46 protein-coding genes and 1 other annotated feature (1 of these 47 running past the window's edge) are annotated in these 57,671 nt (G+C 58.2%); of the genes, 19 read left to right on the forward strand and 27 right to left on the reverse strand.

What is annotated here, in order from left to right:
- Window positions 1-105: 105 nt before the first annotated feature.
- Together G5149_RS09505 and rluC are read right to left on the reverse strand one after the other, a co-directional pair.
- A complete protein-coding gene (locus tag G5149_RS09505; RefSeq protein ID WP_421212336.1) occupies window positions 106-768 on the reverse strand; it encodes an HAD family hydrolase in 663 nt (220 codons plus the stop codon).
- Window positions 768-1,712: a 23S rRNA pseudouridine(955/2504/2580) synthase RluC gene (gene rluC / locus G5149_RS09510; protein ID WP_421212337.1), complete on the reverse strand. Its 945-nt coding sequence runs from the start codon at window positions 1,710-1,712 to the stop codon at window positions 768-770. Before rluC ends, G5149_RS09505 begins: the two co-directional genes overlap by 1 nt.
- 413 nt (window positions 1,713-2,125) lie before the next feature.
- On the opposite strand from rluC, the gene rne reads away from it, so the two are divergent.
- A complete protein-coding gene (gene rne, locus G5149_RS09515) occupies window positions 2,126-5,203 on the forward strand; it encodes a ribonuclease E (protein WP_421212338.1) in 3,078 nt (1,025 codons plus the stop codon).
- A 902-nt stretch (window positions 5,204-6,105) separates the two neighbouring features.
- Here rne and G5149_RS09520 read toward each other — a convergent pair.
- The 4 genes from G5149_RS09520 to apbC all read right to left on the reverse strand — a co-directional run bounded on the left by G5149_RS09520 (window position 6,106) and on the right by apbC (window position 10,434).
- The gene (locus tag G5149_RS09520; protein ID WP_005345566.1) at window positions 6,106-7,575 is read right to left on the reverse strand and encodes an inorganic phosphate transporter; all 1,470 of its coding nucleotides are present in this window, start codon (window positions 7,573-7,575) and stop codon (window positions 6,106-6,108) included.
- A gap of 376 nt (window positions 7,576-7,951) precedes the next feature.
- The gene (gene dcd, locus G5149_RS09525; RefSeq protein WP_005336719.1) at window positions 7,952-8,533 is read right to left on the reverse strand and encodes a dCTP deaminase; all 582 of its coding nucleotides are present in this window, start codon (window positions 8,531-8,533) and stop codon (window positions 7,952-7,954) included.
- A gap of 63 nt (window positions 8,534-8,596) precedes the next feature.
- Window positions 8,597-9,241, reverse strand: coding sequence for a uridine kinase (gene udk / locus G5149_RS09530; RefSeq protein ID WP_005345570.1), 645 nt, complete (start codon window positions 9,239-9,241; stop codon window positions 8,597-8,599).
- A gap of 110 nt (window positions 9,242-9,351) precedes the next feature.
- Window positions 9,352-10,434 (reverse strand): iron-sulfur cluster carrier protein ApbC, encoded by a 1,083-nt coding sequence (gene apbC / locus G5149_RS09535; RefSeq protein WP_005345574.1) that lies wholly within the window; start codon window positions 10,432-10,434, stop codon window positions 9,352-9,354.
- A 186-nt stretch (window positions 10,435-10,620) separates the two neighbouring features.
- On the opposite strand from apbC, the gene metG reads away from it, so the two are divergent.
- Window positions 10,621-12,654, forward strand: a complete 2,034-nt coding sequence (gene metG / locus G5149_RS09540; protein ID WP_026034905.1) for a methionine--tRNA ligase — start codon at window positions 10,621-10,623, stop codon at window positions 12,652-12,654.
- 137 nt (window positions 12,655-12,791) lie between these two features.
- Here metG and G5149_RS09545 read toward each other — a convergent pair whose 3' ends face one another.
- Together G5149_RS09545 and G5149_RS09550 are read right to left on the reverse strand one after the other, a co-directional pair.
- On the reverse strand, window positions 12,792-13,658 hold the full coding sequence (locus tag G5149_RS09545; RefSeq protein ID WP_227342957.1) for a CHAD domain-containing protein: 867 nt from the start codon (window positions 13,656-13,658) through the stop codon (window positions 12,792-12,794).
- Between the two features lie 15 nt (window positions 13,659-13,673).
- The gene (locus tag G5149_RS09550; protein WP_194496408.1) at window positions 13,674-13,946 is read right to left on the reverse strand and encodes an acylphosphatase; all 273 of its coding nucleotides are present in this window, start codon (window positions 13,944-13,946) and stop codon (window positions 13,674-13,676) included.
- An 82-nt stretch (window positions 13,947-14,028) separates the two neighbouring features.
- Here G5149_RS09550 and G5149_RS09555 point away from each other — a divergent pair, with 82 nt between their 5' ends.
- Window positions 14,029-15,459 (forward strand): methyl-accepting chemotaxis protein, encoded by a 1,431-nt coding sequence (locus tag G5149_RS09555; protein WP_421212339.1) that lies wholly within the window; start codon window positions 14,029-14,031, stop codon window positions 15,457-15,459.
- Between the two features lie 126 nt (window positions 15,460-15,585).
- On the opposite strand, the gene G5149_RS09560 is transcribed toward G5149_RS09555, so the two are convergent.
- A complete protein-coding gene (locus G5149_RS09560) occupies window positions 15,586-17,154 on the reverse strand; it encodes a flagellin (RefSeq protein ID WP_421212340.1) in 1,569 nt (522 codons plus the stop codon).
- 293 nt (window positions 17,155-17,447) lie between these two features.
- Here G5149_RS09560 and G5149_RS09565 point away from each other — a divergent pair, with 293 nt between their 5' ends.
- Complete coding sequence (locus G5149_RS09565) at window positions 17,448-18,641, forward strand: class I SAM-dependent methyltransferase (RefSeq protein ID WP_201989465.1); 1,194 nt, start codon at window positions 17,448-17,450, stop codon at window positions 18,639-18,641.
- A gap of 352 nt (window positions 18,642-18,993) precedes the next feature.
- A complete protein-coding gene (locus tag G5149_RS09570; RefSeq protein WP_421212341.1) occupies window positions 18,994-20,178 on the forward strand; it encodes an acyltransferase family protein in 1,185 nt (394 codons plus the stop codon).
- A 34-nt stretch (window positions 20,179-20,212) separates the two neighbouring features.
- On the opposite strand, the gene G5149_RS09575 is transcribed toward G5149_RS09570, so the two are convergent.
- Window positions 20,213-20,641, reverse strand: coding sequence for a GNAT family N-acetyltransferase (locus tag G5149_RS09575; RefSeq protein WP_335865713.1), 429 nt, complete (start codon window positions 20,639-20,641; stop codon window positions 20,213-20,215).
- A gap of 405 nt (window positions 20,642-21,046) precedes the next feature.
- On the opposite strand from G5149_RS09575, the gene selD reads away from it, so the two are divergent.
- From selD to G5149_RS09590, 3 genes are read left to right on the forward strand one after another with little or no spacing between them, the layout of a single operon-like run.
- Entirely contained in the window at window positions 21,047-22,084 is a 1,038-nt protein-coding gene (gene selD, locus G5149_RS09580) for a selenide, water dikinase SelD (RefSeq protein WP_139408216.1), read from the forward strand.
- Window positions 22,081-23,196 (forward strand): tRNA 2-selenouridine(34) synthase MnmH, encoded by a 1,116-nt coding sequence (gene mnmH, locus G5149_RS09585; RefSeq protein ID WP_139408218.1) that lies wholly within the window; start codon window positions 22,081-22,083, stop codon window positions 23,194-23,196. The genes selD and mnmH overlap by 4 nt, the downstream gene beginning before the upstream one ends.
- 22 nt (window positions 23,197-23,218) lie before the next feature.
- Window positions 23,219-23,863 (forward strand): MBL fold metallo-hydrolase, encoded by a 645-nt coding sequence (locus G5149_RS09590; RefSeq protein WP_421212342.1) that lies wholly within the window; start codon window positions 23,219-23,221, stop codon window positions 23,861-23,863.
- 803 nt (window positions 23,864-24,666) lie between these two features.
- Here the strand turns inward: G5149_RS09590 and rnd are convergent.
- The 7 genes from rnd to G5149_RS09625 form a co-directional block, all read right to left on the reverse strand.
- Window positions 24,667-25,779, reverse strand: a complete 1,113-nt coding sequence (gene rnd / locus G5149_RS09595) for a ribonuclease D (protein WP_421212343.1) — start codon at window positions 25,777-25,779, stop codon at window positions 24,667-24,669.
- Window positions 25,780-25,887: 108 nt separating this feature from the next.
- Window positions 25,888-27,564, reverse strand: a complete 1,677-nt coding sequence (gene fadD / locus G5149_RS09600; RefSeq protein WP_337072337.1) for a long-chain-fatty-acid--CoA ligase FadD — start codon at window positions 27,562-27,564, stop codon at window positions 25,888-25,890.
- Between the two features lie 198 nt (window positions 27,565-27,762).
- Window positions 27,763-28,641, reverse strand: a complete 879-nt coding sequence (locus G5149_RS09605) for an alpha/beta fold hydrolase (RefSeq protein ID WP_421212344.1) — start codon at window positions 28,639-28,641, stop codon at window positions 27,763-27,765.
- Window positions 28,642-28,649: 8 nt separating this feature from the next.
- Entirely contained in the window at window positions 28,650-29,165 is a 516-nt protein-coding gene (locus G5149_RS09610) for a Slp family lipoprotein (protein ID WP_041202708.1), read from the reverse strand.
- Window positions 29,166-29,283: 118 nt separating this feature from the next.
- The gene (tsaB, locus tag G5149_RS09615) at window positions 29,284-29,985 is read right to left on the reverse strand and encodes a tRNA (adenosine(37)-N6)-threonylcarbamoyltransferase complex dimerization subunit type 1 TsaB (protein ID WP_180349466.1); all 702 of its coding nucleotides are present in this window, start codon (window positions 29,983-29,985) and stop codon (window positions 29,284-29,286) included.
- Window positions 29,986-30,075: 90 nt separating this feature from the next.
- Window positions 30,076-31,995 (reverse strand): ATP-dependent DNA helicase, encoded by a 1,920-nt coding sequence (locus G5149_RS09620; protein WP_421212345.1) that lies wholly within the window; start codon window positions 31,993-31,995, stop codon window positions 30,076-30,078.
- 67 nt (window positions 31,996-32,062) lie between these two features.
- On the reverse strand, window positions 32,063-32,308 hold the full coding sequence (locus G5149_RS09625) for a hypothetical protein (RefSeq protein ID WP_421212346.1): 246 nt from the start codon (window positions 32,306-32,308) through the stop codon (window positions 32,063-32,065).
- Between the two features lie 187 nt (window positions 32,309-32,495).
- Window positions 32,496-32,620 (forward strand) — a sequence feature (His leader region).
- Window positions 32,621-32,648: 28 nt separating this feature from the next.
- Between G5149_RS09625 and hisG the strand changes: the two genes are divergently transcribed.
- Genes hisG through hisIE form a run of 8 tightly spaced genes read left to right on the forward strand, consistent with a single transcriptional unit; the run spans window position 32,649 to window position 39,899 of the window.
- Window positions 32,649-33,545, forward strand: coding sequence for an ATP phosphoribosyltransferase (gene hisG / locus G5149_RS09630; RefSeq protein WP_005345626.1), 897 nt, complete (start codon window positions 32,649-32,651; stop codon window positions 33,543-33,545).
- A gap of 12 nt (window positions 33,546-33,557) precedes the next feature.
- Window positions 33,558-34,883, forward strand: a complete 1,326-nt coding sequence (gene hisD / locus G5149_RS09635) for a histidinol dehydrogenase (protein ID WP_421212347.1) — start codon at window positions 33,558-33,560, stop codon at window positions 34,881-34,883.
- On the forward strand, window positions 34,880-35,950 hold the full coding sequence (gene hisC / locus G5149_RS09640; RefSeq protein ID WP_216953612.1) for a histidinol-phosphate transaminase: 1,071 nt from the start codon (window positions 34,880-34,882) through the stop codon (window positions 35,948-35,950). Before hisD ends, hisC begins: the two co-directional genes overlap by 4 nt.
- A gap of 15 nt (window positions 35,951-35,965) precedes the next feature.
- On the forward strand, window positions 35,966-37,075 hold the full coding sequence (gene hisB / locus G5149_RS09645; protein ID WP_421212348.1) for a bifunctional histidinol-phosphatase/imidazoleglycerol-phosphate dehydratase HisB: 1,110 nt from the start codon (window positions 35,966-35,968) through the stop codon (window positions 37,073-37,075).
- Complete coding sequence (gene hisH / locus G5149_RS09650; protein ID WP_216953614.1) at window positions 37,075-37,716, forward strand: imidazole glycerol phosphate synthase subunit HisH; 642 nt, start codon at window positions 37,075-37,077, stop codon at window positions 37,714-37,716. The genes hisB and hisH overlap by 1 nt, the downstream gene beginning before the upstream one ends.
- A gap of 5 nt (window positions 37,717-37,721) precedes the next feature.
- Window positions 37,722-38,483 (forward strand): 1-(5-phosphoribosyl)-5-[(5-phosphoribosylamino)methylideneamino]imidazole-4-carboxamide isomerase, encoded by a 762-nt coding sequence (gene hisA, locus G5149_RS09655; RefSeq protein ID WP_421212349.1) that lies wholly within the window; start codon window positions 37,722-37,724, stop codon window positions 38,481-38,483.
- A complete protein-coding gene (gene hisF, locus G5149_RS09660) occupies window positions 38,483-39,256 on the forward strand; it encodes an imidazole glycerol phosphate synthase subunit HisF (protein ID WP_005345639.1) in 774 nt (257 codons plus the stop codon). The genes hisA and hisF overlap by 1 nt, the downstream gene beginning before the upstream one ends.
- A complete protein-coding gene (gene hisIE / locus G5149_RS09665) occupies window positions 39,249-39,899 on the forward strand; it encodes a bifunctional phosphoribosyl-AMP cyclohydrolase/phosphoribosyl-ATP diphosphatase HisIE (protein ID WP_421212350.1) in 651 nt (216 codons plus the stop codon). The genes hisF and hisIE overlap by 8 nt, the downstream gene beginning before the upstream one ends.
- A 33-nt stretch (window positions 39,900-39,932) precedes the next feature.
- On the opposite strand, the gene G5149_RS09670 is transcribed toward hisIE, so the two are convergent.
- On the reverse strand, window positions 39,933-41,393 hold the full coding sequence (locus tag G5149_RS09670; RefSeq protein ID WP_421212351.1) for a KAP family P-loop NTPase fold protein: 1,461 nt from the start codon (window positions 41,391-41,393) through the stop codon (window positions 39,933-39,935).
- Window positions 41,394-41,752: 359 nt separating this feature from the next.
- Between G5149_RS09670 and G5149_RS09675 the strand changes: the two genes are divergently transcribed.
- Window positions 41,753-43,042: a GGDEF domain-containing protein gene (locus G5149_RS09675; protein WP_337072267.1), complete on the forward strand. Its 1,290-nt coding sequence runs from the start codon at window positions 41,753-41,755 to the stop codon at window positions 43,040-43,042.
- A gap of 99 nt (window positions 43,043-43,141) precedes the next feature.
- Here the strand turns inward: G5149_RS09675 and G5149_RS09680 are convergent, their stop codons facing one another.
- Window positions 43,142-44,764 carry an acyl-CoA synthetase gene (locus G5149_RS09680; RefSeq protein WP_421212352.1) on the reverse strand — a complete coding sequence of 541 codons (1,623 nt, stop codon included), beginning with the start codon at window positions 44,762-44,764 and terminating at the stop codon, window positions 43,142-43,144.
- 665 nt (window positions 44,765-45,429) lie between these two features.
- Between G5149_RS09680 and G5149_RS09685 the strand changes: the two genes are divergently transcribed.
- On the forward strand, window positions 45,430-46,956 hold the full coding sequence (locus G5149_RS09685) for a YfcC family protein (RefSeq protein WP_421212353.1): 1,527 nt from the start codon (window positions 45,430-45,432) through the stop codon (window positions 46,954-46,956).
- Between the two features lie 62 nt (window positions 46,957-47,018).
- On the opposite strand, the gene G5149_RS09690 is transcribed toward G5149_RS09685, so the two are convergent.
- Window positions 47,019-47,207 carry a hypothetical protein gene (locus tag G5149_RS09690; RefSeq protein WP_005345660.1) on the reverse strand — a complete coding sequence of 63 codons (189 nt, stop codon included), beginning with the start codon at window positions 47,205-47,207 and terminating at the stop codon, window positions 47,019-47,021.
- A gap of 501 nt (window positions 47,208-47,708) precedes the next feature.
- On the opposite strand from G5149_RS09690, the gene G5149_RS09695 reads away from it, so the two are divergent.
- Window positions 47,709-48,248 carry a glycine zipper 2TM domain-containing protein gene (locus G5149_RS09695; protein WP_031227576.1) on the forward strand — a complete coding sequence of 180 codons (540 nt, stop codon included), beginning with the start codon at window positions 47,709-47,711 and terminating at the stop codon, window positions 48,246-48,248.
- Window positions 48,249-48,363: 115 nt separating this feature from the next.
- Here G5149_RS09695 and xdhC read toward each other — a convergent pair whose 3' ends face one another.
- The 7 genes from xdhC to G5149_RS09730 form a co-directional block, all read right to left on the reverse strand.
- Complete coding sequence (xdhC, locus tag G5149_RS09700) at window positions 48,364-48,849, reverse strand: xanthine dehydrogenase iron sulfur-binding subunit XdhC (protein WP_021230037.1); 486 nt, start codon at window positions 48,847-48,849, stop codon at window positions 48,364-48,366.
- Window positions 48,846-49,724, reverse strand: a complete 879-nt coding sequence (gene xdhB / locus G5149_RS09705; RefSeq protein WP_265062819.1) for a xanthine dehydrogenase FAD-binding subunit XdhB — start codon at window positions 49,722-49,724, stop codon at window positions 48,846-48,848. The genes xdhC and xdhB overlap by 4 nt, the downstream gene beginning before the upstream one ends.
- Complete coding sequence (xdhA, locus tag G5149_RS09710) at window positions 49,717-52,035, reverse strand: xanthine dehydrogenase molybdenum-binding subunit XdhA (protein ID WP_421212354.1); 2,319 nt, start codon at window positions 52,033-52,035, stop codon at window positions 49,717-49,719. Before xdhA ends, xdhB begins: the two co-directional genes overlap by 8 nt.
- 377 nt (window positions 52,036-52,412) lie before the next feature.
- On the reverse strand, window positions 52,413-53,714 hold the full coding sequence (locus tag G5149_RS09715; protein WP_421212384.1) for an NCS2 family permease: 1,302 nt from the start codon (window positions 53,712-53,714) through the stop codon (window positions 52,413-52,415).
- 395 nt (window positions 53,715-54,109) lie between these two features.
- Window positions 54,110-55,426 carry a guanine deaminase gene (gene guaD / locus G5149_RS09720; RefSeq protein ID WP_421212355.1) on the reverse strand — a complete coding sequence of 439 codons (1,317 nt, stop codon included), beginning with the start codon at window positions 55,424-55,426 and terminating at the stop codon, window positions 54,110-54,112.
- A 52-nt stretch (window positions 55,427-55,478) separates the two neighbouring features.
- On the reverse strand, window positions 55,479-57,002 hold the full coding sequence (locus G5149_RS09725) for a nucleobase:cation symporter-2 family protein (protein ID WP_421212356.1): 1,524 nt from the start codon (window positions 57,000-57,002) through the stop codon (window positions 55,479-55,481).
- Window positions 57,003-57,097: 95 nt separating this feature from the next.
- Window positions 57,098-57,671 carry the 3' portion of a molybdopterin-dependent oxidoreductase Mo/Fe-S-binding subunit gene (locus G5149_RS09730; protein WP_205759534.1) on the reverse strand. 2,324 nt of this gene lie beyond the right edge of the window, so 574 of the gene's 2,898 nt are visible here — the last part of the coding sequence; the start codon falls outside the window, past its right edge; it ends in the stop codon at window positions 57,098-57,100.

Genomic DNA, 57,671 nt, shown 5'->3' on the forward strand with positions numbered 1-57,671 from the left:
CCCGATGCGGTACATAGGGGGTTCTGAGTAGAGAAATGCTAGTTGAAAATGTGTAAACCTATTTCAGGACTAGACATCAGATTGATGTCTCTTAAAGAGAAGCGTCTACAACAGCCCGCGAAGAGCCGTCATGGAGTCCACCACCGCTACAGGTTCGTGACGACTGAGAGCATCACTACTATCTACACCCCAAGTAACGCCAATGCGCGGCATGGCAATTGCCTCGGCCATCGCCATATCGTGAACAGAGTCGCCGATCATTACGGCCTGCCGGGGTGACAGCCCCAGCTCGTCCAGGATCAGCTCAAGCATCAGCGGATCAGGCTTGGAGCGAGCCTCATCGGCCCCACGACTGGTCACAAATAACGGGTGCAGCCCGGTCTCATCCAATACCCGATCCAGCCCACGGCGCGATTTCCCGGTAGCGACAGCAAGTTGCAGTCCCCGTGACTGCCAGTCATGTAGCAACTCCCCTGCCCCGGCAAACAGCGGGCTGGGGGTAGCGTCGTGCAGATAGTGATGACGATAGCGATTGATGAGTGCGGCAATCTGGCGCTCATCTCTGGTAGCGCCACTGTCACTGCATAAGGGGAACAGACGGGACATGGCGACATCGAGGCTCAACCCGATGATCTGCCGGATCTGGGCTGGAGCAGGAACCGCTAGCTCACAATCTCTGGCGGCCCCCTGCACACAGGCCACAATCCGGCCCACCGAATCCATCAGGGTACCATCCCAATCGAAAATGGCGAGCCGGATATCCTGCATCAGCGTGGCAAGCCGTTGAGGAAGTTGTCGAGCTCAGGTGCCAACGGCGCTTCGACCTGCATCTCGCGACCATCGGCCGGATGGGTGAAGCTGAGCTTCCAGGCATGCAAAAAGAGCCGTTTTAGCCCTTGGCTGCGCATTTTCTCGTCAAACGCCGCTTCACCGTACTTATCGTCACAGGCGATCGGGTGACCGGCATGCAGGGTGTGCACGCGGATCTGGTGGGTACGGCCAGTAATGGGGCTGCACTCGACCAGGGTCGCTTCGGCAAATTGACGCACGATACGGAACCTAGTTTCGGAGGGCTTGCCATCGGCACTGACCCGCACCACCCGTTCACCGGATTGCAGATCATTCTTGCGCAGCGGTGCGTTGACCACTTTTACATGGGCCTGCCACTTGCCGCGCACCAGCGCCAGATACTGCTTGCGCATGGTCTTGACGCGCAACTGGTCATGCAGGCTACGCAGGGCGCTGCGCTTTTTGGCGACCAGCAGCACGCCGGAGGTGTCGCGGTCAAGGCGGTGCACCAGCTCGAGGAAACGGGCTTCTGGACGCAGGGCTCGCAGCCCCTCAATAACGCCAAAGCTCAGGCCGCTGCCACCGTGTACGGCCATGCCGGAGGGCTTGTTCAGCACGATCATGGCATCGTCTTCGAACAGGATCTGGCTCTCCAGACGCTGGATAACCCCGAGGTTTGCCGAAGGCAGCTCATTCTTCTCGGCAACTCGCACGGGAGGAACCCGCACCTCGTCACCTGCGCAGAGTTTGTACTCCGGTTTGATGCGCTTTTTGTTTACCCGCACTTCGCCTTTGCGAAGGATGCGATAGATCAGGCTCTTGGGGACGCCCTTTAGCTGAGTCTTGAGAAAATTGTCGATGCGCTGCCCGTCATGCTCAGCTTCGATGGTGAGCAGCTGCACTTGTTGTTGTATCTGTGTCATGGCGCGGATTTTAACACTGCCAGCGCCCCTTGGCTGCATGGTTTGTTGAAAAATGGCGCCTTGCTATAAAAGAGGTTTAAATGGGATAATAAACAAGGTTTTGTCATTGTGTTCAAGCCTTGTACTAAGTGGCCAAAAAGTATGCCACCCAATCCCGAAACACCGTGTATACAAGAACATGACGGTTCCCGGGGGCGAGGTACAACGCATGGAGAACACAAACATCACCGTTTATTTGTCTCCATTTCGGCATCCTTATTCATTCCTTCACGAGAAGTGATGACCAGAACGCCCTTAGTTTGCGCCTCATGCATACCCCAACCGGGAGGTTGCCCCAGTATGCTGAAGACCCGAGGCCGGCGCTGGCAGGACCCAGATGGAGGAAATCAAAATGACACAATAATGAGAACTCAATGAAAAGAATGCTTATCAACGCAACTCAAGAAGAGGAGTTGCGCGTAGCGCTGGTTGACGGACAACAGCTCTACGATTTGGATATTGAAAGTCCGGGACACGAGCAGAAGAAAGCGAACATTTACAAGGGTAAGATCACCCGCGTAGAACCCAGCCTTGAAGCTGCTTTTGTTGACTACGGCGCCGAGCGCCACGGTTTCCTGCCATTGAAGGAGATCGCCCGCAATTACTTCCCCTCCGGTTACTCCTATCAGGGTCGTCCCAACATCAAAGAAGTGGTCCGCGAAGGTCAGGAAGTTATCGTCCAGATCGACAAGGAAGAGCGTGGCACCAAGGGTGCAGCCCTCACCACCTTTATCAGCCTGGCAGGTAGCTACCTGGTACTGATGCCCAACAACCCCCGTGCTGGTGGTATCTCCCGCCGCATCGAGGGTGATGAGCGGACTGAACTGAAAGAAGCCCTGAGTGGATTGACCGTGCCGGAAGGCATGGGCCTGATCGTGCGCACCGCTGGTGTGGGCAAGTCTCCGGAAGAGCTGGAGTGGGATCTGAACGTTCTGCTCAACCACTGGGACTCCATCCACAAAGCCTCCCAGGAGCGCGCTGCGCCGGTACTGATCCACCAGGAAAGTAACGTCATCGTGCGTGCCATCCGTGACTATTTGCGTCGCGATGTGGGCGAGATACTGATCGACAATCCGGTGATTTTCGAACGCGCCAAGGCCCATATCGAGCTGGTACGTCCCGATTTTCTCAACCGTGTGAAGCTGTACAAGGGTGAAGTCGCCTTGTTCAACCACTTCCAGATTGAGAGCCAGATAGAATCAGCCTTCCAGCGTGAAGTGCGCCTCCCCTCCGGCGGCAGCATCGTTATCGATCCGACCGAAGCCCTGACTTCCATCGATATCAACTCCTCCCGCGCCACCAAGGGCGGCGATATCGAAGAGACGGCGCTGCAAACCAACCTGGAAGCGGCCGACGAAATTGCCCGTCAATTGCGTCTGCGCGACTTGGGTGGCCTGATCGTAATCGACTTCATCGACATGACCCCGGTTCGCCATCAGCGCGAAGTGGAAAACCGTCTGCGTGAAGCAGTTCATCAGGATCGTGCCCGCATCCAGCTGGGTCGGATCTCCCGTTTCGGTCTGCTGGAGATGTCTCGCCAGCGTCTGCGCCCCTCCCTCAACGAGTCCAGCAGCCATATCTGCCCCCGTTGCCAGGGCCAAGGCGTGATCCGTGACAACGAATCCCTTGCCCTGTCCATCCTGCGTCTCATCGAAGAAGAGGCCATGAAGGACAACACCGAGCAGGTTCACGGCCAAGTGCCGGTGGATGTTGCCGCCTATCTGCTCAACGAGAAGCGTGCCGCAATCGCCAGTCTGGAACAGCGCAATGATGTGCGTGTTTACATCATTCCGAACCAGCATCTGGAAACCCCGCACTACGAAGTGACTCGCATTCGTCAGAACGAGATCCCGGAAGCGGCCAGCTATGAGCTGAAAACCGAGATTGCCAAGCCGGTCTACCAACCGAAGCAAGCTCAGGTGATCGAGCGTGAGCAACCGCTGCTGCAAGGCTTTGCCCAACCGGCACAACCGGCCCCTGTTGCACCGCAACAGCCAGCAGCTCCCGTTGCTGTGGTCCCTGCAGAAGCCGGCTTCTTCAGCAAGCTGATCAAAGGCATTACCGGCCTGTTCAGCAGCGATGCCGCCCCTGCCGACGTGAAAGCGCCCGCCGAGAAACCAGCAGCTCGTGAAGCACGCAAGGATGAAGGTCAACGTCACCAGCGCGAAGAAGGCCGTGGCCGTGGTCAGCGTCCTCGTCGTGATGACAATCGTGGCAACCGCAACAATGCGGAAGCTGGCGAGAAGCGTGAAGGTGGTGAAAACCGCAATCGCCGTCCGCGCAAAGAGCGCGAGCCTCGTCAGGAGCGTGAAGCTCGTGGCGAAGTGCGCAGCGAACAGCGCATGGAACGTGAACCCCGTCAGGAACGCGAGCCTCGCGAACCGCGCCAGGAACGTGCACCACGTCCGGCCCGTGAACCTCGTGCTCCCCGTGAGCCGCGCGCCGAAGTCGTTGTTGAAGCGGTAGACACCGTTGATGCAACTGCCGTCCAGCCACGTCAGGAAAAAGAGCAGAAAGTGGCCGAGCGCCGCGAACGTCGCCAACTGCGCAAGCAGATCCGCGTCGATGTCGCCGCTGCTGACACCCCTGCCCTGCCGGTTGACGAAGTACCTGCGCAAGCTGACGTGATCGATGCCACCGTGGGTAACGAGCAGGAAGAGCAGAGTGAAGGCCAGCGCCGTTCACGCCGCACTCCGCGCAGCCAGCGTATCGAAGGACAGCGCCGCAAGCGCATCAACGAAGATGCCCGCAGCCAGCGTGATGAAGAACAGCAAGATACTACCACTCTGACCACCGCAGCCCAGGCAGATATTGCCAAAGCGCAGGTTGAAGAGCCGGTAGTGCCCGTTGTTACCATCCCGAGCGCTGAAGCCGTCGCAGCTGCCCTGCAAGCCTCTGCCGCACTGACCGAGCATGTGGTTGTCGAAGCTGTTGCAGAAGAAGCTGCCGAACAGGCTGCTGCCCAGGTTGAAGCAACTCAAGCCGATGTGAGCGCTAGCCCGGTTGTTGCAGCTGTTGCAGAAGTCGTGGTTGCAGCAGAGCCGGAAGTTGTCGTTGTCGCCGCTCCGGCTGTCGACATGGCTGCCACTGAAATCGTTGAAACTGCTCCGGTTGTTGAAGAAGCTCCTGCTGTCAACACTCCTGTCGTGGAAGCTGTACCGGCTGCAGCCGAAATGCCAGCTGATGTTGTCGAAGCCCCGGCACCTGTCGCTGCCGTTGCGGTGGAAGAGACTCTGGTCGTGACCAAACAGGTAGCTCACGGTGCTGGCCTGTTGGCTCGTGCCCGCAAAGCATCCGCGCCGATGGCAACCCCTGCCGAAGCTCCTGCCCTGCCTGCTCGTGAGCCGGTTAACTACCCGCCGCTGGTACGCAACGAAGTGAGCACATCAGGTCGTCATGGTGGCAGCACTGCCGCCGTCGACGTGGCCACCTGCCCAGCGGGTCGCCCCTGATATCCACCGGTAACGACTAAATTGAGAGCCACACCATTGTGTGGCTCTTTTTTTATCTCCATGACATCGGTTGATAACGCCTCATCAATAAGGAGTTTGGATTAGGAACCTAATGAAAATATCCCATTAAATGCACTCTGCTCAGTTAGGTAATGCCTCAGATATCCTCCTCTACACCATATTTGGCTTGAGATAGTGATTAACCAGATATGTTTCTCGCCACCAGCCAGGTTAAACCATGCCTCAGAGCTTTATAGCCAACCATATCGGGTAACGATGGTGAAAGTTAGCCTTCGACTCTTGTGGATGCGGGCGAATAGACAAATAAGATACATAGAAGTAACAGCACCACAGATTGGCTCATGACCCGCCCCTCTGCTTGCACTGGCGGACCTGGCGACTGCAAGCGAGGTCAGTATCGCCAAGAATTGGCTCTCTTTTGCCAAGCCCTATCAAGATTTTCTCGTTATCTTCGAATACTTTAAAAATTAAATTCAACAATAAGTTTGTTGGCATATAAAGGCCGAAGGCGATTCAGCGGATACGCAATACAAACAAGGATTGATCTGTATTATCCCGCGGCAAAAACTGATAGATCTACCCATCTTCATGATTTACTTGCTACTGACTCGGCTGCGATATGGATTTTGCCGATAACAGGTATGTGGAGATCACCGCTGTCGTCATACCAAATAAAGATCCTTGTTTCACACAATCTGGTGAGTGTGAGATGTGTGAAAATATTTCAAAAACAAGCCCTGACTATCGCATTCATGATGCGCTCTCATACCATTCAGTGGCCCTTGCCCTGTCCAGCCAGGTATCAAATCGATAATTTACAACCTGATATAGAAGCACAAAAAAAGGGCCCATAGGCCCTTTATCGAAAATGGTATTGGCATTTAGCCAAACAGATGATTGCTGACGATAAAGAGACCGCCAGAGAGCAACATTGTCAGCGGTAGAGTCAGCACCCAAGCCATCAGGATGGTCTTGATAGTCTGGCTCTGCAGGCCGGATTTGTTGGCAATCATGGTACCCGCCACCGCAGAAGAAAGAATATGGGTGGTAGACACAGGCATACCGGTCAGACTGGCGACACCGATGGAGGTTGCAGCCGTGATCTGGGCCGCAATGCCCTGGCTGTAGGTCATGCCTGTGGTGCCGATCTTCTCGCCCACGGTATGAACGATACGACGCCAGCCCACCATGGTGCCACAACCCAGCGCCAGCGCGATGGAGACAATCACCCAGGTCGGTGCGTATTCAGCGGTCGCGGTCAGATCCTTGCGCCATTTGGCCAGATCGGTCAGCTCCTTGGCTGGCAGTGGCAGCTTGGCTGCCTTGCGGGCGGTGTCATCGATACAGAGCAGCAGACGACGCACTTCACGGCGGTCGGTCAGGCTCATCTGATCATAAGTACGCACGGCCCCCAGACGGGCATCCAGGGTGGCCATCGCCTGCAGCACGCCATCGGCGGAACAGTGGGTCATCAGCTCTTCCTGAGCCGTTACCGGTGCAGAGAAGTTGATGACACCTGAGAGGGCTGACTGGTTTCGCTGGTAGATCTCCATGATGCGCTGGTTGGCATCCTGGGTCCGATCCAGATCATAGGAGCGGCTGTTCATGTCCAGCGCGAAATAGGCGGGCGCCATGCAGATCAGCACCAGCATCACAAGACCGATACCCTTCTGGCCATCGTTGGAGCCGTGCACGAAGCTGACGCCCATGGCCGAGGCCACCAGGGTAAGACGCGCCCAAAACGGCGGGTGCTTCTTGCCATCCACCAGCTGACGCTCTTCCGGTGTTTTGTGGATCTTGTTGCTGGTCCAGATGCGTTTCATTGCCAGCAGCAGCAGTGCCGCGATGATGAAACCTATGGTGGGAGAGATGATGAGGGAAAGCATGATGTCGATCGCTTTGCCCACGTTGATCCCTTCTGTCACCGGTTTATGGGTGATCCAGGCATAGGCGCCGCCTACCCCCAGAATGGAACCGATCAAGGTATGTGAACTGGAGGCCGGGATCCCGAAGAACCAGGTGCCCAGGTTCCACACGATGGCGGAAAACAGCAAGGAGAAGACCATGATCAACCCTTGGGTGGAGTCCATCCCAAGCAGCAGGTCGATGGGCAGCAGATGGACAATGGCATAGGCCACACCCAGACCGCCGAACATGACGCCAAAAAAGTTGAAGATCCCCGATGCAACGACCGCCAGGTGAGCGGGCATCGCCTTGGTATAGATAACCGTTGCTACCGCGTTGGCGGTATCGTGAAAGCCGTTGATGAATTCATAGGCAAGCACAAAAAAAACGGCCAATACTAAACCGATTGACCACCACAAACCCAAACCACTAAACATTTCAAACATAAAAAAAAGCCTGTTTATGAGTTGCGGCGGATTATGCCAGATGGCGGCCAACACCATAGCCACCATTGAAATATTTCAGCCATAAAAAAAAAGAGCTTTTTGGAAAAAAATATCCTAGAGCCAGTCCTCATGCGGCTTGCCATCGATTAATTAAAGCCATCAATGATTGCAGGAAATGGCAAAATTAGCTGACAATTAAACCAATAATTTCATTTTTATGACGCTTTTATGACAGAAAAACGGGAAAAAGTGGTGATAAAACAACCCGCCCCTCCCATCTCATCCGACCATTACCATTAACCCCATATCCATTTGATTCCAGATGCAAAAAGGGAGCACCTTGTGCTCCCTTGAATCGTTGCAGTGCCGTCTGTCATCAGTCCTGATTGATGCGGCTGGCAACGGCGCCCTGCTGGCTTTTGTACTTGGCATTTTCCCGCTTGTTGTAGGGGCGGGCCGCAACACCGGAGAGCATCTCGAAGTTCAAGGCGCCAATCTTCATCTTCGGGCGCAGCGCCAGCGGCAGTTTGCCACCATTGTAGAACTCCAGCACGATACGACCGGACCAACCCGGATCGATCCGGTGCGCCGTCACGTGCACCATCAGACCCAGGCGCGCCAATGAAGAGCGGCCATCCAGCCAACCGACGATATCGGCAGGCAGGGTGACGGATTCGTAGGTCACTGCCAGCGCCAGCTGACCCGGGTGCAGATAGAAAGCTTCGCCATCGGGGATGTGGATCTCGTCACTCATCACCCGATCGATGGCATCGGCCATCTCGCTGCTCGGGCCACTCAGGTCGATATAGGGCGCGGTATGATCGCGAAACACCCGAAACTCGTTACCCAGCAGCACATCGACACTGACACCACTGATCCGCTCTACCCCGGGCCGTGGCTCAATGACGATCTTGCCTTCATCCAGATGGCGTTCAATATCGGTATCACACAGACGCATTGGGCGACTCTCCTGACAAATTGTGCTTTTAAAAAAGCCGGGCATCACCCGGCTTGTTTCATCTTAACCAATCAACATGTGGCGAATACGCGCCTTGAGCATGTCGATGGCGATGCGGTTCTTGCCACCACGGGGCACGATCACATCGGCATACTGTTTGGACGGCTCGATAAACTGCAGGAACATCGGACGCACCGTCTTCTGATACTGCTTGAGCACGGAGTCCATGGTACGGCCACGCTCCTGCACGTCACGCACCAGACGGCGCAGCAAGCAGATGTCGAGCGGGGTATCCATAAAGATGGAGGCGTCCATCAGATCCCGCAGACGACTGTCGGTCAGCAGCAGGATCCCTTCCAGAATGATCACCCGGCGCGGGGCAAACGGGGTCACTTCGCTCATCCGGGTGTGTTCGGTGTAGGAGTACTGGGGAATGGCAACCGCGTCACCTTTGACCAGCTGGCTAAGGTGCTGTACCAGCAGGTCGTGATCCAGCGCGTTGGGGTGGTCATAGTTGGTCTTGACCCGCTCTTCCATGGTCAGGTGGGTCTGATCACGGTAGTAGCAATCTTCGGTGATCACACCAATCTGACCTGCGCCCAGTTCGGCCACCAGCTCTTCATAAATGGTCTGGGCTATAAGACTTTTGCCAGACGCAGATGCGCCCGCAATACCGATGATCACACACGAATGTTGAGTATCAGACATGACAAATACCTAAAAGAGAAGAGCAGTGGGGATGGTTTAAACCGATCCATTATATAAAAAAGGGTGGGTCATGCCCACCCTCAATTCCCTTTCAAGTGACCGACCGCCGATTATTCATCCAGCGCCATGGCATAGAGAGGGGTCGCAATCGGTTTTGCGCTGAAAAAGAGTTCAGCCCCTACCCTGCGCGCCAGCTTCAAATAAGCCTGAGCCAAGCTTCCTTCCGGTGCACCGAACACCGTCGGACAGCCATCATCCATGTGTTGGCGGATATCAATGTGCAGCGGTAATTGACCAAGCAGTGCCACTTGATACTGCTCTGCCATCTTCTGGCCGCCACCGGTACCGAACAGCGGCTCATGATGACCACAGGCGCTGCAGACGTGGTAGCTCATGTTCTCGATGATGCCAAGCACCGGCACATTGACCTTGTTGAACATAGCGATCCCCTTGCGGGCATCGGCCAACGCCACATCTTGCGGGGTGGTAACAATGACCGCGGCCGAGGTGGGCACCTGCTGTGCCATGGTGAGCTGGATATCGCCGGTACCCGGCGGCATGTCCACCACCAGATAATCCACCTCGCCCCAGCGGGTCTCATGGAGGATCTGCGCCAACGCCTTGCTCGCCATGGGGCCGCGCCAGATGGTGGCATCCTGCTCGGAGACCAGATAGCCGATGCTGTTGCTCTTGAGGCCACAGGCCATCACCGGCTCCATCAGCTTGCCATCATGGCTGACGGGACGCTCCTTGAGGGTGCCCATCATGGTGGGAATGGAGGGGCCATAGATATCGGCATCGAGAATAGCGACCCGCGCGCCCTCTTTTTGCAGCGCAAGCGCCAGGTTGACCGCGGTGGTGGATTTGCCCACCCCCCCCTTGCCGGAGGCGACCACGATGATGTTGCGAATGCCCTGCACGGCATTGAGGCCCTGCGCCCTCGGCATGCTGGCGACGTCAATCTCCAATGCCCAGTCGATACGGGCAGCGCCGGTGGCACTACGCAGCCTGGCATCGTAGTTCTCTTTGAGCTGATCGAGCAGCGAGAGACCGGCAAACGGCAAGACCAGCCGGATAGTAAGCCCCTGACCCTGATTGATGATCTCGCGAACGAATCCGGCATCCACCAGATCCTTGTGCCAGCCTGCTGGCTTAAATTCGGCGAGGATCTGTTTTACTGAATCAATCACCATTAACTCCTCATTATCTTGTCATTATCTTGAGGTGAACGGTTACCGCACACAAATCAGTGGCTTGCCTGCCATCATAACGGCAGGTGCTGCCAAGGTTGGCATAGCCACAACCCTAGGCAGGCTACCCCCAATTCGGGTAACATGCACGGCACTCTATCATCCCAACAAGCACATCAAGAACGTAATATGGCAACTGATCCTCGTAAAATGCTGGTAACCTGCGCCCTCCCCTATGCCAATGGCTCCATCCATCTTGGCCACATGCTGGAACATATCCAGGCCGATATCTGGGTTCGTTATCAGCGAATGCGCGGCCATCAGGTGCACTTCATCTGTGCCGATGATGCCCACGGCACCCCGATCATGCTCAAGGCACAGCAGATGGGGATCACCCCGGAAGAGATGATTGCCGCGGTCTCCAAGGAGCACCAGGCCGATTTCGCCGGGTTCAACATCAGCTTTGACAACTATCACTCTACCCACAGCGACGAGAACCGTGAGCTGGCGGAGCTGATCTATGGCCGCCTGAAAAATGGTGGTTTTATCAAGAGCCGCACCATCTCCCAGCTGTTCGATCCGGAAAAATCCATGTTCCTGCCGGATCGTTTCGTCAAGGGGACCTGCCCCAAGTGCAAATCTCCGGAGCAGTATGGCGACAACTGCGACAGCTGCGGCGCCACCTACAGCCCAACCGAGCTGATCGATCCGAAATCTGCCGTCTCCGGCGCGACTCCGGTAATGAAGGACTCCGAGCACTTCTTCTTCGACCTGCCACAGTTTGAAAAATGGCTCTCTGAGTGGGTGCGCGGCTCCGGCGCCATTCAGGAAGAGATGGCCAACAAGATGCAGGAGTGGTTCGAGAGCGGCCTGCAGCAGTGGGACATCACCCGCGACGCCCCCTACTTCGGTTTCGAAATTCCCGGCGCCCCGGGCAAGTACTTCTACGTCTGGCTGGATGCCCCCATCGGTTACATGGCTTCCTTCAAGAACCTGTGCAACAAGCGTGGCGACATCGACTTTGACAGCTACTGGAAAGCGGACTCCGACGCCGAGCTCTACCACTTCATCGGTAAAGATATCGCCTACTTCCACTGCCTGTTCTGGCCGTCCATGCTGGAAGGTGCCAACTTCCGCAAGCCGACCAAGGTCAACGTACACGGCTATGTGACCGTCAACGGCGCCAAGATGTCCAAGTCCAAGGGCACCTTTATCAAGGCATCCACCTACCTGAACCACCTGGATCCGGAGTGCCTGCGTTACTACTACGCCGCCAAGCTCAACAGCCGCATCGACGATCTGGACCTGAACCTCGAAGATTTCGTGCAGCGGGTCAACGCTGACGTGGTCAACAAGCTGGTTAACCTCGCCTCCCGCAACGCCGGCTTTATCGCCAAGCGTTTTGGCGGCAAGCTGGCGGCGACCTGCGCCGAACCCGAGCTCTACGCCGAATTCGCCAATGCCCGCACCGCCATTGCCGAGGCTTATGAGAGCCGCGAGTTCAGCCGTGCCATCCGCGAAATCATGGCGCTGGCCGACAAGGCCAACCGCTATGTGGATGACAAGGCTCCTTGGGTCATCGCCAAGCAGGAAGGGGCTGACGCCGAGCTGCAAGCTGTTTGCTCCGTCGGTATCAACCTGTTCCGCGTACTGATGGCCTACCTCAAGCCCGTCATGCCGCTGCTGGCCGAGCGTGCCGAAGCCTTCCTGGCCGAAACCCTCAGCTGGGATGGCATCGAGATGCCGCTGGTCGATCACACCGTGGCACCGTTCAAGGCCCTCTTCTCACGCATCGAGCCGGCGAAGATTGAAGCCATGATCGAGGCCTCCAAGGAAGACCTGGCCAAAGAGCAGGCACCGAAAGTGACCGGCCCGCTGGCTGATGACCCTATCAGCGAAACCATCACCTATGACGATTTTGCCAAGATTGACCTGCGCGTCGCGCTGATCAAGAAGGCCGAAGCGGTACCGGAAGCCGAGAAGCTGCTCAAGCTGCAACTGGATATCGGCGGCGAAACCCGTCAGGTGTTTGCCGGTATCAAGTCCGCTTACAACCCGGAAGATCTGGAAGGCAAGCTGACCGTGATGGTGGCCAACCTGGCGCCGCGCAAGATGCGTTTCGGCATGTCCGAAGGCATGGTGCTGGCTGCAGGCCCGGGCGGCAAGGATCTCTGGATCCTGGAGCCGCAGGAAGGCGCCCAGCCGGGCATGCGCGTCAAGTAAGCGTATCGCTGACTGCGACCACAGCCAGATAGAGAAGAGAGGCCAAACGGCCTCTCTTTTTTTGTCTCACATATTTGGCTTGGATAGTTTCTGTAGATGCTGGTCGCGGATGACTTCCGCAGATTGCGGTCTCGGGGCTATCCACAACCGGGATTCGCGGTCGATACATTTTGTTCTGAATACCTGACCAGCCGACTTGGCATGTCATTCATGTTGTGGCCTGCCTGCATCGCCAGTTTGAGCGCCACCAGCTCCGCCTGCTGGCAGTCCAATTGACGCAAACGGGCAGTGATCTTTTGCTTCAACTGCTGCCGCAGTTTCGTCTGCTTGCGGGTGTTCCCCTGCTCTGCTCGCAACCTCCGCCGCCATTGACGCCAATCCTGCAACTGGCCGAGTCGTTCCTGCCAGTGAGTCAGGGTGCTCAACCAGCCGGGATCTCCACTCCCCAGATCCAGCAACAGTTCCACGCCATAACGGGCCTGCTTGATCTCGAGGCGCAGCCGATGCCAGCGGCGCAACTGTTGCTGACGGGAGCTGGCAGATTTTCCAACGCAGGGAATAGGTTCATCGAGAGCGCCCTGCGCCTCATCAAGGCGCAGGGCCAGATGCTGCTGATAGAGCGATGCCAATGCCCGCGCATCCGGCACCTGCGCCACCGCTGCAAGCCAGCGGGCCAGTCGCCTCGACAACAGGGGCACGCGACAGGCCGATTTGTGGGTATTGCCCGTGCTGGCAGGCGGCTTGCCAAAACGCTCGGCGTAGACCTGAGCATCCCGCAGCGCCGAAAGCCGCCCGACCGAGCGCAGCAGACGCCGCTCCAGCTCGGGATGATAGGCGAGTGGTCGCCACAGGGCGAGCAGTGCCAGCAAGCGGCGCGCCGCGATACGGTAGCCATGCACGGCCGGTTCGCTGGCCTCTTCGCGCACCGCTCGCGCCGCCTCCTGATAACGGGCGACCCAGCTTGTTGCCTGAGTCAGCAACAGACTTTCCTTGTCAGCGTCCATCTCGTCCCCGCCCCTTTAGTTGGTATGAAATCCCTGACCGGTGGGCGGTAGCGCCTCTTCATATTCCATCCGGGTCACCCGAGCGGTGCGCGGGCCATGTTCCAGCCAGCCCAGCATCATCTGTACCCCCTGCGTCGGCCCGCTGATGAGGATCTCCACCGACCCATCCTCCAGGTTGTAGGCATGGCCGCGCAGCCCCAGCTGCAAGGCTCGCTCACGGGTGAAGTAGCGAAATCCGACCCCTTGCACCTGCCCCCACACCCGAATGACAAACGATTGCTCTCCCATTTCTCACACCTTCTGCTTAAGAAAAAAATTCCCGAGACGATAATGTGCCCGACACTCTATCTCTGCAGGATGCAGCTCCATTATGAAAGAAGTTAAATTCCGGTGGGTTGACCGCTATCTCATTCACCTCACCATCAGTGAAAAATTCCACATCGCCTTCTGGCTTCCCCTGCTGATCATCGCCTTTCTCAGCTGGTATCTGCTGGCAAACAGCCACGAGCAGGAGATAAAACTCAAGGTTGAGCAGTTGCAGCAGCGGGTCGAGACCACGGCACAACTGGTCAACCAGCAGCCAACGCTCACTCTGCCAGCCGATCTGCGCATTCAGCCACAAGGGGTGAGCGGACTCGAACAACAGGGCGATCGCTACCGCTTCACCGCACCAGCGGGTCAGGCTGGCTATGTGACCGGCGAGCTCGACACCAGTACCTCCTCAATGTGGGATGATCAGGGCACCACGCTCACCATGATTGGGGCGCTGGCTGCCCTGATGGCACTGGTGATCCACTACATGATGACCTTTGTCTCCGGCGCCCTGTACTCCACCAACAAGGCGCTGCAAACCGTGGCCGACGGCGATCTCACCTTCCGCCTCAACTTCTTCCCGGTACGGGACGAGTTCTCTACCCTGGCGGGCAGCATCGACCGCTTTACTGACCGCCAGCACCAGATCGTCAAGCTGGTCGAAGAGTCTGCCGAGGCGCTGACCATGGCCGCCGACGAGTTTCGTGACCATGCCCGCGAAGGCGAGACCATGGCGCGTTCCCAGCGCCAGCACATGGATTCACTGGCCACCGCCATGGAGCAGATGTCGGCGGCAATCCGCGAAGTGGCGCGCAATGCCAACGACACCCTGCAGCAGACCCGTCAGTCGAGCGAAGAGGCGGCCAATGGCGCCAACCGGGTAGCACGCACCATAGAGGCGATCCGTACCCTAGCCGACGAGATTGGCAACGCCTCCGGCGCGGTCGAACGGCTCACCCACAACGCCAACCGGATCAACGAAGTAGTTAACGTCATCAACGCCATCTCCCAGCAGACCAACCTGTTGGCGCTCAACGCCGCCATCGAAGCGGCCCGGGCCGGTGAGCAGGGTCGCGGCTTTGCGGTGGTAGCGGACGAGGTGCGCACCCTCGCCAGCCGCACCCAGCAGGCGACGGTGGAGATCCAGCAGATGATCGAAGAGCTGCAAACCGGTACCGGGGCGCTGAACGAGATCATGGAAAAAACCGTGGGCCGCGCGGCTAGTAGCCAGCAGCTCATCAGCGAGGTGGGGCTCGATATCGAAAAACTGAGCAACCACAGCGATGCGGTGCTGGAGATGAGCACCCAGATCGCCACTTCCAGCGAGGAGCAAAGCTCGGTGGCCGCCGAGATCACCCACAATCTCGATCAGGTACGCCATGAAGCGGCGCAGGTGGAAGAGTCTGCCAGCGCCTCGGTAGCCGGTACTCAGGGACTGAAAGCCACCGCCACCGAGCTGACCCAGGCACTCAAGGGGATCACTCTCTGACGCTTGCCACAATAAGTCCGGTAAAAAGCGGCAATGTGAGAAGAGGCCACCCGCTGGGTGGCCTCTTCTCTTTATTGATGGTGCTAATGGATGGCGACCAATTACTATGCTGGCTGGCAGCACCGCTCAGGATTGCAGCAAACTCAGGGCCGCATTGGGGCGACTGTTTGCCTGACTCAAAATCGAAGAGCTCGCCTGCTGCAAGATTTGAGTGCTGACCAAACGCGCCGATTCTACCGCCATGTCGGCATCCCGGATCCTTGAGCGGGCAGCGCTGAGGTTCTCATTGGCATTAGCCAGATTGCGTACCCTTGAATCCAGCGCGTTGGCTTGGGCCCCGAGCCGAGAACGCTGAATACCCAGCTGTTTCATACCCACATCCAGGGTTTTGATGGCCCTGCTGGCGTTGTCGTCACTCAGGACATCAATGTTATCAACGGTGTATTTCTTCTTGTCCTCTTGATAAAAACCAAGCGCATTCAAACTCGATCCCTGCATGTCAATATTGGAATACTTGTCGCCTGATGAACGAAGCTCCATCTGACCGATATATGTCGTCGGTGTGACGTCGGGCAACAGAGAGGTTAGAGAGGAATTGCTGATCACCGGAGGCGCCGGTGGTGCGGGTTGCGCAGGAGGGGTTGTGCCATTGGCCAGTGCAAGGCTGTTTCCCTGAGAGCTATGTATGGTCAGTTCATTGTTGGCGGGATTGCTGTTGTTGGAGGCACTCACATAAAAACCCAGTCCTGCCGATTGCGCAGTATTGTTGATACGCCGAACCACCTCCCTCATCAGATCGCCGTTTTCGGGCGTAGGATTGACCGGATCCCATCCGGTCATATCAATGCCCGTGGTCAAATCCACAGAGTGGCCCGCCACATCGATATAGGAGGGTAATGCGGATAAATCGACTGCGGAGGCGACTGAAAATGGCAGTTGTTGCGCTTTTACCGGCCCCTGATTATTGGGGAAAGTAGTCCCGTTGATATCTGCCACGAACGCTTCCAGGGTGGAATAGTCCTTGTCAAAGGTCACGCCATTGAGGGTGACCGGCTGAGATGACAGCTTGAGATCTGCAATCTCATATGCCCCCGGTTTGCTACCTGCCGGACTGCGCGCTTGCCACTCCATCTCCCCCAGATTTTTGGTCTGGGCATTGAGATCGGTAATGACGGTATTCTGCCCTGCATAGGCACCAACCGAGAAGATGCCTTTGTAACTCCCCGCCAGCAGATCCTGCCCGGCAAACCGGGTGCCTGTGGCAATCCGGTCCATCTCCAACTGCAATTGCTTGAATTCGGCATTAAGAGCAACACGATCCTCTGCCGTATTGGCACCGCTTCCCGACTGCAGCGCCAAGGTGCGCATCCGCTGCATCAGGTTCATCGACTCATCAAGCGCACCATCGGCGACGTTGATCACCGAGATCCCATCGTTGGCGTTGCGAATAGCGGTGTTGACCCCGTTCACTTCACTGGTGAGGCGATTACTGATCTGCAAGCCGGCTGCATCATCGGTGGCACTGTTGATGCGCAAGCCGGATGAGAGTCGTCGATATACCGAATCCAGCGTGTTGGATGATTGACCAAGATGGCGAGAAGCATTAACGGCAGAAATATTGGTAGCGATGGAGAGGGACATGGACAGCTCGATACAGGAAAGATTCAAAATGGTCTTCCCCACTATCGACATCATCAAATGACTCTTTAGCGAAAATCACTATAAAGTAAGGTTAAAACGCTTTAATGACTACATTTTGCGCACATGACAACCAGTATTGAACACAAAACAAGCATAACCAGCTGTGGCATATAAGATAAGCAGCGTGAAACGCCAACATTGAGATTCTGCAAATCCTGCATATGCAACACTCGGTCGTTGTCCAGACGTACAATTCGTCACTCCGCCATATACCAGCAAAGGCTGGCTTAGCCGCCCTATTACACATAGAATGTGGCCCCTTTTCTTTCTACCATCGGCAAACATCCATGAGCGCTTCCATCTATCTCGTCAAAGGCCGCGAAAAATCCCTGCTGCGTCGCCACCCCTGGATCTTCTCCAAGGGGATTGAGCGGGTTCAGGGTAACCCCATTGACGGCGATACCGTCGAGATCTATGCCAACGATGGCAAGTGGCTCGCCCGTGGCGCCTGGTCAGGCAGCTCCCAGATCCGTGCCCGGGTCTGGACCTTCGACAAGGATGAGACCGTCGATCTCGACTTCTTTATCCGTCGTCTCAAATACGCGCAGGAGTCTCGCGATCCGCTGATCAAGCGTCAGGGCCTCACCGGCTATCGCCTCTGCGCCGCCGAATCCGACGGCCTGCCAGGTCTGACCATCGACCGTTATGCCGATTTTCTGGTGTGCCAAATTCTCTCTGCCGGTGCCGAGTTCCAGCGCGAGCTGATAAAGCAGGCACTGCGTACCCTCTACCCCGAGTGCAGCATCTATGAGCGCTCCGACGTGGCGGTACGCAAGAAGGAAGGGCTGAAAGAGCGCACCGGCGTCATCTATGGCGAGACCCCGAACGAGCCGGTGGTCATCGAAGAGAACGGTGGCGTCAAGATCCTGGTGGATATTCGCAACGGCCACAAAACCGGCTTCTATCTGGATCAACGGGACAACCGTCAGGCTGCAGCCAAGTACACCGAAGGCAAGCGGGTGCTCAACTGCTTCTGCTACACCGGTGGATTTGGCGTCTATGCCCTCAAGGGCGGCGCCAAGGAAGTGGTCAACGTCGATCTCTCCCAGAATGCGCTGGATATCGCCCGCCAGAACGCCGAGCTGAACGGGCTGGATACCAGCAATACCCAGTTTGTCCGTCACGACGTCTTCAAGCTGCTGCGTGAATACCGCGAAAAGGGCGAGAAGTTCGACGTCATCGTGCTGGATCCGCCCAAGTTTGCCGAGAGCAAGGCGCAGCTGCTGGGTGCCTGCCGTGGCTACAAGGACATCAACATGCTGGCGTTCCAGCTGCTGGCACCGGGTGGCGTGCTCTTGACCTACTCCTGCTCCGGCCTGATGGAGCAGAGCCTGTTCCAGAAGATCGTTGCCGATGCGGCGCTCGATGCCGGTCGCGATGCCCAGATCCTGGAGCTGCTCTCCCAGGCGTCTGATCACCCCATCGGTACCGCCTATCCGGAAGGCTTCTACCTCAAGGGTCTGGTGGTACGCGCCCGCTGATCGGCAACCACCCTCCCCTTGTGATCAATCAGGCCCCTTGCGGGCCTGATTGTTTTACATCGCGTCCTATAGGCCTAAGCCTGACGCTCGCCCCGTTGACCACCCTCTCTGCTTTATGGGTGTTCTCTCTCCTCCTCTTTCCCTGCCTGCGTCCCACGTCTTTATCTGTTTAAATTTCTTTGCACAATAACTGCACATTTATGATTTAAATCACACCCGTATGGCTCTCTTTTCCGTAGTGTGATCCCGCCTGCAGCAGCCAAGCCGGGGCAACCGTCCCATCAGGAGTGATGGACGGTACAACAACAAAAACCGATGTCAGGCCAAGCTGAACATCACAAAGGATCCCGTTATGAATCAATCATTGCCGCTGTTAACGCCGCTGCGGGGCATCGCTGCCCTGATGGTGGTGCTGTTCCATGCCCGCTTGCTGCTCTTTCCCCAGTGGATGGAGTCGATCGCAGGCCACACCCAGCTCATCGAGAATGGCTACCTCTGGGTCGACCTGTTCTTTATTTTGAGCGGCGTGGTGCTGGCCCATGTCTATGGCGAGGCCTTCACCCGCACGCCCCGCACCGTGAGCTATGGCCGTTTTCTCTGGCTGCGGCTGACCCGTGTCTACCCTCTCTATCTGGTGACCCTGCTGCTGCTGGTCGGCTGGGAGCTTTACAAGGCGCAGCACGGGGTGGGCTTCTACGCCGGCCCCTTGTTCAAGATGTGGGGGTGGGAAGGGATGCCGCCTTTCGGTTCGCCCTTCACGCCAGCCGAAGCGCTGCCGAGCGCCTTTCTGCTGCTGCAGGTGGTAACCGATCACGGGTTGACCTGGAACTTCGCCGCCTGGTCGCTCAGCGTAGAGTGGATCAGCTACCTGCTATTCCCGCTGCTGATTCCGCTCGCGGTCACCCGCAGTCGCTGGAGCCATCTCGCCCCCCTGCTGGCGCTGACGGTGCTGGCCTTTATCGTGCACAGTCGCGGCACCCTGGATGTCACCAGCGGCGCGCTGGCGGTGGGACGCGGGGTAAGTGAATTTGTGCTCGGCCTCTGGCTGCTGCCGAGGGTCAAGGCCGCAAAAGGCTTGCCCATGATGAAGCATGATCTGCCGCTGCTGGTCGCCTTTGTGCTGCCCTTCACGCTGATGCAGTTCACCATGACGCCACCACTGACCCTGCTGCTGATCGGCTCCTACGTGCTGCTGATCTGGATTGCCGCCTGCCAGGGCAATCGCCAAAGCTCGCTGCTGCGCCTCCTGGATAACCCCTTCACCAACTGGCTGGGGGATCTCTCCTACTCCATCTACCTGCTCCATGCGCTGGTGCTGCTCACCGGCTGCGAGCTCATCCACTATCTGGCGCCGGGGATCACCGAGTGGTGGTATGGCCAAACCAACCCGCTGCTGGGGGTAGTGGCAACCTTGCTGATGCTGGCGGTGCTGATCGGGCTCTCTTTTTTAAGTTACAACCTGCTGGAGCGGCCACTGCAACGTCGCCTGCGCCGGCTCGGCAAGGCTCGCCAGCCGGTGCTGGAGCAAGCCGGATAAGCTAATCTCACCCTGTCTGGATGAGTTGACGGGCTTATGCCAACTCATCCAGTACCAGTTCATCCAGACTGCTCATTACCCAGGCGCTCGGGTGCTGGCTAAATCCGAGCTTGGGGTAGTACGCCACCGCCTGCGGCGCGGCCAGCAGGATCAGCTTGCAGCCGGGCTGCAATTGTAAAAACGTCTCGCGAATAAGGGCTTTGCCAATCCCCTGCCCCTGCACTGACTCAGCTACCGCCAGATCCGAGAGGTAGCAACAAAAATGAAAATCGGTCACCGAGCGAGCCACCCCGACCAGGGTCTCGCCCTGCCAAGCGGTGATCAGCAAATTGGCGTTATCCAGCATGCCCTGCAGGGTGTCCGGATGGTCCAGCGGCCGTCTCGCCCCCAGCGAGGTCTGCGCCAACAACGCCGCAAACTGCGCCGTGGTGATGGGGTGGTTAACCAAAAATGTGGTGGACACTAAGCTCTCCTGTTGTAGATCGGCGGTTGCGTGCTTTTGGTCTCTTTGGCGTTCTTTTTGCTGCATCTGTACTGCAATCAATCAGCCAGCGCCGGATCCAGACCGATGACAGGCAAGTGCGGGCAATTCCCTGCTGTTTATGTGAATTCCTGTTCGAACCCCAAGGGGCAAATGTGGCATAATGCCCCGTCCTGTGGCCCTTGGCGGGGCTGCGCTGGCGTACCTTGTCGCCCATTTCTTCCCCGTCCGGCCTGGCGGTCTTTCATAACTGCCAGTCATCGCTGCCCCTGTTGGCACCGAGGCCACCCATATTTGCGGCTTCTTGTCTTCCTCACTACAAGGCCGCCCATTGACCAAGACGGCTCCACAGAGCCTCTGCTCTGTTTGCAAATAAAAGGGGTAAGTATGTCTTCCATTCGTCTGACCCAATACAGCCACGGCGCTGGCTGCGGCTGCAAAATCTCTCCCAAGGTACTCGACACCATCCTCAAGAGCCAGATCCCGGGCTTCAACGACCCGACCCTGATCGTTGGCAACAGCAGCAAAGATGACGCGGCCGTGGTCGATATCGGCAACGGTCAGGGCATTGTCTCCACCACCGACTTCTTCATGCCCATCGTCGATGACCCCTTCACCTTTGGCCGCATCGCCGCCACTAACGCCATCAGCGATATCTATGCCATGGGCGGCAAGCCCATCGTCGCCATCGCCATCCTCGGCTGGCCCATCAATACCCTGCCCGCCGAAGTGGCCCAGCAGGTGATCGACGGCGGCCGTCAGGTGTGCCATGAAGCGGGGATTTCGCTGGCCGGTGGCCACAGTATCGATGCCCCCGAGCCCATCTTCGGCCTCGCGGTGACCGGTATCGTGCCCCTTGACGCCATCAAGCAGAACGATACCGCCAAGGTGGGTGACACCCTCTATCTGACCAAGCCCCTTGGTATCGGTATCCTCACCACCGCCCAGAAGAAGGGCAAGCTCAAACCTGAACACGAGCAGCTGGCCCCCAACGCCATGTGCACCCTCAACAAGATTGGCCAGCGCTTTGCCGAGCTGCCGGGTGTGCACGCCATGACCGACGTCACCGGTTTTGGTCTGGCTGGCCATCTGCTGGAGATGTGTGAAGGATCCAATGTCAGTGCCCGCCTCGACTTCAAGGCGCTGCCGCTGCTGGATGAGGTGGATTACTACCTGAGTGAGGGCTGCGTTCCGGGCGGTACCCTGCGCAACCACGACTCCTACGGCCACAAGCTGGATGCCATGGACGATCGCACCCGCAACATCATGTGCGACCCGCAAACCAGCGGCGGCCTGCTGGTCGCCGTGGGTAAAGAGAGCGAAGCCGAGCTGCTCGCCATCGCGCAAGAAGCTGGCCTAGAACTCTCGCCCATCGGTCAGATCAAGCCCCTTGAGGGCTCCCGCTTTATCGAGATTGTCCAATGAGTGAATTGCCACTGGCCACGGACTACGCCCAGATTTTTTTAGGCGATGTGCCGTTGATTGATGTGCGCGCCCCCATCGAGTTCAAGGAGGGGGCCTTCCCCTGCTCGACCAACCTGCCCTTGATGACAGACGATGAGCGCGCCCAGGTGGGGACCTGCTTCAAGAAGCAGGGTCAGGCCGCCGCCATTGAGCTTGGACACAAGCTGGTGGGGGGAGCAGTGCGTGCCGAACGACTCGAAGGCTGGCTGGCGCAGTTGCGCCAGCAGCCCGATGCCCTGCTCTACTGCTTTCGCGGCGGCCTACGCTCGCAAACCGTACAACAGTGGCTGGCTGATGCCGGGGTGACTCGCCCCCGCGTCGCCGGTGGCTACAAGGAGCTGCGCCGCTTCCTGATCGACACCCAGGACAAGGCCTCTGCAGAGTGCCGCTGGACTGTGCTGACCGGCATGACCGGCTCCGGCAAGACCCATATGCTGGACCATGTGGCCCAGGCGCTCGATCTGGAAGGACACGCCCATCACAGGGGCTCGTCGTTTGGTCAGCTGCCCGGCGGCCAGCCCAGCAACATCAACTTTGAAAACAACATGGCCATCGAACTGCTCAAGCGCCGCCATCAGGGCGAGCATGCCTTCGTGGTCGAAGATGAGAGTCGCCTGATCGGCCGCTGCTGCCTGCCCCTCTCCCTCCATGAGGCCATGAGTCAGGCACCGCTGGTGGTGGTAGATGTTCCGCAAATCGATCGGGCCGAGCAGATCCGCGAAGATTACGTGCACGATCTCTGGCTGCGCTATCAAGCCATGTATGGCCAGGAAGCCGGTTGGCCACTGTTTGCCGCCTACCTCACCGATGCGCTGGCCCGCCTCAAGCGCCGTCTTGGCGATCTGGCCCACCGCGAGCTGGATGCCCTGATGCAGACCGCCCTCACCGAGCAGGAAAAGAGCGGTGATACCGCGCTGCATCTGGCCTGGATCACGTTGCTGCTGACCCGCTACTACGACCCCATGTATCTCTATCAGCTTGGCAACAAGCAGGAGCGCATCGTGTTTCGCGGTGATAAACAGGCCTGTCTCGACTATTTCGCCGAGCAGCATGCCAGCGCGCTGCGCGGCTGACCCATCCCAAGAGAGGAACTCTATGTTGAAATTCGAGGTGATCCCGGTCACCCAGTTCGCTCAGAACTGCTCCCTCATCTGGTGTGACGAAACCCATCAGGCCGCCCTGATCGATCCGGGCGGCGAAGCGGACAAACTGCTGGCGGCCATCGCCAAACGCGGCCTGACCCTGACCCACATCCTGCTGACCCACGGTCATCTGGATCACGTCGGTGCTGCCGCCGAGCTGCGTGAAAAAAACGGCGTCGCCATTACCGGTCCCCACAAGGAGGACGCCTTCTGGCTCGACATGCTGCCCCAGCAGAGCCAGATGTTCGGCTTCGCCCATACCTCCGCCTTCACGCCGGATCGCTGGCTTGAGCAGGGTGACAAGGTGCAGCTTGGCCAGTGCGAACTGGAGGTCTACTTCTGCCCCGGCCACACCCCGGGCCATATCGTGCTGCTGAGTCAGGCCGAAAAACTCGCCTGGGTTGGCGATGTGCTGTTTGCCGGCAGCATAGGCCGCACCGACTTCCCCCGTGGCGATCACGGCACGCTTATCAAGTCGATCACCGAGACCCTGCTGCCGCTGGGTGACGAGATCGTCTTTATCCCGGGCCACGGCCCCAGCTCCACCTTCGGCCGCGAGAAGGCAAGCAACCCCTACCTGACCCAGCCTATCTGGTGATCAAAAAAGGCAGCGGTGTTAGTCGCTGCTTTTTTTCTGAAGTCCTCATTGCTATAGGTACAAGCGAGTCTTTATAATTCACCATGATTTGGCTCGACCATCCAAACTTGGGAACAAAAATGTATCTTGCTTTAGCTATTGCCATATTGTTATTTATTTTTTTCCTGAAGAAATCACGAGCCAGATATAGAATCAGAGATTACAAACGCCCAACAATCATTCATGGGATAATAATACTACTCGTTAATATTGCATTTGAAATAATATATAGAGCTGAGTTTGTCCCCATTCAGGTCAGTTACAGCAGCTTACTAACCTATGTACTGCCTCAAGTAATATACTACCTATTGTTGATCACCATTTTTTTAGTTATGGCATATAGATATGGTTTTTTCATATGGCCAGATGATAGAAATGCAATAAATAGACAGCATACAATCAATATCCCCATGTGCTTCTTGTTGACTATTTTTATAGTATGCCCATCTGCCATGCGAAATGGAATTATTGAAGCATCACCCTATCTGCATGTTTGCAGTCTTATTGGTAGCGGACTTACCTCTATCTATCTTGTAAGAATTTTCACTATCAAGTTCAACAAGACAATTAATAATATATAGCTTTTTATTGCCAACACAGTCACGAAAAATAAGTTCGTTTATTTCGATCTCTTGTTCTTGAGCCACAATTATTTGATAAGCGACCGCAAGATATTCTGACATTTTAAATCATAAATTCCCCCTGAAAATAAAAATCCTCACCCGAGGGTGAGGATTGATTTATCGGTACAACCATCTGGTGGCTTATTGTGCCAGCAGGTGACCGACCAGCTCATGACGCCACCCTTGCAGCAGCATCGGCTTGTCGCTGCGGGCCCGCTCTTCATCGTTCATCCGCCAGCTCCAGGTGAAATACTGGTGAATGATCTTCTTGCTGGCAATCAGCTCGGGCGGAATATTGCTCGCCTTGGCCTTCTCTTCCACCATGGCTTTGATGCGCTTGAGCTCGGCCTTGTACTGGGGGAAGTCGACCAGCCGACGAATGGGCTCGGGCCAGCTGTCAGGATCGCCCTGCTGGGCGCGGGCGACGATATCGAGCATCCGCTTGCCGTGGATCTTGATCTCGATGGGCGAGAGGCCGAGCTCGTTGAGATCTCGCAGGGAGGCAGGACGACGCTCCGCCACCTTGAACAAATGCAGCTCTTTCACCACAAAGTTAAGGGCCAGATCCCGGCGCACCGCCTCTTGCTGGCGCCAGGCGGCCAGCTCGCGCAGAATGGCGAGCTCGCGGCGACCCAGTTGCCAGGCATTGACGATGTCAAGATATGCCTGACGGGGATCGCTGCCCTGGGTCTTGCGGGCGGAGTGATTTTGGCACTCCTGCTCGAACCAGGCAAACTTGCCGCTTTCCCGTAGTTTGGCCATCACTTTCTCGTAGAGCGGCATCAGGTAGAAGACATCCGCCGCCGCGTATTCGAGTTGACGTGGCGTAAGCGGGCGGGCCAGCCAATCGGTTCGCGCCTGATCTTTTTCCAGCTCGACCCCGAGGAATTCATTCACCAGCGCACCAAAGCCGACCGAGACGCCGTAACCGAGAAAGGCGGTAGCCAGCTGGGTATCGTGCATCTGGTTGGGCAGGTGGCCAGCCTGATGCTGGATAAGCTCCAGATCTTCGCCAGAGGCGTGCAGGATGGCGATCTGCCCTTCCCTGCCCAGTCGCTGCCAGAGGGTGGAGAGATCCAGGGTCAGCGGATCCAGCAGCGCCAGATGCTCGCCGTCATAGATCTGGAACAGGCCAAGCTGGGGGTAGTAGGTACGGGTGCGAACGAATTCAGTATCGATAGCCAGGGGAACGTCGGCCAGAGAAGCGAGATACTGCTCAAGTTCGTCTTGCTGAGTGATAAGTTGATAGTGCATCTGTGCCTGCGCGGTTGATCAGGGCCAAAAAGAAAAAACCGTGGGATGACCCACGGTTTTGCATAACGACGGTGCTGGTTTGCAGAGGCTTCTGCAGCCGCAGTCCGGTTATTGCTTGGCAATCTCCTCGTCGCGCAGTACGCGGCGCAGGATCTTGCCCACATTGGTCTTGGGAAGTTCGTCACGAAATTCTACCAGTTTCGGCACCTTATAGGCAGTCAGATGTTTGCGGCAGTGGGCAATAATCTCGTCCTCATGCAATTTTGCATCTTTCTTGACCACAAAGATCTTCACCAGCTCACCGGAGACCTTGTGCGGCACACCCACGGCGGCCACTTCCAGCACTTTCGGGTGCAGGGCAACGACATCTTCGATCTCGTTCGGATAGACGTTGAAACCGGAGACCAGGATCATGTCCTTCTTGCGGTCAACGATCTTGAAGAAGCCCTGCTCGTCGCACACCGCGATATCACCGGTACAGAGCCAGCCATCCTGCATCACTTCGGCAGTGGCCTCTGGGCGCTGCCAGTAGCCCACCATCACCTGCGGGCCGCGCACCTGCATTTCGCCGGGGGTGCCGAGGGCGTGGATCACCTGACCGTTGTCATCTACCAGACGGATCTCGGTAGAGCAGACCGGCAGACCGATGGAACCGTTGTAATCGGTCAGATCGTAGGGGCAGACGCTCACCAGTGGCGAACACTCAGTCAGGCCATAGCCTTCCAGCAGCGGGGTATCGGTCAGCGTCTTCCACTTCTCCGCGACCGCTCGCTGCACCGCCATGCCGCCGCCGATGGTGAGCTTGAGCTTGTCAAAGGCGATCCCCTGAAACTCTTCGTTGTTGACCAGCGCATTGAACAGGGTGTTAACCCCGGTAATGCAGGTGAAGGGATACTTCTTGATCTCTTTGACAAAACCCGGGATGTCGCGCGGGTTGCTGATCAGCAGGTTGTAACCGCCGATACGCATAAAGAGCAGGCAGTTCACGGTCAGGGCAAAGACGTGGTAGAGCGGCAGCGCAGTGACCACGAACTCCTTGCCACGCTCCAGCATGGGGCCGTAGACGCCGAGGCATTGCTCGACGTTGGCAATCATATTGCGATGAGTCAGCATGGCCCCTTTGGAGAGGCCGGTGGTGCCACCGGTGTACTGCAGGAAGGCGAGATCGTCGTTGGTGATCTCCGGCTTGATGTACTGCAGGAAACGCCCCTTGGAGAGGGCCTGACGCATGGTGGTGGCGTGGGGCAGATTGTATTTCGGCACCAGCTTCTTGACGTACTTGACCACGAAGTTGACCAGGGTGCCCTTGGCCAGCCCCAGGTTGTCCCCCATCCGGGTCAGAATAACGTGCTTGATCGGGGTGTCGTAGACCACCTTCTCCAGGGTGTGGGCAAAGTTGGAGACGATAACGATGGCCTTGGCACCGGAGTCTTTGAGCTGGTGCTCCAGCTCACGCGGGGTATAGAGCGGGTTGACGTTGACCACTATCATGCCGGCGCGCAGGATGCCGAACACGGCGATGGGATATTGCAGCAGGTTAGGCATCATCACCGCAACCCGATCCCCTTTCTCCAGCTTCAGCTCGTTTTGCAGGTAGGCAGCAAAGGCGCGGGACTGCTCTTCCAGCCGGCGGTAGGTGATGGTTTGGCCCATGTTGACGAAGGCGGGCTGATCGGCAAACTGGGTCACCGAGGATTCGAACATCTCGACCAGGGAGCTGTATTGGTCTGGATTGATCTCGGCGGGGACCCCTTCCGGATAACGTTTCAGCCAGACTTTTTCCACAAACTTCTCCTGCATAACTAGCACCTGTGCGCTCACTGTGTTGCCTCCGTCCCGGTTCACATCCATTTTAATCGGTTGTTTTAAGCTGATGCTCTAATGCCGCACATATTTACACAGCGCAACATCAATTAACAGCAAATTAACAACAGAAAAATGTGAGGGAGAAAACAAACCTGGAATTATTGAAAGCTGGCGATTCTACCGAACTTGACAAAACTTTACGATACAAACGGCCGTATCAACCGAATTTTCCATATGAAAATGGTGGTTTCCACCCAATATGACCCGCTCGATCTGCTGGAAGGCTTCCTGACGGGCCTGCCATTGGGCTTCCAGCGCAGCAAAGCCCTGCTCCCCCTGAATCAACAGCACAGGACAGCGGATAGCCGCCATCAATTCCCGGGCCTGCCCTTCGCTCATTCTAAGGGGCGAAAGATCCCGCAAGCGGGGGTCGCTGCGCCAGTGCCAGCGCCCTGCCCTCATCTCAAGCTGCCGCTCACAGATAAGACGCGCCGACTGCGGCGTGATATTCGCCACTTTGCAACGAGCAGCCACGGCTTCATCGATGGAGGCAAAGCCGTTGGCACTGCGCTCCCGGGTGCGACTGCGGTTTAAAATCGCACGTCGCAGCTGGGCAGGTACCTCCTCATCGGGCTGGCTCAGCGGCCCCAGCCCCTCCAGCATGATCAACCGCTCCACCTGTTCGGGGAACACCCCGGCATAGGCGGAGGCGATCAGCGCCCCGAGGGAGTGACCGAGCAGGGTGAAACGCGACCAGCCCGCCGCCTGCACGATCTGGTAGAGATCGTCCAGCCAGTCGACAAAGACATAAGGGGTGGTTTTGTGATCGGAGTGACCATGTCCCGGCAGATCGACACAGATGAGGTGAAAATCCCCCAGATGGGGCGCCAGCGGCAAGAAGCTGGCACTGTTGTCGAGCCAGCCGTGCAGGGCAATCAGTAGGGGTTTGCCCTGCTGAGCCTGATCCGCGAGTTGATTCTCAAGCAGGGCCACCTGCCGACCATCAGCCAAGGTGAGCAGACGTTCGTGCAGAGTGCTTTTGATGCTGTTGATCATGGCAAGCCTTAGCGACGCAGCGGCCGTCTCGGCCAGAAGGGATCATAGAAGGGGTCGTAGAAGTAGGGGTCCATATAGCGCACCTCCACCTCCTTGACTGGCGGCCACAGCTTGCTGCCCGTCACATTGAGCACCGAAAAGCGGTACTTGTGCTCGCCAATCTGGCTATCAACCGGTTTGCCTATGGTGCCAAGCACTGTCAGGCTACGCCCCTTGGCGTAGAGGGTCGGGTCGACAAATCCCTTCATGATGGCCAGAAAGCGACCCGGGCTCTGCTCGGTCTGCTCCGGCACACCGTTGGACTTGAGCGGCAAGTAGACCACTTCAATGACGCTCTGATCCGCCTTGTTGTGCACCGCCGAGATAACGCCGCTCCAGCGGGCCGGTTTGCCCTCCATTCCGCCAAGGGCGGGCTGATAGGCCACCAGTTGGTTTTCTGGCTCATAGGCCAGCTCTTTGGGGACCGAGCTGCAGGCCCCGAGCAGCAGAGCCAGCGCCCCGACCACCATCCCGCGTTTCATCATGTCGCTTCTGGTATTACGCATCATGTCACTCTCCTGTTGCCAGCGTGGCCCGTCGGGCCATCCGCTTGTGTTGCAGCTGATGAGCGGCAAGAGCGACATGCTGTCAGTGCTCCTGCCCTTATTCGCGACCCGGCAGTTTTTTCCAGGTCACCTTGTCACGCAAATAGACCGGAGTTGCTTGTTCAACCGGCACCGCCTCCCCCGCCAGCCAGGCGGCGCGGGCCAGCGGCAACATGTCTTCTGCCGCCGGGAAACGCACCTGGCTCACCGCCAGCTCATCGGCCAGACCACTCAGGGTCTCGCCATAGGTTTCAAAACCGGTGCCGACGCAGGTCACAGGGCCCGCCAGCTTGCCACGGACGTCAACCAGCGCCGCGGGCTCGCTCACCACCTCGTCACCCACCAGTTGCATGCGGCCATCAATGAGCTCATAACGGCCGAAATAGACCTCGTTCATCCGCGCATCGATAGCGGTCAGCACCTGCTGGGCGCCATCCAGTCGATAGGCGCCTTGCGCCATGGCGGCCAGGGTCGAGATGCCGATCAGCGGCACACCCGCACCAAACGCCAGACCTTGCGCCACACTGATGCCGATCCGCACGCCAGTAAAGGAGCCCGGGCCGCGACCGAACGCAATGGCATCGAGGTCACTCAAACTTATCCCGGCATCCTCTAACACAGCCTGAACCATGGGCAGGATTTTTCGGGTGTGATCCCGTGGCGCCTCCTCCCAGCGGGAGAACAGCTTGTCACCCACCAGCAAGGCGGCGGAGCAGGCTTCGGTGGCGGTATCTACGGCCAGGATCTTCAACTCATTCATGCTTTCCAATCTCTATAAAATCAGTCAATTACATAACCGGCAAGCGAGATATGCTCACCCGTTGTTCAAATCTGTTATCTGGCGGCACACTTATTCACCGCGTTCAGTGCGATCGAAAAAACTCCCCAGCGTTCCCAACTCCCGGGTGCGAGGGATGGCGGGCAGACTCTTGATAAAGGTGGCACCGTAAGGTTTGTTGACCATGCGTGGATCACAGATCACCAGCACCCCGTGATCACTGCGATCACGAATAAGCCGCCCCACCCCCTGCTTAAGGGCAATCACCGCCTTGGGCAACTGCAGCTCGGCGAAGGGATCCCCCCCCTTGAGCTTGCAATCATCCACCCGCGCCTTGAGCAGCGGATCATCGGGGCTGGCAAACGGCAGCTTGTCGATGATAACACACGACAACGCCGCCCCTCGCACGTCGATCCCCTCCCAGAAGCTGCTAGTTGCCACCAGCACGGCGCGGCCATTCTCGACAAACTCCTTGAGCAACCGCTGCTTGTTGTCCTCCCCCTGCAACAAGACGGTGCGGCCAATCTCCCGGCGCAGCACCTCGGCTACCTGACGCATCACCTGATGGCTGGTGCAGAGGAAGAAACAGCCACCCGGCGTCTTGTTGATCAGCGGGATCATCAGATTGGCCAGCTGCTCGCCACGGCCAAAGGCATTGGGCTCCGGCAGATAACGGGGCACACAGAGCCGCGCCTGCTCGCCATAGTCGAACGGGCTGTCGAGAATAAGCTCAGCACTGCCCGCCAGCCCCAGCTCGGCCTTGAAGTGATCAAAACGCATATCCACCGTCAGGGTGGCGGAGGTGAAGACCCAGGCCACTTCCGGTCTTTGCACCTCGGCACTGAATCGCTCGGCCACCGAGAGCGGCGTCAGATTAAGGGTAAAGTGCAGCCGCGAGCAGTCATACCAGTAGGAGAAACCGGTCTGGTTAACCGCCAGCACCTCCCCCAGGCGGGTACGCAGCTCGCTTATACGTTCGAAGGCATGATCCAGCTGCTCACCCCGCCCGAGCGCCAGTTTCAGTACCTCGTAGCAGAGCCCGATGGCGTCGTTAAGACGAGCCAAGGCCTGACCCCAGAGTGGTTGGCGCAGCATGTCGCGGGTATTGCCGCGACCGCCATCCACCCCGAAGGCGAGACGCAAGTCCTGACTGGCGATAGCGAGCCGGTCCGCCGCCTTGCCGAGCTGGGCCATGTCGTGGGCCTCTGCCCGATAGGCCAGCTGGATATCCTGCGCCAGATCCTGAATCGTTCGGCTACCCACCGACTTGCCGAAGTAGTTGGTGGCGATCTCCGGCAGCTGGTGCGCCTCGTCAAAGACATAGACTTGCGCTTCGGGCACCAACTCACCAAATCCGGTGTCTTTCACCGCCATATCGGCGAAGAAGAGGTGGTGGTTGATAACCACCACCTGGGCATCCATGGCGCGGCGTCGGGCCACCACCAGATGGCAATCGTCGTAATAGGGGCAGTCGCGACCGAGGCAGTTGTCGTTGGTGCTGGTGACGTGGGCGAGGATCTCGGCGTTCTCCTGCAATCCCGGAATATCCCCCACATCGCCGTTATCGGTGGCGGTAGACCAGGATTTGACCTTCACCAGATCGTTCAGGATCTCAGGCTTTTGCAGATGGGATTCGCTCAAGAGCCGGTTCATCCGCTCGATGCAGAGATAGTTGCTGCGCCCCTTGAGCAAGGCCACCGGCGGGGTGTAGGAGAGCGCTCCTGTGATGGTCGGGAGATCCCGATAGAAGAGCTGCTCCTGCAGGTTCTTGGAGCCGGTGCTGATCACCACCCGTTTGCCGGATTCCAGCGCTGGCACCAGATAGCCGTAAGTCTTGCCGGTACCAGTCCCCGCCTCCACCAGCAGACGGCCACCACTTTTGATGGCGCGCGCGACCGCTTCGGCCATCTCCAGTTGGGGAGCGCGGGCTTTGAAACCGTCGATATGGCTGGCCAGAGGGCCATCTGGCTTGAACAGGGTCTGGATGGTCAAAAGGGCGTCCCGCAGCAAAAGCGGCCATTATGCCAAAAGCGCGGCAAAAGCGGGACAGATAATCTGCCTAGACGAACAGATCGATCTGATGCTCGGGATCCGGCTTGTGATCGCCTTCCTCCGCCTTGGGCTGATCACGTTTGGCGGGCGTGTTATACGCCTGCTGGCGCTTCTGGGAGTCACTGTTATCAGTGCTGGTCTTGCGCAGCTGGTGCTTTTTGCTGATCTGGTTCACTTCCCGCTTGATCTCTTCGCTGCCGGGCGCGGCAGGCGCCCGGGGCAAAATGGGGAACAACAGGTCCTGGCTGGGCATGATGGCGACTCCTGCAGGGGTTATTGTCTAGTTATCGACCAGAAAACCGTTTTCGCCACTTTAATCGATCAAATCACAATTTCGGGTTGCATTTTCTGTCAAGGCAGGTAGTTTAAATCAGGCGTCAATTACGACATCTTATTTTGTAAAGGATTGATTACATGAAGTTCACCACCCTGAAGACTCATCACCACCATCATCATCCCGAATAGTCTTTCAGGAGGTTGACTGCTGGAAGACACGTTACTGGTGACTTCCAAAAGGACCGCAAGATTCATAAACCCTCGGAAGCACCCACTTCCGAGGGTTTTTTCGTTTTTGACTAGAAGGAAATCGAGCAATGGAAACACAACGCCTGCGTATCGCCATGCAAAAGTCCGGTCGTCTGAGCCAGGACTCCCAGGCCCTGTTCAAGAGCTGTGGCCTCAAGATCAACCTGCGCGAGCAGCGCCTTATCGCCCATGTCGAAAACATGCCCATCGATATCCTGCGGGTGCGTGATGACGACATCCCGGGTCTGGTGATGGAAGGGGTGGTCGACCTTGGCATCATCGGCGAAAACGTGCTGGAAGAGGTGCAGCTTATTCGTGCCTCCCAAGGCCTGCCCTTCGAGGTCAAAACCCTCAAGCAGCTGGACTTTGGTGGCTGCCGCCTTTCGCTGGCGGTGCCGGAAGATGTGAACTACACAGGGCCTGCGAGCCTTGCCGGCAAGCGCATCGCCACCTCCTACCCTGGGCTGCTCAAGCGCTTCTTTGACGAAAAGGGGCTCGGCTTCAAGAGCGTGATGCTGGGCGGCTCGGTGGAAGTGGCACCCCGTGCGGGTCTGGCCGATGCCATCTGCGATCTGGTTTCCACTGGCGCAACGCTGGAGGCTAACGGCCTGAAAGAGGTGGAGGTGATCTACCGCTCCAAGGCGGTGCTGGTTCAGGCCCCCAACCCCTTGTCCGATGCCAAGCAGAAGCTCATCGACAAACTGCTGCCCCGCATTCAGGGGATGCAGCAGGCCCGCGAGAGCAAGTACATCATGCTGCACGCCCCCAAAGACAAGCTCGATGCCATCACCGATCTGCTGCCGGGTGCCGAGCGCCCCACCATCATGCAACTGGCCGGTGACACCAATCAGGTGGCCCTGCACGTCGTCTCCAGCGAGACCCTGTTCTGGGAGACCATGGAGCAGCTCAAGGCCCTCGGTGCCAGCTCCATTCTGGTGCTGCCCATCGAAAAAATGATGGAATAAGGAAGGGATATCATGCAGACCCTGATCTGGAAGACCCTCTCCCCCGCCCAGCAGGCCGACGTGCTGACCCGACCGGCCCTCAATGACGAGGCCGATATCGGCGCCGTGGTCAAAGAGATCATCGCAGCGGTACGCAGCCGTGGCGATGAGGCCCTGCGCGAGCTCAGCCTGCGCTTCGAGCGCGCCCCCCGTGAGCGGTTGCGCGTCAGCGAAGATGAGATTGAAGCTGCCTGCGCGCGGCTGGATGACGACATCAAAAGCGCCATCGAAGCGGCGATTGCCAATATTCGCACCTTCCACGCCGCCCAAGTGCAGCCTGTGGTACGGGTGGAAACCCAGCCCGGGGTGGTGTGCGAGCTGCGTACCCAGCCCATCAGCCGGGTCGGCCTCTATGTGCCGGGTGGCAGCGCGCCGCTCCCCTCCACCGTGATGATGCTGGCTATTCCGGCGGCTATCGCAGGTTGCCGTGAAGTGGTGCTCTGCACCCCGTCTCCGGCCAGCGACGAGATCCTGTTTACCGCCCGCGCCTGCGGCGTCGAGAAGGTGTTCGCCATCGGCGGCGCCCAGGCCATCGCCGCCATGGCTTACGGCACCGAGAGCATTCCCAAGGTGGACAAGATCTTCGGCCCGGGCAACGCCTATGTGACCGAAGCCAAGGGGCAGGTATCCCGCGACTGGCGCGGCGCCGCCATCGACATGCCCGCCGGCCCCTCCGAGGTGCTGGTGATTGCCGACGAGAGCGCCAACCCCGCCTTCGTGGCGGCGGATCTGCTCTCCCAGGCCGAGCATGGCCCCGACAGTCAGGTGGTGCTGGTCACCACTTCGCCACTGCTGGCCGATGCCATCGCAGGGGAAATCAAGAGCCAGCTGGCCAAGTTGAGCCGCCGGGATATCGCCGCCCAGGCGCTCGGCAGCAGTCTGGTGATCCTCTGCGATGATCTGGCCGAGGCCTGTGCCATCTCCAACGCGTACGCGCCGGAGCACCTGATTGTGCAGACCCGAGCCCCGCGCGATCTGCTGGATAAACTCGAGAACGCCGGTTCCATCTTCCTGGGAGCATGGACACCGGAATCAGTCGGCGATTACGCCAGCGGCACCAATCACACCCTGCCAACTTATGGCTATGCCCGTACCTGCTCCAGCCTTGGCCTTGCGGATTATCAGCGCCGCTACACGGTGCAGGAGCTGAGCGCCGAAGGTATTCGCGGCCTTGGCCCTATCGTCGAGCGCATCGCCCAGGCCGAAGGGCTCGATGGCCACAAAAATGCCGTGACGCTGAGATTGAACGCCCTGGCCGCCGCGCCCCAACCAGCAGCACAGCAGAAGGATTTGTCATGAGCATTGCCAATCTGGCGCGCCGCGTGGTGCGGGCCCTCACCCCTTATCAATCGGCCCGCCGCATCGGCGGCAAGGGCCACGTCTGGCTCAACGCCAACGAGGCACCGCAGGCCTATCCCTTCACCATCGAGGGGAGCCGCCTCAACCGCTACCCCGAGTGCCAACCGGCCGAGGTGGTGAACGGCTATGCCGCCTACGCCGGGGTCAATCCCGATCAGGTGCTGGTGAGCCGCGGCGCCGACGAGGCCATCGAGCTGCTTATTCGCACCTTCTGCGAAGCGGGTGAAGATCAGATCCTCATCTGTCCGCCCACCTACGGCATGTACGCCATCAGCGCCGAGACCTGTGGCGTCGGCATCGTCGAACAGCCGCTCACCGCCAGCCGCCAGCCGGACTGGCCCGCCATCGCCGATCGCCTCAGTGACGTGAAACTGGTGTTTCTCTGCTCCCCCAACAACCCCACCGGGGATCTGGTGGGTCGCGATGGACTTATTGCCCTGCTGGAGAAGGCGCGAGATCGCGCCATCGTGGTGGTGGACGAGGCCTATATCGAGTTCTGCCCCGAGGCGTCCGTAGTGGACCTGCTGGCCCGCTTCCCCAATCTGGTGGTGACCCGCACCCTCTCCAAGGCTTTTGCCCTGGCGGGGATCCGCTGCGGCTTTACGCTGGCAAGCCCCGAGGTGATCGCCATGCTGGCCAAGGTGATCGCCCCCTACCCCATCCCCGAGCCCATCGCCCAGATCGCGGCGCAGGCCCTCTCCCCCATGGGGCTGGAGTTGATGCAGGAGCGAGTGATAGAGCTCAACAAGCAAAAAGCCGCCTTCAAGGCAGAGCTGGCAACGCTTGCCTGCGTGAATGAAGTATTCGAGGACAAGGGCAACTTCGTGCTGGTGCGCTTTGTTGATGGCGCCGCCGTCTTTGCCGCCATGAAGGCCGCTGGCATCATACTGCGGGATTTCTCGACCAAACCCGGCTTGGATAACAGCATTCGCGTCACCGTCGGCTATCAGGGCGAGATGGATGCCGTGCTGGCGGTATTGCGTGATCTGCCCTCTCCCACTTTGTAAGACAAGGATGTAGCGATGAAGACCCCGTTTTTGTTTATCGACCGCGACGGCACCCTGATTGAAGAGCCGGTGACCGACAAGCAGGTAGATAGCCTCGCCAAACTGCGCTTCGAGCCCATGGTCATTCCGGTGCTGCGCGAGTTGCAGGCCGCAGGCTACGTGCTGGTGATGGTGACCAATCAGGATGGGCTGGGCACCGCCAGCCTGCCGCTGGAGAACTTCCAGCCACCCCACGACCTGATGATGCACCTCTTTGAATCGCAAGGGGTGAAGTGGGAGCAGGTGCTGATCTGCCCCCACTTCCCCACCGACGGCTGCAGCTGCCGCAAGCCCCACCTCGGGCTGGTGAAGGAGTATCTCGCCTCCGGTCGCATCGACTTTGCCAACTCCTTCGTGATTGGCGATCGCCAGACCGATCTGCAACTCGCCGAGAATATGGGCATTGGCGGTATTCGCTACCACCCGCAGGATCACAACTGGCTCGCCATCCGTGATCAGCTGTTGTCCAAGGGCCGCACTGCCTCGGTGGAGCGCAACACCAAGGAGACCTGCATTCAGGTTGCGGTGGATTTGGACAAGAGCGGCGGCAACCAGATCGCCACCGGCATCGGCTTCTTTGATCACATGCTGGATCAAATTGCCACCCACGCCGGTTTCCAGCTCAAGCTGAACGTCAGCGGCGATCTGCATATCGACGATCACCACACGGTAGAGGATGTGGGGCTGGCGCTGGGTCAGGCGCTGCGTCAAGCCCTTGGCAACAAGCGCGGTATCGGCCGTTTCGGCTTTGTGCTGGCGATGGATGAGGTGCAAGCGGTGATCGATGCGCGCCCGCTGACCGAGCAGGAGGTGAGCACAGCGCTGGACTTGAGCGGTCGCCCCTACTTCGTGTTTGACTGCCCGAGCGGCTTTGGCCGTGACAACGTGGGCGAGATGGCCACCGAGATGGTGCCCCACTTCTTCCGCTCGCTGTCGGACGCCATGGCCATCACCCTGCAAATGAAGGTGGGCAGCGGCAACACCCACCATCAGGTGGAGGCGCTGTTCAAAGGCTTTGGCCGCGCCCTGCGTCAGGCCATTCGGGTGGAAGGGAGCGAGCTTCCCTCCAGCAAGGGAGTGCTGTGATGGATGTGAGCAAGCAGAAGCTGGTCATTATCGATACCGGCTGCGCGAATCTGGCCTCGGTCAGAATGGCGTTCGAACGCCTTGATGTGCAGCCGCTGGTCTCCAGCCTGGCAGCCGATATCGAGCAGGCGGACAAGCTGATCCTGCCCGGTGTCGGCACCGCGGTGGCCGCCATGAAAAACCTCAACGAGCGCGGACTGGTGCCCCTTATTCGCGCCGCCAAGCAGCCGCTGCTGGGCTTTTGCCTCGGTATGCAGATGCTCGCTGAGGCCTCCGAAGAGAGCATGGGTACGGATGACTCGTCAGAGCAGCTTATCGACTGCCTTGGCATAGTGCCGGGCAAGATCCGGCTGATGGAGGTCGGTAATCTGCGGCTACCCCATATGGGCTGGAACCAGATTGAGCATGACGAGACCCATCCTCTGCTCAAGGGGGTCCCGAGCGGCAGCTACTTCTACTTCGTGCACTCCTATGCGCTGGAGGTGACCGAAGCGACGCTGGCGACCTGCGACTACGGCCAGCCGTTTACCGCCATCGTCGGTGGGGTTGCAGAGCACAGCAACTTCTTCGGCGCCCAATTCCACCCGGAGCGCTCAGGCGCAGCCGGTGCCCGTTTGCTGCAAAATTTTCTGGAGCTGTGACTAGCATGATCATTCCCGCAATTGACCTTATCAACGGTCAGGTAGTTCGCCTCTATCAGGGGGACTACGACCAGAAGACCGAATACAGCAGCAGCCCGCAGGCCCGCTTCGATGAATATGTCTCCCAGGGGGCGGTGCAGCTCCATCTGGTGGATCTGGACGGTGCCAAGGATGCCAAGGCGCGCCAGCTGCCCCTGCTGACCCAACTGCTGTCAGCCACCGAAGCGCCGGTGCAAGTTGGCGGCGGCGTGCGCACCGAACAGGATGTGGCGGATCTGCTGGCCGCCGGCGCCAGCCGGGTGGTGATTGGCTCCACCGCCGTCAAATCCCCGGCTCTGGTAGCCAGCTGGATGGAGAAATACGGCCCCGATCAGATCGTGCTGGCGCTGGACGTCAATATCGATGAGCAGGGCAATCGCCATATCGCGGTAGCAGGCTGGCAGGAGAACAGCGGCGTAACCATCGAGGCACTGATCGAGCGCTTCCTTCCCGCCGGGCTCAAGCATGTGCTCTGCACCGACATCAGCCGTGACGGCACCCTGGCTGGCACCAACGTCGAGCTCTATCGGGATCTCTGCGCCCGCTACCCAAGCGTCGCCTTTCAGGCCTCCGGCGGCATTGGCGGCATCGCGGATATCGAGGCACTCAAGGGTTCCGGCGTCAAGGGGATCATCCTTGGCCGCGCCCTGCTGGAGGGCAAGTTCTCGGTAGGTGACGCCATCGCCTGCTGGCAAGCCCCCGCTGCTGATACCAGAGGAGGCAACTGATGCTGGCAAGACGCATTATCCCCTGCCTCGACGTGAAAGATGGCGTGGTGGTCAAAGGGGTGCAGTTTCGCAACCACGAGGTGATGGGCGGCATAGTCGAGCTGGCGCGCCGCTACGCCGAAGAGGGCGCTGACGAGCTGGTGTTCTATGACATCACCGCCTCCAGCGATGCCCGGGTAGTGGACAAGAGCTGGGTGAGCCGGGTGGCGGAGGTGATCGATATCCCCTTCTGCGTCGCCGGTGGCATCAAAAGTGTCGAGGATGCCCGCCAGATCCTCGAATTTGGCGCCGACAAGGTCTCCATCAACTCTCCGGCGCTGGCCGACCCAACCCTCATCAGCCGACTGGCCGAGCGCTTTGGCGTGCAGTGCGTGGTGGTGGGCATTGACTCCTACTTCGACGCCGACACGGGCCACTATCAGGTCAAACAGTTTACCGGTGACGAGAGCCGCACCCGCACCACAGCCTGGCACACCCTCGATTGGGTGCAGGAGGTGCAAAAGCGCGGCGCGGGCGAAATCGTGCTGAACGTGATGAATCAGGACGGCATGCGCCAGGGTTATGATCTCGACCAGCTCAAGCTGGTTCGCAGCGTCTGCAAGGTACCGCTGATCGCCTCCGGCGGCGCCGGGGCCATGGCGCACTTTCGCGATGCCTTTACCCTCGCCGATGTGGACGGGGCGCTGGCCGCCTCTGTGTTCCACAAGGGCCTTATCCCCATTCCCGAATTGAAACGCTGGCTGAAAACCGAAGGAGTCGCCATCCGTGAATAACTTCTCAGATAACACACAAACAACCGCCAGCGCGCGCCCCCTTGCCGAGCGGCTCGACTGGGAAAAATGCGATGGCATGATCCCCGCCATCGTCCAGCACGCCGCCAGCGGCGAGGTGCTGATGCAGGGCTTTATGACCCGCGAGGCGCTGGAAAAAACCCTGGCTACCTGCCAGGTCACCTTCTTTAGCCGCAGCAAACAGCGGCTCTGGACCAAGGGTGAAAGCTCGGGCAATGTGCTTAACCTTGTGGCCATCAGCACCGACTGCGATCAGGACTCTCTGCTGATTGCCGCCAACCCCGTCGGCCCCACCTGCCACAAAGGGACAACCTCCTGCTTCCATGGTCACCCGCTGCCGCCCCTCGGTTTTCTAGCAGAGCTGGAGCAGGTGCTGGCCGCCCGCAAAGGGGCTGATCCGGCCACCAGCTACACCGCCAGCCTCTATGGCAAAGGGACCAAGCGCATCGCCCAGAAAGTCGGTGAGGAAGGTGTTGAAGTGGCGCTGGCCGCCATGGCCAAGGATCGGGAGGAGCTCATTAACGAATCCGCCGATCTGCTCTACCACCTGACCGTGCTGTTGCAAAACGAAGGGTTGGGATTACAGGATGTGGTACAGCGGCTTTATAAGCGGCATAATAAATAAACTGATAATAAAGCCGGGTTATCCCGGCTTTACTCATTTAAGATAAAAAGAACGCTCAACTAAAATTCTATATATAGACATATCATCCTCTAATTCCGACAAGATCATTCTTACCCAATCATTTTCTTGAAAACCATATTCACCTTCCTCCGTCAAAATATCAACCATGATTTTCCTAATATCAATCTCCCCATGATTAATAGAGCGCATCCAATGATATGAATTAATCAAAAAGTGATCAACATAGATATATCTTTTATCTGTAGCCCCTTTAGAGATATAATCGGGCTCAACATCAACACACTCAGCGTCAGTTATTATATAAGTATGTAATTTGGTTCCATACATGTTCATCTTCAGTTTAAATTCATCAACATCAAGTCTGAAATTTACAACATCACTGTAAAAGTTAGTATCGACCTCATTCAAAGAGATCAAGAAAAGTAACAGCGGAAGATTTAACTCTCTTTCATCTGAATAACTTAATAAGACTATTTTTAATCTATCCAACACAAGAGTAGTCAATCTCAGGTTTAGCGAGAAATGCTCAAACATCATCGTAACGAAATCAGTTAGTGAAGCGTTTTTCTTAAAACATGGCCATATGCCATCCATATTAACACTGAGTAATACAAGTTCATTTTCTATAAAATTCTTCAATGAATCTGAGTTTAAAATGAACCTTCTATGAAAAAATCTACTTAGGTAATGTTGAGCGTTAAACCCTTCTCCATATATGGCTTTAACTGAATGCTGCAACTGCTCGGTATCTGTTGCCAGCACAAATACCACCCTGGGAATATCAAAAATATGCTTGATAGTCTCCAGCATTTCCACAGCATAGGAAGGACGACAACGATCAAGCTCATCTATCAAAATAAATGCGGGATAGTCCAGTTCTCCTTCACTTAAACCAACAGCACCTTCCACCCATTGCCGGATCTCTTGTTTAAGATACTGGATAGATTCATAACGCTCTTTCTGATTATTGCATAAGGCATCGACCAGCAGATTGGCATCATCCCCTTCCAGAGAAAAATCATCTTCTTCCAATCCAGCCTTCTTGATTGCCGCTTTCAATGCCAGTTTGCCGCCCACTTTAAATAATCCAAGCAGCCGCTGACGCATCCCTTCTGGAATCGGGTTTTCTTTTCCCGCAATCATTTTTAACTGGTCGATAATCGACGAAATAACCGTCAATAAAGGATCGTCGGAAAAGTCCTGCTGCCAGGCATCGATATAGACGGTGGGATAGTACGCTTTCAGCTCCATATACCAGCGCTTGATAAACCAGGTTTTACCCGCCCCCCATTCGGCATTGAGGTTAAGCACATAGTTGCGCTGTTTGCCTTCGGCAGCGAGGTAGTTGGTCAGAAACTCGGCATAGCGGGCACGTTCCAGCCGATCGGCACTCAAGATCTCTTCGCAACCCGCAATGGCCCCCGGCCCGTCCCACTGAACTGCGTCATTCCAATTAAACGGTGCCACTACCATCTCGTATCTCTCCATATTGCGTTGCTGGAGATGATATCAGGGACACCGAGGAAATAGTTTGACTAAAGACCTGTTCGTTACCCTTTTTGCCACTCGGGGAGGTTTATTTAGCTGTTGTTCAACTTCTCTGTCGAGAGCCGATGATACGGGGTCGATACATGGTGGCAAGCTATCTCAACAACCATGGACTCAACTGATTTCCTTTGATTTGCTAAGAGGTTACAACCATGTGACATAACGCAGAACCTGCGGAAATAAATGAGAAATATGCCGTGAAGAGTGCTTAATTTAAAGCAGTTGATGCACGTTGGCCTCGCGTTCAGCCAACCCATCACAGCGACCCAAGGATGGCCAACTTCATGAAGGATGAACCCTTCTCCACCCGATTGCAGCACGAGCTGGATCACCTCAGATCCATCTTTAACGAGATGGGGGCTTACCTCTTTACCAAGGATCTGGATGGCCGTTATATCTATGCCAATCAGGCTGTGCTGGATCTCTTTGGTTGTACCCTGGCCGAACTGCAAGGCAAGGATGATCGCGCCTTTTTTGACCTCGACTTCTCGGAAGATCTGAGACGAAATGATCGTCAGGTGCTGGAGCAGCAGGTCGCCATCGCCCGGGAGGAGATCAACTACCTCAAACCCACGGGAGAGAAACGGGTCTACTGGAGCGTGAAAAAGCCGATGTACGACCGGGATGGCACGCTGATCGGTCTGTGCGGCATCTCCACCGATATCACGGAACACAAGCTGATTGAGGCCCGTATGGCCGAGCAGCATCAGTTGCTGGAGATCATCCTGGCCAACGTGGATGCCCATATCTATATGAAGGACAGCCAGCACCGCTTTCTCTACGTCAATCAGAAGGTGTGTGCCCTGCTCGGTTTACCCGCCGAACAGATCATCAACCGCAGCGATAATGAGCTGTTCTCCCCACACGGAGCCAACCAGCTGTGGCAGCTGGACAACCGGGTGTTCGAAACGGGTGAGCTGCAAGCCGGTGAAGAGTCACTGACCGATACCGAAGGCAAGCAACATTACTACTGGTCTGTCAAAGTCCCCTTCAAGCTGGCTGATGGTACCCCCACCCTGATCGGTATCTCCTCCGATATCACCGAGCTGCACCAGCTCAAGGAACAACTGCAATATCAATCGGTTCGTGACAGCCTCTCCGGACTTTATAACCGCCGTTTCTTCTTCGAGGTGTGCGAAAAGAACCTGAGTATGAACATGCGCCACCAGCTCACCTCGGTGCTGATAGTGCTGGATGTGGATCAGTTCAAATGCATCAACGATCGCTACGGTCACCCGCTGGGCGATCAGGCGCTGATCCATCTGGGCAGGGTGATGCAATCGGTGCTGCGCAGCGAAGATGTGCTGGCCCGCATCGGCGGTGACGAGTTTGCCATCTTGCTGCCCAACACCACCCTCTCGGCCGCCGCATCACTGGCCGAACGGCTGCGCAAGCAGGTGATGCAAAGCCCGCTACCCCTTGCTGATGGGGATGAGCTGGTTATCACCATCAGCGCCGGGCTGGTGGAAAATAGCAAGGGGGAGCAGATGGAGAGCCTCTACGCGCGCGCCGATCAGATGCTCTATCAGGCCAAACAGAGCGGCCGCAACTGCGTCGCGTGCAAGGCACGATAGCTGGCTGGCCAGTCAGGCACTCCCACTTCCCTTGCTGCATTTATCCCGACAGCTTAGTCATCCTATTGCACGCTGCTTTCACTCACGCTCGATTAGCACCTAACCCAGCTGTTTGCGCAGCACAAACTTTTGCACCTTGCCGGTGGAGGTCTTCGGCAGCGGGGTAAAGATGATCCGCTTAGGCGCCTTGAAGTGGGCCATCTGCTCCCGGCAAAAGGCGATCAGCTCCGCCTGGGTGGTCTCTCGCCCCTCTTTCAGTTTGACGAAGGCGCAGGGCACCTCCCCCCACTTCTCATCGGGCATGGCGATCACCGCCGCTTCGTCCACATCGGGATGGCGATAGAGCACATCTTCCACCTCCAGACTGGAGATATTCTCCCCACCGGAGATGATGATGTCCTTGGATCTGTCCTTGATCTCCACATAACCATCCGGGTGCCACACCGCCAGATCGCCACTGCGAAACCACCCCTCCGCCATCGCCTCGGCGCTGGCCGCCGGATTTTTCAGATACCCCTTCATCACCACATTACCGCGCAGCACTATCTCCCCCATGGTTTTGCCATCTTTGGCTACCGGCTCGCCACTGACCGGATTGATAACCCGCATCTCCCCCTGCAGAGGCGATGCAACCCCCTGCCGCGCCTTGAGGCGGGAGAGCGTGGTGGCATCCTGACCTTGCCAGCTTCTTTGCGGTTCGCACAACACGCAGGGGCCATACGTTTCGGTGAGGCCATAGACGTGGGTCACAGCGATCCCCATCGCTTCCATACCGGCGATCACGGTGGCGGGGGGCGCTGCGCCAGCGGTCATCACCTTGATGGGGTGATCCAGCCCCTGCTTGAGCGCCGGGTCGGCATTGTTGAGCATATTGAGCACGATGGGCGCCGCGCAGAAATGGCTCACCTTGTGCTCGTGCAGCGCCTCATAAATGGCGGCGGCCTGCACATGACGCAGGCAGACGCTCACCCCGGCGGTGGCCGCCAGGGTCCAGGGGAAGCACCAGCCGTTGCAGTGAAACATCGGCAAGGTCCAGAGATAGACGGGATGTTTGGGCAGCTCCCAGGAGAGCACATTGTTGATGGCGTTGAGGTGGGCACCGCGATGGTGATAGACCACCCCCTTGGGGTTGCCGGTGGTGCCGGAGGTGTAGTTAAGGGAGATCGCCTGCCACTCATCTTGTGGCAGCCAGCCGGGCTCATCGCCGTTACCAGTGGCAATAAAGGCCTCATAGTCGAGGTCACTGACAAGCGCCCCCTCCCGGTAGAGGGGATCGTCGATGGCGATGACCAGCGGTTGGCGCTCCAGCAGATCCAGTGCCTTGCGCACCACGGCGCCAAACTCCCTGTCCACCAGCACCACCTTGCTCTGGGCATGCTGAAAGATAAAAGCCATCGACTCAGCATCGAGCCGGGTATTGATGGTGTTGAGCACGGCGCCGCTCATGGGCACCCCGAAGTGCGCTTCAAACATCGCCGGGATATTGGGCGCAACGATGGAGACGGTATCCCCCTCCCCGATACCGCGAAGCCGCAGAGCCGAGGCCAACTGACGGCAACGGCGGGCGGTCTCGCCCCAGCTCTGGCGCAGCGGGCCGTGGATCAGCGCCGGATAGTCGGGATAGACCCGCTCCGCCCGCTCCAAAAAGCTGATGGGGGTCAGGGCCTCAAAATTGGCGGCAGTTTTGGCAAGGTCGCGCTCATAGATGTTCTGCACTGTCATCGGATTCCTTCCTCACAAGTGGCACAAAACGGGCAGTTTCGGGATGATTCAGAGATCAGCAAGCGACATGGGCATCCTGCCCGTCACTGGTCTCTTATGGGGATGACAGCCTAACAGCGAGCCTGCGGCGGCAGGTATTAGCAAAACGTCTTAGACAGGGGCAGCCTGCTGCCAACAGGGGTTCCCTGTTTTCGTTGCAAAAAATATTTCATTACGGGAAAGCGTGCTATTTTTTCACAGGCTGTTTTTGGCGAATAACGAAAAATGACGATAGTGGAATATTATTCCGCCAAAGCTGCTTTATATGTCATTCCATTCATCTCGGTGCACACTATTTTCATGGCATTTATTTAAGACAAGCCACGTTAAACGAAAGCTGAAATAGTTATTGCATAATGACTTTTATTTCATATCAGCTATTAGATCCATGACAAATAAATTCTGTGAGCCATCCCATAAAGCGAGCATGGCACCATGTTCATCCAGCCGCGCACGGGTTACGGTTACAACGTGAAACAATCTACCGGATGTTCAATATCAGGCCAGATTTCTCGCCAATCACTACGCAATCCACAGTGAGTTTGCGTACCTTGGATGTATGACGCAGAAACCCTATCGACCCGATATTCCGCCGAGCCCAAACCTGCTTTATCAAGGAGCATTTTATGTGTGCCGTGCCGAATACCACACCACGCAGACAATTTCCTACTGCATTTACCATTCTGTTTCTTATTATGTTGCTGGCCATTGCACTGACCTGGATAATTCCGGCGGGCGCCTATGCCAAACTCTCTTATAATCCAGCCAGTGAAAGCCTGATGGTCAATAGCCCACAGGGGGAAATAAGCCGACTTCCCGCAACCCAGGATGCCCTGGCAAAACTCAATATCAATATTGCGGTAGAGCAATTTACCAACGGCACCATCCGCAAGCCCATCGCCATTCCCGGCACCTATGCACGGCTGGAGCAAGCGCCCAAGGGGCTCGGTGACGTGGCAGTCAGCATGGTCAAGGGCACCATAGAGGGGGCGGATATCATCGTCTTTATTCTGGTGCTCGGGGGGCTGATCGGCGTCATCAACAAGACAGGCGCATTCAGTGCGGGGCTGGTCGCCCTCTCACACAAGACCCGGGGCAACGAGTTCCTGTTTGTGGCGCTGGTCTGCTTCGTGATGGCGCTGGGAGGCACCACCTGCGGACTGGAGGAAGAGGCGGTCGCCTTCTACCCCATACTGGTGCCCATCTTTCTGGCGCTCGGCTATGACTCCATCGTCTGCGTAGGGGCCATCTTCCTCGCCGCCTCCATGGGAACCACCTTCTCCACCATCAATCCCTTCTCGGTGGTGATCGCCTCCAATGCCGCCGGCATTCCCTTTACCGAGGGGCTGATCTTTCGCGCCATTGGCTGTCTGGTGGGCACCCTGGTGGTGATCGGTTATCTCTACTGGTACTGCAAGAAGATCAAGGCCAATCCAGCCTTCTCCTACACCTATGAGGACAGAGAGAGTTTTCGCGCCCGTTTTCTCAAAGAGGGCTCTATGGACGAAGGGGTGCCCTTCACCCTGCGCCGCAAGATCATTCTGACCCTGTTTATCCTCGCCTTCCCGCTGATGGTGTGGGGCGTATCCATGGCGGGTTGGTGGTTCCCGCAGATGGCGGCCTCCTTCCTGACCATCGCCATCATCATCATTTTTATCTCGGGCCTCAGAGAGAAAGAGGCGGTCGAAGCCTTCACCCAGGGCGCATCGGAGCTGGTGGCCGTTTCGCTCATCATCGGACTGGCGCGGGGGGTCAATCTGGTGCTGGATCAGGGGATGATCTCGGACACTATTCTGGCCTACGCCTCCGATCTGGTCTCCGGCATGCATGGCGCCGTGTTCGCGGTGGCGCAGATGCTGGTGTTCACCCTGCTGGGGCTGGTGGTGCCCTCCTCCTCGGGGCTTGCGGTGCTCTCCATGCCCATCATGGCGCCGCTGGCGGATACCGTTATGATCCCTCGCTATATCGTGGTGTCGGCCTACAACTGGGGGCAATACGCCATGCTGTTTTTGGCCCCCACCGGACTGGTGCTGGTCACTCTGCAGATGCTCGGCATCCAGTTCAACAAGTGGGTCAAGTTCGTGCTGCCCATGGTGGGCTTTGTGCTGGGATTTGGCGCCCTGATGCTAGTGGCGCAAGTGATGTTGGCCTGATGGGCCTGTGATACATGAGTGACAACACCCCGAGCCTGGCGCGGGGTGTTCTTTTGTCAGTCTTAGTGGCGCACCCGCCCCTGCTGGCGGAAGCAGTAGAGCTTGAGGCTGATGTCGGCGATATCGGCGGGAAGCTCCTCTCCCTGCTCGGCCAGGGGCCGGTAGAGGGATGAGAGCAGACGTTCGGCCTGCTGCACCGTGATGATGTTGGCCTGGATGGCCGGGGTGATCCAGCTGGGTAACATTGACATATCTCCCCCTCGTTGATCCGGTGCTCTCGGGTGAACGTCTTCATATCAGGTCTTACGCCGTTGTCTGCCGACCCGCTCACCCTCTGCTTCACCCAATCAAAGCAAAATGCTTGCCGTGATCTCTTATCGGCCAACATCCGATGGGGCTGGAGCCATTTATCAACCACTTGCGTGGCCATCTCAACGAACAGAGCCCTTGCTCAAGGCCTCCCTTGACCTGCCCCCGTCAGCACTTTGCCACTCTGGCATTCTGCTCACCGCACGCCTTGCAAATTGCGACTCGAATTGCTCCTTATTACACTGGCACAGTCCACCATGCGCCGGAAACTGGTCACTTTTAGTCCGTTGTCGCCAAAGTCAGACACTTTTCCAGGGTGGCTGTTTTTTGACCTTGCCAGCGCCTGTCGCAGACCCATCCCCCTCGCCTTGTCCGGCCAACCGGTTGTGACAAGATGGCGCCAGATTGGAACAGCCCGTGTGGGTATGCAGGAGAACAACAAGATGAACAGATCCATGATGGCAGGTATCGGTATTGGCATCGCCTCGGCCCTAGCGCTCTCGGCGGCGGCCAGCGGCTCCCTCTTTACACCACAACCCACCTTTGCCGAGGTGATCGCCAGCAAGCCGATCACCGAGAGCATCAAGACTCCCCGACAGGAGTGTCGCAACGTCACCGTGACCCACCGCAAGCCGGTACAGGATGAGCACAAGATCCTCGGTACCGTGGTGGGTGCAGCGCTGGGTGGCGTGGTTGGCCACCAGTTTGGCGGCGGCAGCGGCAAGAAGGTGGCCACCGCAGCCGGGGCTGTCGCGGGTGGTTATGCCGGTAATCAGGTGCAGGGCAATATGCAGGCGGGCGATACCTACACCACCACCGAGCAGCGCTGCAAGACCGTGCAGGATACGAGCGTCAACACCATAGGTTATGACGTGACCTATCGCCTCGCAGGTCAGGAGGGGGTGATCCGCATGAAGCAAGCCCCGGGCGCCACCATTCCGGTCAAAGATGGCAAATTGGTGATCGACCAGCCAAAAGTGTGATGTCTCCTGACCCCACTCAGCAGCAGGCCCGCCTCTTTCGAAGCGGGCCTGTGTTTTTGGGCGGCTTGTTTCCTTTTTCAAACAACGGCACGCACCACTCACGGCACCCGAACTATCACCCTTTGCAGCACTTCTTCACCGCCCGCACCACGTTCTGATAACCGGTACAGCGGCAGAGGTTGCCCGACAGCCCGCGGCGGATCTCCGCATCGGTCAGCGGACGACGTTCGGTCTTGTCGAGCAGGGCGGCGCTCGCCATCACGAGGCCCGGGGTACAAAAACCGCACTGTACCGCCCCCTCGTCGATAAAGGCCTGCTGCACGTCGGAGAGCTCATTGCCTTTGCGCTCCCCCTCCACGGTGCGAATGGATTTGCCATCGGCCCAGACCGCCAGATAGAGGCAGCTGTCGATGGCAGTGCCATTCACCCGCACGGTACAGGCGCCGCACTCACCGACACTGCACCCCTCTTTCACACTGATCAGCCCCTGCCCGCGCAGGAAATGGAGCAGCGACATGGTGGGCGGCACTGCATAGGAGTAAGGCTTGCCGTTGATCTCGCACTGGATCTCTACGGCGGGACAGCTTTGCGGTTGCATCATAGGATCTTGCCTCCGGCACGTTCGACTGCGCAGGCGACCACCCGCTGCGCCAGGGTTTTGATAAGGTGCAGGCGAAACTCCTTTTCTGCCCGCCAGGAGGAACGCGGCGCCACATCGGCCACCACCGCCTCGGCAATGGCTGCAAGGGTTGCCCGAGTCAGGGGTTGCCCCTCGGCCGCTGCTTCGGCGTGCGGGGTACGCACCGGGGTCGGGGCCGCCACGCCATAGGCCAGCCGCAGGCGCTTGAAGTGACCATCCTCAATCTGGCAGTAGGCGGCGCAGCCGATGGTGGCGATATCCATGGCATCGCGCATGGCGTACTTGAAGTAGTGGGAGCCCACATGGGGGTGCGAGTCCGGGGCAAAGTGGAATGCCACCAGAATTTCCGCCGGTTGCAGCGCAACCTTGCCGGGGCCGGTGTGAAAACCGGCGATGGGGATGCGACGCGTGCCATTGGGCCCAGCAATTTCCAGCTCCGCTTCCAGCGCGACAGTGGGCGCCGCCGAGTCGGCACTGGTGGCGCCGTTGCAGATGTTGCCGCCATAGGTGGCGACGTTGCGGATCTGCGGGCCGGCGATGGTAGCGGCCGCCTCGGCCAGCATTGGCAGGCGGCGCTGCACCAGTTCATTCTCGATGAGCTCGGTAAAGGTGGTGCCAGAGCCGATGCGGATAGAACCGTCAGCCAGCTCGCTCACCCCTTTGAGTTCGGGCAAGTCGTGAATATCGACGATATGACGATAGGCGGTGTTGAGGTGATGCAGCTGGATCATCACATCGGTGCCACCGGCCAAGAGGCGAGCCTCGGGGTCGGCCTGACGCAGGGCGACCGCCTCAGCCACGTTGTGCGCCTTGTAGTAACGGGCAATATCAAACATGGTGTTGCTCCTCCCCTGCTCCCTCGCCAATCAAACCCGCCGCGACAAACTCCCTGAACAGGGTTTTGGGGGTAATGGGCAGCTCGTTGATGGCGACCCCGGTCGCCATGCGGATGGCGTTACGGATCGCCGGGCCCGGCGAGATAATGGGCGGTTCCCCCAGTGATTTGTGGCCATAGACCGACTGGGGCTCGTAGGTCTGCACGAAGTCGCATTCAAGCTCGGGCAAATCCAGCATGGTGGGGAACTTGTAGTCAAGCAGGTTGGGGTTGCGTACCAAGCCGCTCTTAGCGTCGATGATCATCTCCTCGAACAGGGACCAGCCGATCCCCATCCCCATGCCGCCATGCACCTGCCCCTCCGCCAGCTGCGGATTGAGGATCTTGCCCGCATCGTGCAGGTTGATGATGCGATTGATGGTCACCTTGCAGAGATCGATGTCGACGCTGAGATCGACAAAGGTGCAGCCAAAGCTCGGCGGGTTGGTGGTGGTCTTGTGGGAGACCTCGGAGGTGATCTGGCCGCCGATAGTGAGGTGGTAGTAGGCGTTGACCGACACCTCGGCGACGCTGATCAGCACCTTGTCCGGCGCACCGGCCAGCACCACGTAGCCGTCGATCAGGGTCAGCGATCCCACATCCTGATGGCAGAGTTGGGCCGCCAGCGACAAAATGCGGGCCCGCAGCTGCAGCGCCGCCTGATGGATGGCGGGCGCCGCCACATAACTCTGGCGCGAAGCGAACGAGCCCGGATCGTAGGCGGTAATGTCGGTATCCTGAGTCGAAATGACCCGGATCTGATCAAATGGAATGCCTAACGTCTGGGCCGCCATCTGGGCAAAGACGGTATCCGATCCCTGCCCTATCTCGGTAGCGCCGATCTGCAGATTGACAGTGCCATCCTGATTGAGCAGCATGCGGGCACCCGCAATTTCGACCCCCACCGGATAGGTGTTGGAGCCATAGCTGAAACAGGCCACCCCGAGGCCGCGTCGTACCCGACTTGCCGGATCCTGCGCCAGGCATTCGGCCTTGAGCCGATCCCACTCGAACATCTCGCGACCACGCCGCAGGCAGTCCGGCAGCCCAGCGCTGTAGATGGTCTTCTGGTTGACCTGATTGACATCCCCCTCGCGCGCCACGTTGGCGATGCGCACATCGAGCGGATCCAGCCCCAGTTCGGCGCAGGCGTCATCCAGCATGGATTCGAGGGCAAAGATCACCTGCGGCGCGCCGTAACCGCGCATGGCACCGGCGGTGGGCAGGTTGCTGTAGAAGGTTTTGGCGTCATAACCGAAGGCGCTGCGCGGATAGAGGTAGCTGATCTTGTTGCCCCCGGCGCTGGCAATGGAGTGGCCGTGGGAGGCATAGCCGCCGGTGTTCGAGAGCACGTCGAGCTGATAGCCCTTGAGGGTGCCATCGCGGTTGAGGCCAATCTTGCCATCGATAGCAAAGCCGTGGCGGGTGCGGGAGGCAAAGAAGCACTCCTCCCGGCTCAAGGTCACCTTGACCGGCACACCGCCAAGTTTGTAGCTCAAAAACGCCGCCATCGGCTCTTCCAGCACATCCTGCTTGTTGCCAAAGCCGCCGCCCATATAGGGTTTGATCACCCGCACGCTCGACCAGGGCAGGCCGAGAGATTTGGCCACCCGGCTGCGCACTATCTGGGGGATCTGGGTGCTTGAGACAACGATGATGTGGTCCGGCTGATCCATGTAGGCGTAGCAGGTAACCGTCTCCAGATGGCAGTGCTGCACCACTGGCGTCCGATAGTGTGCCTGAAACTGCAGATCGGCCGCCGCAATGGCCTGCTCCGGATCATTGGCACGAAGCTGACTTTGACGCAGCAAATTGCCGCTCGGGTGAATGGGATAGGCATCGTCGGCCAGCGCGCTTTCGGCATCCGTCATCACCGGCAGTGGCTCGTAGGTCACCTTGACCAGCGCGGCCGCTTTTTCCGCCACCAGCGGATCGCGGGCCACCACGATGGCAACCCCATCGCCGAAGTGACGTACATGGTCGGTGAGCAGGCGGCGGTCTTTCACATCCCGTTTCGCTTCATCGAGGGACCAGGCATGACCGGCGGTACGAAAACAGGTGCTGGGGACATCTTCATGGGTAAACACGGCTTCGACCCCGTGCAGGGCCAGCGCCTCGGTCGCATCGATGGCGAGCACCTTGCCGTGGGCAATATTGCTGCGCACGTACTTGGCGTGGCGCATCCCGAGCATGATGTTGTCATCGGTATAGCGGGCGCTGCCGGTCACCTTGGCCTCGGCATCCACCCGCTTGAGCGGTAATCCTATGGACATATGCAAGTCCTTTTTCGAAGGGAAAAATCTGGAACCGGCATAAAAAACAGCAAGATATGCGCCTGTTTCCCGCCATCGTCAGGACAATGGGGAGAAGTGTGAAGGGGATCCCATCTAACCCGCTTTTGTTGGCCCGAAGCGACAAGCCAAGGTCAGCCCCTGAGCAAACGGGGCACATCAGCGGTGAAAAAAGCGGCAGCGCGGGGACATCAAGGGCGAGAGCCTATCAATCTGGTAGGAGGATTTATCAAAATGGTATCGCGATGAGACCACCCAACTGCGGAGACGGCCGAGACGTGACAGCCAGCATGGGTGGGCTAAAAATAACAGGCATAAAAATGGGGCCGCCAGTGCGGCCCCAAACGGGCGGGTTATCCCTAAATAGCCCACCCCCCAGCATAAAAGAGCACCAGCGCCAGGGCGATGATCACGGAGCCAACGTTGAGCTTGTGCCACTCCTTCGAGCAGATGCGGCCGATCACCAGCGAGCTGAAGCCAAGCATGATGCCGGTGACGATATTGCAAGTGAGCACGATAAAGACGGCGCACACCAACCCGGACATGGCACCGACCGAATCGTTGAAATCGAGCTTGGTGACATTGCTCAGCATCAAGAGCCCTACATACATCAGGGCTGGTGCGGTGGCATAGGCGGGCACCAGATAGGAGAGCGGCGAGAGAAACAGCATCAGCAGGAAAAGACCACCGACCACGGTCGCGGTCAGGCCGGTTTTTCCCCCCGCCGCCGTGCCCGCTGCCGATTCGATATAAACGGCAGCCGGTGCCGCCCCCACAAGGCCGGAGAAGATGCTGCTGACCGAGTCGGCACTGAGCGCCTTGCCGCTGTTGATAATGTGACCATCCTTATCGAGCAGGTTGGCCTGCCCCGCCACGGCGCGAATGGTGCCGGTGGCATCAAATACCGCGGTCATCACCAGCGCCAGCACGCTGGGCAGCACCAGTGGCGAGAGCGCCCCCATGATATCCAGACTGAAGATGAGGGACTGACCCTGTCCATCCGACAGGCTCGGCAGGGCGAACAGCCCCTGATACTTCACCGCCGGATCGAAAATAAGGCCGAAGATGGAGATGGCGATGATCACCAGCAGGATCCCCCCCGGTACTCTCAGCTTCTCCAGCCCGAAGATCACCGCAAGGCCGATCAGGGACATAATGACCGGCATAGAGGTAAAGGCCCCCAGCGCCACCGGCAGCCCCTCCAGCGGGTTCTTGATCACCAGCCCCACCCCGTTGGCGGCGATAAGCAGCAGGAAGAGACCGATCCCGATGCCGGTGCCGTGGGCAATCCCCATCGGCAGGTTGTCGAGGATCCAGCTACGCACCCCGGTCACCGAGATGGCGGTAAACAGCACCCCCATCAGGAAGACGGCCCCCAGCGCCACAGGAATGGGGATCTGCTGCCCCAGCACCAGACTGAAGGCGGTAAACGCCGTGAGGGAAATAGCGCAGCCGATGGCCATCGGCAACTTGGCCCAGAGCCCCATCAAGAGCGAACCGAACCCCGCCACCAGACAGGTGGCGACAAACACGGCGCCGGGAGGAAAGCCCGCCTTGCCGAGCATGCTTGGCACCACGATCACCGAGTAGACCATGGCAAGGAAGGTGGTGAGGCCCGCCAGCACCTCCTGTCTGACATTGCTGCCCCGCTCGCTGATCATAAAGTAGCGATCAAGAGCCGTGAGCGGCTGTTGCTTTGCTGCGCTCTGGCTGGCGTCATCATTGGCCAGCTGTTCCACGCTGTTTGTCCTGCTGTTTGCTTGGGTCATACCCAACTCCTTCACACGCGCCTGAATGTTCCATGACGAAATGGCGACAGGATCTGCGGGTCTGCCGAGCGCCAGTCTGATGAGAAACAGGCGATGGTGGCAGAGGATGCGACAGACAGACCAGGGCTGGCAGCCTTGACTCAAACGTTTGCCTTGCTGGTCAAAAAACCGGGCCATTTCACGTTCTATGCGGGGAGATCCCCTGTGGTGCGGCAAGACTGGCGCCCCTGTGGGGCACGCCAGCCGCCGTATTCGTTGGGCTGCGCAGCGGCAGCCCACTACAAGTCCTACCCCCGTTCGTGTACCAGTTGGCCATCCACATAGGTGCGGTAGATGGACCTGTCATCCCCCAGGGTCAGCAACACAAAGAGCTTGTCCCGCAAGGTGGTGGAGTTGTCATAACGCAGCTGCTGCAGCGGGGTGGCGACCGGGTCGAGCACCACAAAGTCCGCCTCCTTACCCACCGCAAAGCTGCCGATCTTCTCATCCAGCCCGAGCGAATGGGCACCGCCCAGAGTCGCCAGATAGAAGGCCTGATAGGCCGAGAGCCGCTCGCCCTGCAACTGCATCACCTTGTAGGCCTCGTTGAGGGTCTGCAGCATGTTGAAGGTGGTACCGGCGCCGATGTCGGTGCCCATCCCCACTTTCACCTGCTTGCGCCACGCCTTGTGCAACTTGAAGAGACCACTGCCGAGATAAAGGTTGGAGGTGGGACAAAAGGCGATAGTGGAGTTGGTCTCTTTCAGGCAATCCCACTCCTGCTCTTCCAGATGGACGCAGTGAGCAAACACGCAGTTGTGGCCGGTGAGCCCATGCTGGTGATAGACGTCGAGATAACCCTTGTGCGCCGGGAAGAGGGATTTGACCCAGGCGATCTCGTCCTTGTTCTCGCATAAATGGGTGTGCAGATAGGTGGTGGGAAACTCTTCGCGCAGCCGCCGCGCCATCGTCAACTGCTCGGATGTCGAAGTGGGTGCAAATCTTGGTGTGATGGCATATAGAAGTCGACCGTTACCGTGCCAGCGTTCGATAAGCTGCTTGCTCTGCACATAGCTGCTCTCGGCGGTATCGAGCAGATAATCTGGCGCGTTGCGATCCATCATCACCTTGCCGGCGATCATCCGCATATTGATGCGACTGGCCGCCTCGAACAGGGCATCCACCGACTCGGGGTGAACGGTGCCAAACACCAGTGCCGTGGTGGTGCCGTTTCGCAGCAGCTGCTTGATAAAGAAGGTGGACATCTCGCGGGCATACTCGAGATCGTTGTAACGCCGCTCGGCCGGGAAGGTGTGGCGGTTGAGCCACTCCAGCAGTTGCTCGCCATAGGCCCCCACCATCTCGCTCTGGGGATAGTGAATGTGGGTATCGACAAAGCCCGGCACTATCATTTTGCCGCGATAATCCCGCACCCGCACCTCGGCCGGAATGCGATCACGGCCCTCCTCCCACTCACCGAACCAGTCGATACAGCCGTTGCGAATGATCAGCAGACCATCCTCGATAAGACGGGCGTTGGACTCAATCTCCTCGGGCTGATCCACCACCCGGGTGATGTCGAAGAAGCTGCCGCGTACCGCTTTGACAGAGTTGTCGTTTTTCATAACCGTTTCCCTGTTTTTCTTGTTCTGTTGACGTTTTTTGCCGGTTTAACCGTCAGATCCGTTCCACTTGTGGCGCCACCGCCTGCCCGGGCACTGGCTCTGGTGAACCCTCACCCTTGCTGACCGATGGCTGGCCCGCGCTGCGGACGGTAAAGATCACATCCGGCTTGTCGCTCAGCTGGATCACCTCCACCGCCTCGGCATCCCTGACGGCCGCCTTGCGCTTGCGGCTCTGTGGCAACACCAGATTCATGATGATGGCGGTGATGCCGCCGGCGCAGATGGGGTTCTCCACCAGCATGTAGATACCCGCCGGCAGCACCTTGAAGACGTTCGGGTCATAGGAAACTCCGAGCCCCAGCCCGAGCGAAGTGGCGACAATCAGGGTCTCCCGCCGATCGAAACCGTGGCTGATGATGATGCGACCACCGGCGATGGCGATCATCGAGAACATGATGACCATGGCGCCCCCCATCACAGGTGACGGTATGGTGGTAAAAAAGCGCCCCACCACCGGGAAGAGCCCCAGCAGCACCAGAATGACGGCGATAAACTTGCCCACGTGACGCGAGGCCACCCCGGTCATCTGGATCACCCCGTTGTTCTGGGCAAAGGTGGTGAGCGGCAGGGAACCGAGCGCCGAGGCGATCACCGAGACCAACCCATCAGCCAACACTCCGCCGGAGAGCCGTTTTTGAAACTCGGGGCCCTGAATATCCCGGTGGGAGACCATGGCGGTGGCGGTGATGTCCCCCACAGCCTCCAGCACGCTCAACAGATAGATGGTGCCCGCCAACATAAAGGCGTGAAAGTCGAAGGAGAAACCGTACTTGAACGGGATCGGCACCGTAATAAGCGGCAGGTTCTCAAGGGCGGAAAAATCCACCATTCCGAGCATCAGAGCCACCGCATAACCCACCATCAGACCGATGGCAATACCGCTCATCCGCAGCAGCGGGCTTCGGCTGCAGTTGAAGGCGACGATGACGCAGAGCACCAGAAGCCCCAGTCCGATGTGCTCGTATTTACCAAAGGTGCCGCTGCTCATGGCGGAGAAGCCGCCGCCAAAGTCGATGATCCCCACCTTGATAAGGCTCAGACCAATCATCAGCACCACTACCCCGCTCACGGTCGGGGTGATCACCCGCTTGAGGTAGGGCAGCACAAAGGAGGAGCCCATCACCAGAAAGGCACCGACAAAGGAGACCCCGAGCAGAGTCGAGACGATCAGCTCCTCATGGATGCCATCTTTTTTCATGGCGCCGCCGAGGGCGATCATCACGGTGACGAAGGAGAAGTTGACCGACTGGATGGAGAGCAGCCCCGAACCGATGGGGCCATAACGGTTCACCTGCAGCCAGGTGCCGATACCGGAGGCGATCATCGCCATGGAAACCAGATAGGCGGTGATCTCGGTAGAGAGGCCCAGGGCGCCACCGACGATCAGCGCCGGGGTCACCATGGGGACAAAAATAGCCAGCAGATGGGTCACTGCGCCCATCAGGGTTTGATAAAACGGGGGTTTGTCTTCCAGCTCGTAAATAAGATCCGAGTGCTTGCGTGTTGTTTTAGACATCGTGTTTGTCCCATCACACAGAATGTAGGCGGAGTACTCATTCCGCCGTCAGGCGCTGGGGGCGAGCTGGCGCCCGCCCCTCACCTTTTCTTTTGTTATGCCGACACTTTTTGCTCCAGCTTGCCCAGTTCGCGCAGGATCTGCTCCGGCGTGAAGTGCCACTTGCGCAGCCAGACACCGCAGGCGTCGTGAATGGCGGTAGCGATGGCGGGCGCCGCGCCGTTGACCCCGATCTCCGAGATGGACTTGGCGCCGTAGGGGCCAACCTTGTCGTCACTCGGTACCAGGAAGGCCCGGAAGTCGCGCGGAATGTCGCCAATCTTGGGCGCGCCATAGCTCTTCAGATCCCGGGTGAGCGGGATGCCCTTGCTGTCGTAGCAGATCTCCTCGCTCATGGTGTGGCCGATGGCCCGCATGGTCGCCCCGTAGATCTGGCCGAGCGCCAGTTCCGGGTTGATGGGGGTACCACAGTCGAGCAGGGCGTAGAACTTGTCGAGCCGGATCTCGCCAGTTCTGACGTTGACCGCCACCTCGGCGAAGTTGGCCCCATACGGGAAGGCGAGCTCCGAGGTGATGTAGCTGGCAGTGCCCACCAGAATACCGAAGCCGGTACCGGTCTCGGCCTTGTGGGCCAGCTTGGCGAGGCTCACCTCCCCCAGCTTGCCGCGC

This window comes from Aeromonas sp. 600479 (assembly GCF_049175515.1).
Lineage (GTDB): Bacteria > Pseudomonadota > Gammaproteobacteria > Enterobacterales > Aeromonadaceae > Aeromonas > Aeromonas veronii_A.

Coding starts and splice junctions, on each gene's coding strand:
- xdhC (WP_021230037.1), bottom strand. CDS start 48,849: ATGATGCAACCGCAAAGCTGTCCCGCCGTAGAGATCCAGTGCGAGATC.
- G5149_RS09565 (WP_201989465.1), top strand. CDS start 17,448: ATGAGCGCTTCCATCTATCTCGTCAAAGGCCGCGAAAAATCCCTGCTG.
- G5149_RS09690 (WP_005345660.1), bottom strand. CDS start 47,207: ATGTCAATGTTACCCAGCTGGATCACCCCGGCCATCCAGGCCAACATC.
- hisF (WP_005345639.1), top strand. CDS start 38,483: ATGCTGGCAAGACGCATTATCCCCTGCCTCGACGTGAAAGATGGCGTG.
- G5149_RS09590 (WP_421212342.1), top strand. CDS start 23,219: ATGTTGAAATTCGAGGTGATCCCGGTCACCCAGTTCGCTCAGAACTGC.
- guaD (WP_421212355.1), bottom strand. CDS start 55,426: ATGAAAAACGACAACTCTGTCAAAGCGGTACGCGGCAGCTTCTTCGAC.
- G5149_RS09680 (WP_421212352.1), bottom strand. CDS start 44,764: ATGACAGTGCAGAACATCTATGAGCGCGACCTTGCCAAAACTGCCGCC.
- G5149_RS09505 (WP_421212336.1), bottom strand. CDS start 768: ATGCAGGATATCCGGCTCGCCATTTTCGATTGGGATGGTACCCTGATG.
- xdhB (WP_265062819.1), bottom strand. CDS start 49,724: ATGTTTGATATTGCCCGTTACTACAAGGCGCACAACGTGGCTGAGGCG.
- G5149_RS09520 (WP_005345566.1), bottom strand. CDS start 7,575: ATGTTTGAAATGTTTAGTGGTTTGGGTTTGTGGTGGTCAATCGGTTTA.
- G5149_RS09695 (WP_031227576.1), top strand. CDS start 47,709: ATGAACAGATCCATGATGGCAGGTATCGGTATTGGCATCGCCTCGGCC.
- udk (WP_005345570.1), bottom strand. CDS start 9,241: ATGTCTGATACTCAACATTCGTGTGTGATCATCGGTATTGCGGGCGCA.
- G5149_RS09685 (WP_421212353.1), top strand. CDS start 45,430: ATGTGTGCCGTGCCGAATACCACACCACGCAGACAATTTCCTACTGCA.
- rluC (WP_421212337.1), bottom strand. CDS start 1,712: ATGACACAGATACAACAACAAGTGCAGCTGCTCACCATCGAAGCTGAG.
- G5149_RS09610 (WP_041202708.1), bottom strand. CDS start 29,165: ATGATGAAACGCGGGATGGTGGTCGGGGCGCTGGCTCTGCTGCTCGGG.
- G5149_RS09715 (WP_421212384.1), bottom strand. CDS start 53,714: ATGATCAGCGAGCGGGGCAGCAATGTCAGACAGGAGGTGCTGGCGGGC.
- tsaB (WP_180349466.1), bottom strand. CDS start 29,985: ATGAATGAGTTGAAGATCCTGGCCGTAGATACCGCCACCGAAGCCTGC.
- G5149_RS09560 (WP_421212340.1), bottom strand. CDS start 17,154: ATGATGTCGATAGTGGGGAAGACCATTTTGAATCTTTCCTGTATCGAG.
- G5149_RS09725 (WP_421212356.1), bottom strand. CDS start 57,002: ATGTCTAAAACAACACGCAAGCACTCGGATCTTATTTACGAGCTGGAA.
- rne (WP_421212338.1), top strand. CDS start 2,126: ATGAAAAGAATGCTTATCAACGCAACTCAAGAAGAGGAGTTGCGCGTA.
- hisA (WP_421212349.1), top strand. CDS start 37,722: ATGATCATTCCCGCAATTGACCTTATCAACGGTCAGGTAGTTCGCCTC.
- G5149_RS09555 (WP_421212339.1), top strand. CDS start 14,029: ATGAAAGAAGTTAAATTCCGGTGGGTTGACCGCTATCTCATTCACCTC.
- metG (WP_026034905.1), top strand. CDS start 10,621: ATGGCAACTGATCCTCGTAAAATGCTGGTAACCTGCGCCCTCCCCTAT.
- dcd (WP_005336719.1), bottom strand. CDS start 8,533: ATGCGTCTGTGTGATACCGATATTGAACGCCATCTGGATGAAGGCAAG.
- hisC (WP_216953612.1), top strand. CDS start 34,880: ATGAGCATTGCCAATCTGGCGCGCCGCGTGGTGCGGGCCCTCACCCCT.
- hisD (WP_421212347.1), top strand. CDS start 33,558: ATGCAGACCCTGATCTGGAAGACCCTCTCCCCCGCCCAGCAGGCCGAC.
- G5149_RS09605 (WP_421212344.1), bottom strand. CDS start 28,641: ATGATCAACAGCATCAAAAGCACTCTGCACGAACGTCTGCTCACCTTG.
- hisB (WP_421212348.1), top strand. CDS start 35,966: ATGAAGACCCCGTTTTTGTTTATCGACCGCGACGGCACCCTGATTGAA.
- G5149_RS09545 (WP_227342957.1), bottom strand. CDS start 13,658: ATGGACGCTGACAAGGAAAGTCTGTTGCTGACTCAGGCAACAAGCTGG.
- rnd (WP_421212343.1), bottom strand. CDS start 25,779: ATGCACTATCAACTTATCACTCAGCAAGACGAACTTGAGCAGTATCTC.
- mnmH (WP_139408218.1), top strand. CDS start 22,081: ATGAGTGAATTGCCACTGGCCACGGACTACGCCCAGATTTTTTTAGGC.
- selD (WP_139408216.1), top strand. CDS start 21,047: ATGTCTTCCATTCGTCTGACCCAATACAGCCACGGCGCTGGCTGCGGC.
- G5149_RS09570 (WP_421212341.1), top strand. CDS start 18,994: ATGAATCAATCATTGCCGCTGTTAACGCCGCTGCGGGGCATCGCTGCC.
- xdhA (WP_421212354.1), bottom strand. CDS start 52,035: ATGTCCATAGGATTACCGCTCAAGCGGGTGGATGCCGAGGCCAAGGTG.
- G5149_RS09625 (WP_421212346.1), bottom strand. CDS start 32,308: ATGCCCAGCCAGGACCTGTTGTTCCCCATTTTGCCCCGGGCGCCTGCC.
- apbC (WP_005345574.1), bottom strand. CDS start 10,434: ATGGTGATTGATTCAGTAAAACAGATCCTCGCCGAATTTAAGCCAGCA.
- hisH (WP_216953614.1), top strand. CDS start 37,075: ATGGATGTGAGCAAGCAGAAGCTGGTCATTATCGATACCGGCTGCGCG.
- G5149_RS09550 (WP_194496408.1), bottom strand. CDS start 13,946: ATGGGAGAGCAATCGTTTGTCATTCGGGTGTGGGGGCAGGTGCAAGGG.
- G5149_RS09670 (WP_421212351.1), bottom strand. CDS start 41,393: ATGGTAGTGGCACCGTTTAATTGGAATGACGCAGTTCAGTGGGACGGG.
- hisG (WP_005345626.1), top strand. CDS start 32,649: ATGGAAACACAACGCCTGCGTATCGCCATGCAAAAGTCCGGTCGTCTG.
- G5149_RS09675 (WP_337072267.1), top strand. CDS start 41,753: ATGAAGGATGAACCCTTCTCCACCCGATTGCAGCACGAGCTGGATCAC.